This is a genomic window from uncultured Chloroflexus sp. (assembly GCF_937951745.1).
Classification (GTDB): domain Bacteria; phylum Chloroflexota; class Chloroflexia; order Chloroflexales; family Chloroflexaceae; genus Chloroflexus.
Map to the genome: position 1 here is coordinate 1 of NZ_CALFBQ010000060.1, position 44,116 is coordinate 44,116.

The 44,116-nt window shown below is 57.7% G+C and carries 31 protein-coding genes, 1 pseudogene, 1 CRISPR repeat array and 1 riboswitch; of the genes and pseudogenes, 18 read left to right on the forward strand and 14 right to left on the reverse strand.

Annotation, left to right across the window (positions count from 1 at the left end; all coding sequences use genetic code 11):
• Window positions 1–53: 53 nt before the first annotated feature.
• Window positions 54–627: a CRISPR direct-repeat array (repeat unit 37 nt; unit sequence CTTCAAAAAACCAAAATCCCCGCGAGGGGATTGAAAC).
• Between the two features lie 273 nt (window positions 628–900).
• Entirely contained in the window at window positions 901–2,526 is a 1,626-nt protein-coding gene (locus tag Q1A59_RS14175) for a hypothetical protein (RefSeq protein ID WP_299645150.1), read from the forward strand.
• Between the two features lie 51 nt (window positions 2,527–2,577).
• On the opposite strand, the gene Q1A59_RS14180 is transcribed toward Q1A59_RS14175, so the two are convergent.
• Complete coding sequence (locus Q1A59_RS14180) at window positions 2,578–2,982, reverse strand: hypothetical protein (protein ID WP_299645151.1); 405 nt, start codon at window positions 2,980–2,982, stop codon at window positions 2,578–2,580.
• Between Q1A59_RS14180 and Q1A59_RS14185 the strand changes: the two genes are divergently transcribed.
• On the forward strand, window positions 2,983–3,150 hold the full coding sequence (locus Q1A59_RS14185) for a hypothetical protein (RefSeq protein ID WP_299645152.1): 168 nt from the start codon (window positions 2,983–2,985) through the stop codon (window positions 3,148–3,150).
• A 279-nt stretch (window positions 3,151–3,429) separates the two neighbouring features.
• Here Q1A59_RS14185 and Q1A59_RS14190 read toward each other — a convergent pair whose 3' ends face one another.
• The 7 genes from Q1A59_RS14190 to cytX all read right to left on the reverse strand — a co-directional run bounded on the left by Q1A59_RS14190 (window position 3,430) and on the right by cytX (window position 13,867).
• Entirely contained in the window at window positions 3,430–5,070 is a 1,641-nt protein-coding gene (locus Q1A59_RS14190; protein ID WP_299645153.1) for an AAA family ATPase, read from the reverse strand.
• 903 nt (window positions 5,071–5,973) lie between these two features.
• Window positions 5,974–8,745, reverse strand: a complete 2,772-nt coding sequence (locus Q1A59_RS14195) for a hypothetical protein (protein WP_299645154.1) — start codon at window positions 8,743–8,745, stop codon at window positions 5,974–5,976.
• Between the two features lie 115 nt (window positions 8,746–8,860).
• Window positions 8,861–9,463: a hypothetical protein gene (locus tag Q1A59_RS14200; RefSeq protein ID WP_299645155.1), complete on the reverse strand. Its 603-nt coding sequence runs from the start codon at window positions 9,461–9,463 to the stop codon at window positions 8,861–8,863.
• A gap of 151 nt (window positions 9,464–9,614) precedes the next feature.
• Window positions 9,615–10,307: an energy-coupling factor transporter transmembrane protein EcfT gene (locus Q1A59_RS14205; protein WP_299645156.1), complete on the reverse strand. Its 693-nt coding sequence runs from the start codon at window positions 10,305–10,307 to the stop codon at window positions 9,615–9,617.
• Window positions 10,308–10,316: 9 nt separating this feature from the next.
• Window positions 10,317–11,939, reverse strand: a complete 1,623-nt coding sequence (locus Q1A59_RS14210) for an ABC transporter ATP-binding protein (protein WP_298406284.1) — start codon at window positions 11,937–11,939, stop codon at window positions 10,317–10,319.
• The gene (gene thiW / locus Q1A59_RS14215) at window positions 11,936–12,454 is read right to left on the reverse strand and encodes an energy coupling factor transporter S component ThiW (protein WP_298406282.1); all 519 of its coding nucleotides are present in this window, start codon (window positions 12,452–12,454) and stop codon (window positions 11,936–11,938) included. The genes Q1A59_RS14210 and thiW overlap by 4 nt, the downstream gene beginning before the upstream one ends.
• Before the next feature lie 99 nt (window positions 12,455–12,553).
• On the reverse strand, window positions 12,554–13,867 hold the full coding sequence (gene cytX / locus Q1A59_RS14220) for a putative hydroxymethylpyrimidine transporter CytX (protein ID WP_298406280.1): 1,314 nt from the start codon (window positions 13,865–13,867) through the stop codon (window positions 12,554–12,556).
• A 71-nt stretch (window positions 13,868–13,938) separates the two neighbouring features.
• Window positions 13,939–14,052: riboswitch (TPP riboswitch) on the reverse strand.
• Window positions 14,053–14,398: 346 nt separating this feature from the next.
• Between cytX and Q1A59_RS14225 the strand changes: the two genes are divergently transcribed.
• Together Q1A59_RS14225 and mfd are read left to right on the forward strand one after the other, a co-directional pair.
• Window positions 14,399–15,313 carry a DMT family transporter gene (locus Q1A59_RS14225; RefSeq protein WP_298406277.1) on the forward strand — a complete coding sequence of 305 codons (915 nt, stop codon included), beginning with the start codon at window positions 14,399–14,401 and terminating at the stop codon, window positions 15,311–15,313.
• A gap of 179 nt (window positions 15,314–15,492) precedes the next feature.
• Window positions 15,493–19,032 carry a transcription-repair coupling factor gene (mfd, locus tag Q1A59_RS14230; RefSeq protein WP_298406275.1) on the forward strand — a complete coding sequence of 1,180 codons (3,540 nt, stop codon included), beginning with the start codon at window positions 15,493–15,495 and terminating at the stop codon, window positions 19,030–19,032.
• Window positions 19,033–19,035: 3 nt separating this feature from the next.
• Here the strand turns inward: mfd and Q1A59_RS14235 are convergent, their stop codons facing one another.
• Window positions 19,036–20,115 carry a zinc ribbon domain-containing protein gene (locus Q1A59_RS14235; protein WP_298406273.1) on the reverse strand — a complete coding sequence of 360 codons (1,080 nt, stop codon included), beginning with the start codon at window positions 20,113–20,115 and terminating at the stop codon, window positions 19,036–19,038.
• Between the two features lie 538 nt (window positions 20,116–20,653).
• Between Q1A59_RS14235 and Q1A59_RS14240 the strand changes: the two genes are divergently transcribed.
• From Q1A59_RS14240 to Q1A59_RS14265, 6 genes are all read left to right on the forward strand, one after another.
• Window positions 20,654–21,301, forward strand: a complete 648-nt coding sequence (locus Q1A59_RS14240; RefSeq protein WP_298404684.1) for a DedA family protein — start codon at window positions 20,654–20,656, stop codon at window positions 21,299–21,301.
• A gap of 22 nt (window positions 21,302–21,323) precedes the next feature.
• Window positions 21,324–22,607, forward strand: coding sequence for a sensor histidine kinase (locus Q1A59_RS14245; protein WP_299645157.1), 1,284 nt, complete (start codon window positions 21,324–21,326; stop codon window positions 22,605–22,607).
• A 4-nt stretch (window positions 22,608–22,611) separates the two neighbouring features.
• On the forward strand, window positions 22,612–23,154 hold the full coding sequence (locus Q1A59_RS14250; RefSeq protein ID WP_298404688.1) for an NUDIX hydrolase: 543 nt from the start codon (window positions 22,612–22,614) through the stop codon (window positions 23,152–23,154).
• A gap of 72 nt (window positions 23,155–23,226) precedes the next feature.
• Window positions 23,227–23,898: a tRNA (guanosine(46)-N(7))-methyltransferase TrmB gene (locus Q1A59_RS14255; protein ID WP_298483249.1), complete on the forward strand. Its 672-nt coding sequence runs from the start codon at window positions 23,227–23,229 to the stop codon at window positions 23,896–23,898.
• A gap of 49 nt (window positions 23,899–23,947) precedes the next feature.
• Window positions 23,948–24,208 (forward strand): YkgJ family cysteine cluster protein, encoded by a 261-nt coding sequence (locus Q1A59_RS14260; protein ID WP_298402238.1) that lies wholly within the window; start codon window positions 23,948–23,950, stop codon window positions 24,206–24,208.
• A gap of 269 nt (window positions 24,209–24,477) precedes the next feature.
• Window positions 24,478–24,885, forward strand: a complete 408-nt coding sequence (locus Q1A59_RS14265; protein ID WP_298402239.1) for a hypothetical protein — start codon at window positions 24,478–24,480, stop codon at window positions 24,883–24,885.
• 78 nt (window positions 24,886–24,963) lie between these two features.
• On the opposite strand, the gene Q1A59_RS14270 is transcribed toward Q1A59_RS14265, so the two are convergent.
• Together Q1A59_RS14270 and Q1A59_RS14275 are read right to left on the reverse strand one after the other, a co-directional pair.
• Complete coding sequence (locus tag Q1A59_RS14270; protein WP_298402241.1) at window positions 24,964–25,686, reverse strand: LrgB family protein; 723 nt, start codon at window positions 25,684–25,686, stop codon at window positions 24,964–24,966.
• 9 nt (window positions 25,687–25,695) lie between these two features.
• A complete protein-coding gene (locus Q1A59_RS14275) occupies window positions 25,696–26,034 on the reverse strand; it encodes a CidA/LrgA family protein (RefSeq protein WP_298402243.1) in 339 nt (112 codons plus the stop codon).
• A gap of 289 nt (window positions 26,035–26,323) precedes the next feature.
• Between Q1A59_RS14275 and der the strand changes: the two genes are divergently transcribed.
• The 7 genes from der (at window position 26,324) to Q1A59_RS14310 (ending at window position 37,576) form a co-directional block, all read left to right on the forward strand.
• Window positions 26,324–27,673: a ribosome biogenesis GTPase Der gene (gene der / locus Q1A59_RS14280; RefSeq protein ID WP_298402245.1), complete on the forward strand. Its 1,350-nt coding sequence runs from the start codon at window positions 26,324–26,326 to the stop codon at window positions 27,671–27,673.
• A 92-nt stretch (window positions 27,674–27,765) separates the two neighbouring features.
• On the forward strand, window positions 27,766–29,934 hold the full coding sequence (glgX, locus tag Q1A59_RS14285; RefSeq protein WP_366917420.1) for a glycogen debranching protein GlgX: 2,169 nt from the start codon (window positions 27,766–27,768) through the stop codon (window positions 29,932–29,934).
• Between the two features lie 105 nt (window positions 29,935–30,039).
• Window positions 30,040–30,255, forward strand: a complete 216-nt coding sequence (locus tag Q1A59_RS14290) for a hypothetical protein (RefSeq protein ID WP_298402249.1) — start codon at window positions 30,040–30,042, stop codon at window positions 30,253–30,255.
• A 494-nt stretch (window positions 30,256–30,749) separates the two neighbouring features.
• The gene (locus Q1A59_RS14295) at window positions 30,750–33,482 is read left to right on the forward strand and encodes an ATP-binding protein (RefSeq protein WP_299645159.1); all 2,733 of its coding nucleotides are present in this window, start codon (window positions 30,750–30,752) and stop codon (window positions 33,480–33,482) included.
• A gap of 96 nt (window positions 33,483–33,578) precedes the next feature.
• A complete protein-coding gene (locus tag Q1A59_RS14300) occupies window positions 33,579–34,184 on the forward strand; it encodes a DJ-1/PfpI family protein (RefSeq protein ID WP_298402253.1) in 606 nt (201 codons plus the stop codon).
• 192 nt (window positions 34,185–34,376) lie between these two features.
• Window positions 34,377–37,226, forward strand: coding sequence for a VWA domain-containing protein (locus Q1A59_RS14305; protein ID WP_298402254.1), 2,850 nt, complete (start codon window positions 34,377–34,379; stop codon window positions 37,224–37,226).
• Window positions 37,227–37,231: 5 nt separating this feature from the next.
• Window positions 37,232–37,576, forward strand: coding sequence for a hypothetical protein (locus tag Q1A59_RS14310; RefSeq protein WP_298402256.1), 345 nt, complete (start codon window positions 37,232–37,234; stop codon window positions 37,574–37,576).
• A 50-nt stretch (window positions 37,577–37,626) separates the two neighbouring features.
• Here the strand turns inward: Q1A59_RS14310 and Q1A59_RS14315 are convergent, their stop codons facing one another.
• From Q1A59_RS14315 to Q1A59_RS14325, 3 genes are all read right to left on the reverse strand, one after another.
• Window positions 37,627–39,684: a 3'-5' exonuclease gene (locus Q1A59_RS14315; RefSeq protein WP_299645160.1), complete on the reverse strand. Its 2,058-nt coding sequence runs from the start codon at window positions 39,682–39,684 to the stop codon at window positions 37,627–37,629.
• Between the two features lie 399 nt (window positions 39,685–40,083).
• Window positions 40,084–40,245, reverse strand: coding sequence for a hypothetical protein (locus Q1A59_RS14320; protein WP_298490508.1), 162 nt, complete (start codon window positions 40,243–40,245; stop codon window positions 40,084–40,086).
• 554 nt (window positions 40,246–40,799) lie between these two features.
• Window positions 40,800–42,938 carry a BMP family protein gene (locus tag Q1A59_RS14325; RefSeq protein ID WP_299645161.1) on the reverse strand — a complete coding sequence of 713 codons (2,139 nt, stop codon included), beginning with the start codon at window positions 42,936–42,938 and terminating at the stop codon, window positions 40,800–40,802.
• A 957-nt stretch (window positions 42,939–43,895) separates the two neighbouring features.
• Between Q1A59_RS14325 and Q1A59_RS14330 the strand changes: the two are divergent.
• Window positions 43,896–44,116 (forward strand): annotated as a pseudogene (locus Q1A59_RS14330) (SPFH domain-containing protein); the annotation flags it as partial.

Here is a 44,116-nt window from a genome sequence, read left to right on the forward strand (position 1 = left end):
AGGGGATTTAAACCCATCACATGCGCCGCTTCATAGTGGTGCTTCAGCACCACCTTCAAAAAACCAAAATCCCCGCGAGGGGATTGAAACGCAACATCAAAAGTTGGTACGTCGTTTGATTGCCGAGCTTCAAAAAACCAAAATCCCCGCGAGGGGATTGAAACGTAAAATCCAAAAAGGCGCGGAAGTGGTGCCGTTCGCGTTATCTTCAAAAAACCAAAATCCCCGCGAGGGGATTGAAACGGGAGCAACTCGGTCCGGATGAACTGGCGAAGGTTTTCGCTTCAAAAAACCAAAATCCCCGCGAGGGGATTGAAACGGACAACCCCAATGCGCCGTCCCCGTCCCTGTTCGCCGACCTTCAAAAAACCAAAATCCCCGCGAGGGGATTGAAACTTGACCACACTGGCCAATTGAACGTGTTGACCACACTGGCCTTCAAAAAACCAAAATCCCCGCGAGGGGATTGAAACATAACTAATAGCCATTGCACGACAGCATGAGCATATACCTTCAAAAAACCAAAATCCCCGCGAGGGGATTGAAACACCAACAAGCCGGCCAAGGCCGCCAGCAAGACCAACAAGCCGCTTCAAAAAACCAAAATCCCCGCGAGGGGATTGAAACCCGATGTGGGGCGCGGTCTGACCAATGTCCCCATCGATGCGGACCCGAACGAGCGGTTTCGATATTACTTGGTCGCATTGATGCTCGCCCAAGGATTACCATACACGACCTCGCCTGCGACGTATCTTACGTGCATCCAAGAGGACGACCAAGAGGTTGCCGATAGGGTTCAACGAGCATTTCAAGACGTGCAACCTCTCGTTGAAGCATGGGCGAGCAACCAAGCGGCCATGAACGGGCAGCGGTTGTCCGATGTCTCTATCGAGATTGCCCGTGTCCTTCAAGATCATGGCTTCTTTGACGGGTATCGGGACAACCTCGAGGATGTTATCCGCCGTTTCATCGGAAGTCTACCGGATGCCTCTGTCGACGACGGCGACGGTGACGGCGACGGTGACGGCGACGGCGACGGCGACGGGACGGGCCGTGGCAAAAGCCGCGGCAACCGCCGTGGCAATCAATCGGGTGACGGTGACGGTGACGGTGACGGCGACGGCGATAGCGATGGCGATGGCGACGGCGACGGTGACGGCGACGGGCCGTGGCAAAAGCCGTGGCAAGCAATCGGGCGACGGTGACGGCGACGGTGACGATGGTGACGGTGGCGGTCGTGGGAAGGATCGCGGCAACCGCCGCGGCAAGCAATCGGGCGACGGCGACGATGGTGACGATGGTGACGATGGTGATGGTGGCGGTCGTGGGAAGGATCGCGGCAACCGCTGCGGCAAGCAATCGGGCGACGGTGACGGCGATGATGGCGACGGTGGTGACGATGACGGCGACGGGACGGGCCGTTCCTCTCCGGCGGGAACCGCCGATAGTGCTTCTCCACCTCGTCCGGGGGCGGATCCTACTGCCGGAACGAACCGACCCATCGGTGGTGTCCTCCCGCGCAGAGAACGGTTATCACCCGGCGATTTTGAACAGAGTATCCAAACGGCATCCCAAACGATCCTTCAAGCCATTTCCGGTGAGATCGCTCGGGAGATATCAAGCGCTACTCTCGGACAGCAGAACCGGGGGCGGAACTCGAAGCAGATTGCCGTGAAAAACGGGGTGGTATCCGAAGTCGAGATCGTCCCGATGGAGTCGACCAGTGTGTTTTCACCCGGCGAGCGTGCCGGTATTGAGGTGGTAGCATCGGTGACCGCTGCAAAGATTCTTGACGCGGTTCGGGTGGTTTATGTGCCGCAAACGAACCAACTAAGTGGGCGACTTCCCTCACGTAGTCTTGTGCGAGCAGCCGTTGGCGCGTCTGAAACCGAACTGCCGTCGGTCTTTCGTCGAAATCGGCAGGAGCGGCGGCCTCGCCTTGCCATATCAGGCATTTTCGACGTAAGTGCTTCGATGGTAGACAGCTATGCGCAGCTTGCGTCCGCTGCTGCCGTTATGATCCGCACGGCCGAAATCCTCAATACCAATCTCGCTCCTCACAGCGATGCGCAGGATGCACCGATCCAGATGGAGATGCGCGCCTTTTCGACATCGCAAGGGATCCTGCTTTCCTTCGAGGATAGCTTGGCCGAGGTCGATGTCAACAGGGCTACCGCGCTGCAGACGGATGGTCGAGTCGTCGGGGGCGGTACCATGGGTGAAGAAACGATCAGTGCTTCCATGTATGCCCTTGCAGCCAGCTCGCCCGATCGACAGCGTATCCAGTTAATCTGTCTCGATGGTGCTTTTTCCGACGAGCAGAATGTTGCCGATGTCCTGAAAGAGGTGCGGGGTGCCGGTATCTTACCGTATGGTGTCTTTATCGGGGCATCGCGTGATGACGTGGTTGCCAACCTCGGTCGCCTGTTTGGCGACCGGTTCATGGTCATTCCCAAGGTTGGCGATCTGCCCGATGTGTTCGAGGCGATCGTCCGTGAGAACCTCGCGAATCTATCCGACAGCTGAACCCGTAACCGTGCGGTCGGATACGCCAATCCGACCGCACGAACCTTCGGATCACGGTGCCATCGCTGCACTCTTGATTCGAACTTCGGGAGGGAGCTGATACTGTTGCGTGATGGTGGCGGACGTTGCGGTGAGAAGGTGCTGGCCGATCCATTGCACCAATCGGGCCGGGGACGTTGCCGATTGGTCGAGGATACCATGGTGCTCGATCGTCCAGCGAATCATTGGATGGTCGTTGGGGGGCGGACATGGGACAGCCTTGGTGTACCAATCGTTCATGGCAAGCAGGGAGCGAAGGGTTGCTCCTGCTACGGTCACCGGCAGATGCCGCTCCGTCATCTCCTTGGGTGCCGCGGCCCACGTGAGTAGATGGATAACGATCAAGGCTGCGATGCGTTTTCGGTCTTCTTGTTCGAACGATGCGAGCGGTTCCAGCATCATCACATTCAACGACACGTGGTCCTGCTGTGGTTGTCGGATGGCCACGGCCATTCGGTGTGGCCCGGTATGCACAAGGGCCATGTCGGTCTGCATTCCCACGGTCGCCGTCATGGCGACCGGCGTGATGGTCGCCTCGACCGCTTCGGGCAGGATATGGATCTCAGCATCGGGTATGCGACTTAATCCATCACGAAATGCGAGACTACTAATCGTCCATCCATCGTATTACCACGACTGAATCGGTTCATAGGCATGACATGGAATGGCGATGTCACACCCATCAGGCTTCCGTGATGGAAGACGTAGCATAAACGACCACCGGATATCGTCAAACGGGGGGATGGTCTGGACGTCCACGAGAGTCAGCGATGCTTGGGTCATATCGGCGTGCATATGATCGTACTCCATGATAGACGATGGCGATCTCTCTCCGCAGCCCGGAGGGAGATCGCCGACGTACTCTTAGTGACCACCTAGGAGTTGCCGGAGGAGCACGAGATACGGTTCCCTACTCGGACCGTTTGGCGCGCACCACGTAAGGAAGTTCTGAAACCGTTCGCCGGCTCTGGTTGATAGGAATGGCACCCCGCCGAGCGCTTCTCCCTCCACCAGTGCTTGGGCGGCGAGTTCCAGCGCTTGGTCTGCCATCCGCTCCCCGATTGCTCCATGGGGATCACGGTGAAACTTGTTGAGTTCACCGATAATTGCGTGATACCGTGCGAGCTCCTTGGCGAGTTTCTGCTTCTTGGCGGGTGGGAGGGTGATATCGTTCACCAAGGCGGTTCTACTGATGACCGACAGATAATCCGGCGGTCGTGCCCCCAAGACGATGCGAGACGCGCGGTCGCCAAGCGACCCATGCACGTACTCTTTCCCCGGGAACGGTATCATCGTCATCACGAACACGGTGGCCGGATGGACGGGGATCGTTCCGACCCGCGGGACGGTCACTCGGCGGGTTCCGGTCGGGTCGGCTTCCATCACTTGTTGGAGGGAGGTCTGGACATTGATCGGAAGTTCATTGACTTCGTTCAAACAGACCACACCGCCCATCATGGCAACAGCGACTACCGGGCCGAGGCGGAAGACGGTTGAGGTTGCCCCCCCGGACGATTTAAACCGGATCCCACCGAATAAATCCGTGAGGTCCGTCTCGCCGGTCACGTCTATCGATAGGAAGGGAACCCCATACCGGATACTCCCATCTTCATCTTGCCACGGCATAAATGCCGCCAGTTGCTGAGCAATGGTCGTCTTCCCGGTACCGGGCGGGCCACTGATGAGATAGCTGAGCAGCGACCCACTCTTCGCCAATCTCTTCTTGGCCTTTTGGAGCTTGGCAAGAATGGTTCGTCGCTCGTCGTCCGACGATGCGCGTTCTATCTGCTCGTACAGTTTGGTGTAGATTTTCCGCAAGTCTGCACTGCGCTTGAGGTTGTACTGGATAGCGCCTATGGCCTTATCCAGATGTTCGTTCCGGTCGATGGCGGCGGGTTGTGGAATCGGGAATTGCCGGACGAGCTCGCTCGGCGTCGGTATCTCGGCCGGGATATTATGCTGTTTGAGCCACGCCTCGAGCGGTTGGAACTGTTCACCCGTCCAATCCGGCCTTGGCATCGGGGGGATACTGAGTGCCAATTGTGCAAACGGGTTCCCGATGTCCGCTAATCGCCGGACCTCGTCCTCGCTGCGGGTGTTCGCCCGAATCTCATCGAGGATCGCCTCCCCATACTGCGGGGCCGGTTTTGCAGTATCCTGAATCCCCAAGATCCTCTTGAGGATTTCATGATCCTGAACGGCTTCGGGGTGCGTCGTACGTCCCAAAGCGGCGAGTGCACGTCGCACGTCCGGCCGCTGTGTGAACGTATCCCAATGTGAGGGATAGCGCATGGTGCCGATGTCTTGCATCAGTTGGAGTGTGTATTGGCACCATTGATCCTCATCTGGGGAAATGGTTTCCGAACCGCGAGCGACATTCTTGATGGTTTCGTAGAACACCAGCAGGGCTTCTCCTACCTTATCTGCATTGTCGACATTCAAATGGGCGGCCACTCGGTGCTGGATTGCTTGCACAAAGTGGCGGATCTGGTAATCACACGACATAACGACCTCCTCCTTGGGTGCTGGCGGTGCAGGTAATCGATGCTATTATACCACATCGGTTGCTATCGGTGTCTCTCGGTTCATCCTGACGGTGTGATACGTCGCCTATCCGAGCGACCATCGGTGCCCTCCCGTGGTCGACGCCGATGCATCCGATCAGAGGTTCCGGAAAGACGAGGAAGTCGCGCCGGTATGTGCACGTGGTTACCCCGTTCATCCCCTCTGCTTCGGTGGTGCCGAATCGATCCTGATGGGGTGAGGAATTGGGGGCGTGGTCGGTCGTAGGACGAGGTGCCATTCGGCCACCGGATACGCCCGACCGTCGGTGCCTCCGACCTCCCGACGGTGGCGATGCGTGTCACCACGGACGGTGATGACCGACCGAGGGATGGAGTGGCGACGGGAGCATCCCGACCGAGGGACATGATGCGTGACCACACCCATCGTCTCGCTCCATCCCTCGGCCGTATCTCGTGGAGGAACGGTGGGAGCATGATTACCCTTCGGTGAGGGATCGGCGCCGTGGTGATCCTTGTTCCGTGCCCATGGATCGGCGATCACCCGTCATGGTTCTTGCCTGTCGGTGTGATAGCATCGGTGGCTTGGCCGTCTTGTGGGGTATGGGGGAGGAATACGATGGATCGGGAAGGATGAATCGCGATCGTGGGGTCTGACCTGCGGTGCGACCTCAAGACCGGTCCCCGCTCTTCAACGGGTGACCGCATCGTGCGCTTGTCTCCTCGGTTGAGTCGTCGGGTACCGGTGGGAAGTTCTCCGACCGAATCGGTCTTTGGTATCGTGGAGGGTTTCCCCGCGATGCGGTCGGTGCTCGCTTGAGACGAGCGCCGACCGCATCGCGGGAGGGGGATCGGGTACCGAGACGGCGAGATTCCCTTTGTGCGTTCACCGTCGATTGGTGACCAGCGGAATGTAGACCGTCCATGACGACGGCGGCGGCGGCGGATCGGACGACGGCGGCGGCGGCGGATCGGACGACGGCGGCGGCAGTTCGTTCAGTGGGCGAACCAGCACGTATTCGGCAGTCCACGGACTTTTTACGATGACGCGATCACCCGCTAATGCAATCATCGGAACTCCCGCGATGCTTTCACTGAACCCTCGTTCTCCCTCCCTCTGCGTGACGCATCTCGGTTTGGTCGAGGCCGCATCACCAATCCATGCCCACGTTCCACCAGCATCGGTTGTCCGATACAATCGTGCGACGACACACCAGCGCCGCGGATGTTCCGTCCACCACTCAAATGCGGCGAGAATGATCGTCTTCCCACTCGGATCGCGGGGATCGGCAATCGCCGCATGAAACTGTTGATCGGCGATGATGGATGAGTTCTCCACCAGACGCGTAAGCGGTGCCCGTCGCCTCGTGACCGGCGTCCCGTTGGTGTCCCCTTCGATAACCCATATGTCTGCATCTTCAATACGGTCGTAGATTTGTTCCGCGCTGACAGCATACCATCGAGTTCTTCCCGGTTCGCCTGTGGGGGCAAAGAGGATGGTGACGTAGTTCAACCTCCCATCTTCTGTCACCATGGGCGGGACAGACGCGCACGTGCGGATGGTATACCCGGTACCGTTAGGTTCCCCACAGGTAATGTCGACCGAACCACCTTCCTGATAGCGCACGACATACCATCGGGTCGGATCGGTTGGGTCCACCACGATGTTACCGCGGAGTTCCGGGATGATATCAATATCATCGGTCACCAGCTCATGACCGGGTAATCGGATGATAGGCACCCGCTCCCATGTCGCTCCATAATCGGTAGACCGAAATATCCTGCCGAAATTACCCACGAGGAGGACATTCGGCGTTTGTGGGTTCTGGAAGATGGGCGATACGTCATGGAAGTGCATCGGCAGTCCGATCATGGGATCGCGTCGCCATGTTCGCCCCGTATCATCCGAGATGAACCATCCCTTTGGCCAACCGTTTGGCCAACCGTTCCCCTTATCCCCCTCATCGCTCGGTACTGGGCGCGGTGCCAGTCCATACCATCGGCTCCGTCCATCAGGCAGACGGATCATGCCGAACACCCTTGGGACGGTATGGTCGAAGGTACGATTCGGGATAATCCTGACCGGCCGAGTCAGATCGGTGAGATCGGTGATCTCGTTGCCGACTTGATCTTGGAAATGGTAGGGTCCTACCAAGATCATGCGGTAGAGTTCGGTGTTTTCGAACGGATGGCCCTTACTGGCGATCACGGTCCACGTTTGCCCACCATCCATCGTCCGAATCGCCGGATAGAATGGGCTCGCTGCATACCCGATGTGAGGACGCACCGGATCGCGGTAGAACCACGTATGCCCTGCACTTGGCGACCAATCTGCCTCCCACGTTCGTCCACCATCCGGACTGGTTGCCACTGCATACAAGCGCTCGAGCGGCGACATGACCGACAGCACCATCCGTTGCCGGAACGGGTCGTATCCGAGCATGATGGTGCGTTCGTAGCGGCGTCCCCCCTCTGTCGGTCCATCCCATGTGATGGGCCCCATCCAAGTCCGACCGGCATCATCCGAACGGTACACCTTCGCAGTGACCGGGTGAACGATGATGACCGTCGTCGGCGTATCAGGGACAGTGGCCATGATGAGCTGTCGATAGATCCGTAGGTTCGGATCGATGCGCCACACGGAGTGTCCCGCATCATTGACGACCATATCCGGCATCTGGATGTCCCGAACGGGGGTGGTGGGATGGCGGGGATCCACGTGGACGATCCGCACTTCTCGTTGTCGCCGATTGTTTATCCAGGTGGATTTATCGTGCTGAAACATCACCGTCCAGCGTTGACCATTCCACATCGGGATAAGGGGCGGCGCCCCCAAGAAGGTCTCGCCCTCGAACCACGTTTCACCACCATCTCGGGTCCAGAGGAGTTGTCGCTCGATGGTTTCGGTGTCGTCTGATCCCGATGCCGTCCGAACCATCGCGACGATCACGGTTGGGTCGTCGGGATCGACCCATATCCGAGCGATTCCCTGCATGTACCGGCAGATGGGGTGGTCGGTATCAGGGAAGAGCCGGTGAAACCGAGGATGCGAGAAGGTGATCGGACGCCATGCCTGCCGATCCGGTTGAAACTCAAACAGCACCATGCCGTCATATTGGGCAGCGACACAGCGCTGTTTTACCATACCGGCAACGATTTCCCGTCCGTCTGGGGTCCGCCACTGTGCCACCGGTCTGATGCTTGGCGGATACGATACGTCGATGACCGTAATGGGGATACGGACAGGGGCGTCATGAATGGCAGCTCCGTTGAGACTATCAGGGGTCACAGTCGTCTTGACGAACGTCTGGCCGAGGTCGTCACTCCGCTCTACTACGCTCTCTGCGATCGGGGATAGTGGCAGTACCGGATAGCGATACATCTCCCCGTTTGGACCGAACCAGACTTTCTGCCAGTAGCGATCCTGCGTGACCACACGCATCTGATCGCCATCGACAAGCAGGTGGAAGCCAAAGATCGCCGCCGGTGGATTGGTCGGTCGGTACTGAACCCCTTGTCCGTACCACAGATCCCCTAGCGGGGTCCACCCTTGCTCGGCTGGATGTGAATAGATGGCCGCCGGATGAGGAGGAGCTGCTGCCATCCCGATCCCAACGATGAGGAGCATGAGTACGATGATAGAACGACGTGGATGCATCCGACCCTCCGTTGTGTGGATGATATTTTTCTTTATCTATTGTGAAGTTTTCTGTTGATTTGTCAATACGTTTCCGATCGTCGTGCTGGGGTTCCTCGGTATCCGGTTGGCGCGACTACTGCGGCATCTGCTGCGATCCCGTTTCGCCCGCATCGGGTGGGTTGTCCCGGTGCGTCGCTTGATTCCTTGGCTTGGATGCAGAACGGGCACGAACCGCTGCGGCGATGGCTGCACGCACCTTCGGACGCCGTTTCATCACCCGACGTATGGCATGCGGATCGGATGCTACGATCTGGATCAGGCGCTCGTCTTCCGTATCCGTCAACGCAACCACTTGAATGGTTGCTTCATTCGACCGTGCGATGGACTCCATGATGACATCATCACGAAGCCCTGCCATGATGGCAGCTTGAGCAGCTCGCATCGGGTCGCGTGCGATGGCATGGATTAATCGCGGATCACGATGCTGGGTCTCGCAGACCACCGCGGTCGCCCATCGTGGGCTGTCGGCTACCGCGGCAATCAGGCGCTCGTCGGTTCGCAGGTCGGGACGTGCAATCAAGACTTCCGCAGCACATGCCGGATTGCCGATGATGGTTGTGATAAGCTGTTCATTCCTCCAATTGGTCGATCCCATCACCCATGCAGCGAGATCGGCACTCGTCGCTACGGCACCTATCAAGCGTTCGTTGTCCCGTAGGTCTGCTCGTTCGATCATCACCCGAGCCGCTTCTGCCGGTTCTTGTGCTATCGCTGCAAGGTGAACCTCACGTGCAGCGGCATGTGGACTTCAAAAAAACCAAAATCCCCGCGAGGGGGTTGAAACTCATGAGATGGGTGCGAGGAGCGCCATAAAGGTGCTCACTACTTCAAAAAACCAAAATCCCCACGAGGGGATTGAAACGTATTGAAAGAGCAATCCCTATGTAAAGCACTTCACCAACGATCGCCAGCCAATCGGTCAGGTGAAAGCGGTACTGATAGCGAAACGTGCGCTTCGTGCGGCTGAAGCCGCGCACTTCCATCGCTTCGGCGAGTTCGTCGGCGAGACGGAACGATTGCACGAGCAGGGGAACGAGTAGGGCAGGGTAGTGGCGCAGAGCGGCCCAGCCCGGTTCGAGTGGGATGCCACGCGATCGTTGGGCGGCGATGATATTTTGGATGGTTTGGCTCATAACCGGTACTAGCTGCAATGATGCGCTGAGCGTGAATGCGAACCAGTATGGGAGGCCGCTCTGGACGAGGGCGTTGCCAAGCTCGGTCGGTGTAGTAGTTTGGAAGAAGAGGAAGAAGGCTGAAAGGAGTGCCGTAAGGCGTAGGCCGACGATCACTGCTGTTGCGAGGTCGAACATCCACCAAGTGACGATGATCCACGTGAGGGCTATCGTGGCGACGATCCGTAACCATTGGAGATATGCTTTCACTTTGCCGGTAGCGACAATCATGAGGACGATGAACCCAAAACTGCTTAATACCCATGCCTCTGTTGGGTCAGCAGTGATAAAGATCATGTAGCCAATGACGAGCGCCAGTTTTGTGCGCGGATCGAGCCTCTTCATCATTTTGCTGCGCTACTTTAGTGCTTCTGACCAGTTGCAAGCGGCGGCGATCTGAAACCATTGAGTTGGTTCTAGTTTGGCACGCTGCATTGCGGTCGTATTTGCCATCACCTCCCACGGCTGGCCGGTAGTGACGATTTCGCCGTCGGCTATGACAATCCACCGCGTGGCATGGCGCGCGGCGAATTCGAGGTCGTGGGTGACGATGATGATTGCATATCCACGCTGACGGAGTACGTGCAGTTGCTGAGCGAGCGCTTGGCGAAAGTGCCAGTCTTGTCCTGCGGTCGGTTCGTCGAGTACGAGAATGGAGGCTTGCGCTGCAAGCGATGCGGCAAACGCGACCCGCTTTTTCTCGCCACCACTTAACCGGTATGGTGAGCGGTCAAGCAGCGGCTCTAGATCGAACAGCCGCACCAGTTCACGAATCCAACGCTCGTCGTACCGATGGAGCATGTGCGCACCTACGATGATTTCATTCCAAACCCGGGTAGTGAAAAACTGGTTGTCAGGATTTTGGAATGCAAGGCCGACGTGTCGGGCGAGTTGGGATACGTCGGCTTTGCGCGTATCTCGATCCACGACGATTACTCGCCCGGATTGAGGTCGGTAGAGACCGTTAAAGTGCTTGATGAGCGTTGTTTTGCCGGCCCCGTTGGCGCCGACGAGGGCGAGACATTCGCCGGCTCGAATGTCGAGACTTACCCGACGGAGGATCGGTGTTGGGCCGATGCTGTAGGTCACTTGGTCAAGCTGTATCAGTGGTTGACTGGCTGGCGTGGGTGGGGCAAAAGTCTGGGCTGCAAGGAGGCTCGGCGGCGGTTGATGGCCGTTGATTGCAGGTATGAGTTCTTGTACTTGCAATGGTGTGAAAGGTAATGCCAAATCACGCGCGACCTGTACCACTGGTGGTGGTTCGATCCCAAATGCTGTGAGGTCTTCGCGCACGATAACTCGCGGCGGGCCGTCACTCACGATCTGACCTTGATGCATCACAATTATTCGACTTGCATCCGCAACGATGTGCCGCAGGCGATGTTCACAGATGATGATCGTTGTTCCATTCTGGTTAAGTTGACGTAATATGCTCCGTACTCGTTGAATATTCCTCGCGTCGAGGTTTGCATACGGTTCGTCGAGCACGATTACGCGCGGCCTCAGCGCAATGATTGCCGCTATTGCAACGAGTTGCTGTTCACCACCAGAAAGTTGGCGAGGGTTGCGTGGCAAAAGGGATTCTAACTCGAGCAGTGCAGCTACTTCTTCTATCCGTTGATCAATTTCTGATGGTGACAATCCTAAACTCTCTAGTCCAAAAGCGATTTCTTCAGCTACAGTACTGTTAAAAAGCTGAGCCTCAACATGTTGTGTGACGAATCCAACCAGCGCAAACAGTTCACTGATTGGCAAGGTACAGGTATCAAGACCGGCAATCTGTACCTTGCCTTCCAGTTTACCCCCATAGAAGTGTGGGATCAGGCCATTAAATACGCGGCATAACGTAGATTTCCCCGATCCGCTGGGGCCGCAGATCAAGACGTATTCGCCTGCTGCGATATGTAAGTTAATCCCCTGTAACACCCAATCTGATCCTGCACTGGCGTAACGGTAACGAAGATGTTGCAAGACGATCATTGCTGTTGTGCCTGAATGTCTGCTGCCGGTTCGACCAGTCCAGTTCGGGCGAGTAGCTTCAGCGCCAACACCCCGATCATCGAGCCAATCACTGTACTGCCTAAAAATGAAGCAACCATCACGCCTACTGCCATTGTTTTACCCATAAATATCGGGGCTACAATCAGTGCACTAACCACCGCAGCGATAATACCGGTTCCAACAATTTCACCGAGTGCGCTCAAATAGACGTTGCGCGTGTAGCGGTAGACGAGGCCGGCAAGTAGGGCGCCAATCATCCCGCCCGGAAAGGCTAGTACTGTGCCTACTCCCATCGCATTGCGAATGATAGCAATGATTGCGGCGATAATGACTGCCCACCACGGGCCGAGCGTCACTGCTGCTACTACGTTGATAAAATGTTGGGTTGGATTGACGCGGGCAATGCCGATTGGAAACGATGTAAATGGCGCAAGCGCGACTCCGATGGCAATGAGTACGATTGCTCGCGCGATGAGGCGACTATGAACCGGCATACGAACCTCCGGTGTTTCAGTAGGATGACTGAAATAGGTGATAGGCCATAGGTGTTTAGCCGGTCGGCACAGTTTCCCGGCGACCGGCTGTGTTTCTACTCAACCACGTTGTTTACCGACGGGTAACGGTTGCATCAGTCTGACTCGGGCGATGACCCAGTAGACCAGCCCACTAACAAAGAGGGCGGGCAAGGTCGCGCCTACCTCAGGAAGCATTCGGGTCACAAACTGAAACGTACCGACGCCGATCACCCACGCCAAGAGACCTGTCCAATTCCAGCCCAATAGGTACCAGTACATCCCGTTCTGTTGGTCGAGTGCAGTCGGGTCAATAGCCCGCTTCCGAATAATGAAATGATCGACCAGCACCACCCCAAAGAGGGGGGCGAAGAGCGAGCCAATCAAGAGCAGGAATGCTTCGTATTGCCCGATTGGCACAAGTAGGGCAAGGACGGTGCATACCACGCCGTACCCGATAGCGAGCCATGCGGTTGCGAGTTGGGGTACGATGTTGCCGGTTGACACGGCGGCTGAGTAGATATCAGCGAACGCGTTGTCGGTCTCATCAAGGAGGATAACGACCAGCGCAAATAGCCCGCCGCTTGTGAGCAAGATTGACCGGATGAAATCACCGCTCTCAAGCACGAGCGCATACGCGGCGCCAAGGGCATAGAACCACACATTGGCCAGAAAATAGCCAAGCGCAGTTCCCCAAAACATCTGTCGCGCCGACCGGCCAAAGCGGGTATAGTCGGCAATCAGCGGTAGCCAAGAGAGTGGCATCGCGATCACAAGGTCGATCCCGATCCCAAAGGTAAGTTCACCGGTTCCGCGGTGGTTGACGATAGTTGTTAGGTCATAGCGGGTGATAAGTTGAATGGTTAGCCAGATTGTAGCTGCATAAACCAGCCAAATGCCCCACCGCTTCAGAAACTTGCGCACTACCAGCAAGGGGCCGCCAAACGCGAGGAGCGTTGCCAACGTACCCCAGATCAGTGTCCAAAGCACCGGATGTGAAAAGGTGCCGAGCTGTTGAGCAATCGCATGCGCACTATCGCGCATCACAATGATTTCAAACGTGCCCCAACCAACCAGTTGGACAATATTAGCGATGGTTGGCAATAATGAGCCGCGTATGCCAAGCGATGGTCGCAGGGCAGCCATAGTTGCGACGCCGGTATCACTGCCGACCACGCCGACAAGTGCTAACAGAACGACGCCAATGGCTGAGCCGAGCAGTATTGTTGCCATCGCTGTACCAAACCCTAAACCGGGGACAAGGAGTGCGCCGGCTTGCAGTACCAGTAATCCGACGCCGAGGCTTGCCCATAGCGTGAATGCGTCACTGAAATGAAACGGACGACGGTGAGTTGGGATTGGGGTGAGTGGTGAAACTGTGGTTTCTGGCTCCATTCTGATACCTCCACATTGCTTGGGGAGGCGCCGGCATACAAAATGCCGCTGACCTTGGGGCGATCAGCGGCAGATGCCACCGGTTGCTTCCCTACGCTGGCATGACCCAGGTCAGGTTCGAGGGTCGATAGCATCAGTCGGGCTATCCTCTCAGTCAGGCTCTCCTGACTCCCCTAGCTTTTACCGTTTGCTTGGAGCGGCAAAGCGGTCTATTTATTTGTATAGTACATATTATACAGAACTATTGACGTTAGATCAAGAGACGATAGTCCGCCAAGAGAGCCTCCCCCTCCCCCGTGTGAGGGAAAGGCCGGGGGTGGGGGGCCTCCCACCGCGCCCAGCGGATTGACCGGAGCGGAATACAGTCTGCTCTACGGACGCCGAGCACCCGCGCGATGACGGAAGCGCCTTTCCTTACTTCCCTGATCAGCCAAATATCCGCCTGTAGACGCTGGATGGTACCAATAATACATGGTAGCCTACATCATATACCGGCGAAATCCGCCGGTTCTAGTGCATGGCGAGGGGTCTGTGACTACCACTACTCGCGTCGAGCAGCCGGTCGTGTTTGCCGGGTTGACCCGCACCGATCTGACGATGCTGCTGGTTGTGTTGATTTGGGGGGCGAATTTTAGCATTGTCAAAGCCGCCTTAACCGAGATTCCGCCGCTGGCTTTTGCCACTCTGCGTTTTGCTAGCGCCAGTGTGCTGCTGTTGGCCTTTACCTTTTGGCGTGAGGGGCAGCGTGCTCTGCCCGCTGACCGGGCGACGTGGTGGAAGCTGTTTTGGATTGGATTTGCCGGCAATACGGTCTATCAGGCCCTCTTTACCTACAGTTTGACCCTTACGACGGCGGCGAATGGTTCGTTGATCATCGCGACTACGCCGGCGTGGGTAGCGCTGGCGGCTGCCTTGCTCGGTATCGAGCGCGTGCGGGGTATGATGGCGGCCGGTATCGCGTTGGCGATCGGCGGCGTGGCGTTGGTGGTCGCCGAACGCGGTCTCAGCCTCGGCGGGAGTGGGCTGTTGGGTGATCTGTTGATGCTCGGCGCGGCGTTGTGCTGGATGATCTATACGCTTGGCGTGCGCACGCTCGGCCAAGGACTTTCGCCGCTAGCCATTACCGCGTGGACGATGGTGACCGGGGTGCCGGGGATGCTGCTGGTGAGTATTCCTGATTGGGGCCGAGTGGCATGGACAAGTGTGAGTCTCAATGCGTGGCTGGGGCTGCTTTACGCCACTTTGCTGGCGTTGGTAGTGGCCTATGTGCTGTGGAATAATAGTGTGCGTGTCGCCGGCAGCGCCCGCACTGCGATCTACGGATGCGCTATTCCGCTGGTAGCGACTCTGATCGCGTGGCCGTTGCTCGGCGAGCAGCCGACGTGGGTGCAGGGGGTAGGTGGTTTGCTGATTGTGACCGGGGTCTTGCTGACTCGCCGGACGTGATGGCTGTTGTTGTTCGTGCTACTATACTAAATTAGTTCGGGATGGTGACCGTGCAACGCGGGTAAAGCCGCAAAGGATCATAAACGCAAAGGCGCGAAGGCCGCAAAGGATAAATAAACATCAAGCTCTGCGCCTTCTGCGGTAAAACATCAACCTCCAGTACCGGACAGCATAATCGCATGACCACACTGCCAACAACCTACACCCAACTCCCGCTGACCAGTGTCAGCGCGCTCGGTGCAGTAATCGCCGACCTGCCCGCGTTAGCGGCGCTGGCGGCTGCCTTGCGCCCCGGGTATCAGACGGTGGCCTCCGTGTTTGCAGCGGCTCGTCCGGCGTTGGTGGCGGCTTTGGCCCGTCGGCAGGCCAAGCCGGTGCTTTACGTGACCCTCAGCGCCGAGAGTGCGCAGCGCGCCGCAGATGATCTGCGCCAGTGGTTGGCACCCGATCAAGTCTGGCTCTTCCCCGCTGCCGATGCGTTGCCCTACGAGCAAATGTCTCCCGGCGCTGATGTGATCGGGCGCCGGTTGGCGGTGTTGCGCGGTTTGCGCGCTAGTTCGGTGAATGGTGTGATTGTCACCTCGGTGAAGGCGCTGATGCAGCCAACGTTGCCGCCCGCCGAACTCGATACGGCCACGATCCAGTTGCGGCGCGAGATGCGGCTGCCGGTTGAGCAGGTGGCGCAGGCGCTGCTTGCCAATGGCTATCAGCGCGCGGCTATGGTCGAAGCTCCCGGTGAAGTGAGCCGGCGTGGTGCTATTCTCGATGTGTGGCCGCCGGGTGATGAGTTGCCGTTGCGCGTCGAGTGGTTTGATGATGAGATCGATAGTCTGCGCCGGTTTGATCCGGTCACCCAGCGCAGTGAGCAGCGGCTAGAACAGGCTGAGATTGGCCCGCCGCATGAGACTCCGCTCTGGCGGGTTACTGATGCGTTGCACCGGATCGATGCGCTCGATCTGAGCGGGTTGCGCCGCGAGGTACGCGAGGAGTGGGCCGCGGCCCGCGCTCAACTGGCCGAGGGCCAGCGCTTTGAAGGCCGCGCCTTTTACGCGCCTTTTTTCTTGCCCCAGCCAGCGACGCTGCTCGATTATTTGCCACCAGCAAGTATGGTGGTGCTGGCTGAAGCTCATTTGCTGGCGCAACATGCTCATGAAATCGATGCGCAGGCGTCTGATTATCGTACTCAGTTGATTGCATTAGGCGAGTTGCCGGCAGATTTTCCCCGCCCTTATCTGCGCTGGGAGGAATTGGGGCTAACGGATACTGCGACGCTGATCGTTGCCGATCTGAGCCACAACGAACACCCTGATGCGATCACGCCGCCGCTGTTTGGGGTGCCACCACTTTACGGCGGGCAATTGCGCCGTTTGATTGATACGATCGTGGAACAGGTGCGCACCGGTGAGCTAGTGGTGGCGGTGACGGCACAAGCTGCTCGCTTACAAGAGTTGGTTGGTGAGCAGGTGGCCGGCGAGACGACAGCCGGTCGTTTTGTGCCGATCCACGGCGGTCTTGAGGCTGGGTTTACTTTGCCCGATCTGCGTTTGACCTTGCTCACCGATAGCGAGATCTTCGGTATTCGCCAGCGCCGCCCGCTGAGCGAACGGCGGCGCAAGGCCAATCTCGCCGACCGCAACGCCTTTTTGCGCTCGCTCAAGCCCGGCGATTACGTGGTGCATATTGAGCACGGGATTGCCGTATTTGATGGCATGATCCGACGCACCGTCGGTGAGGTTGAACGTGAATATCTGGTGTTGCGCTACGCCGGCGAAGATAAAATCTATGTGCCGGTTGACCAGATTGATCGTGTGACCCGCTATATCGGTGCTGGCGATGGCCCGCCTACCCTGACCCGTCTCGGCACCCAAGATTGGGAACGCACGAAGCGCAAAGTGCGGGCTGCGGTGCAAGAGCTAGCCGAAGAGCTGCTCCGGCTCTATGCCCAGCGTCAGCTCAAGCCCGGCTACGCCTTTTCGCCCGATAACGAGTGGCAGCGTGAGTTGGAAGCCAGTTTCCCCTACCTCGAAACCGATGACCAACTGCGTGCGATTGCTGAGGTGAAGGCTGATATGGAGAAGTCTACGCCGATGGATCGGTTGGTCTGCGGTGATGTTGGCTTTGGCAAGACGGAAGTTGCCCTACGGGCGGCGTTTAAAGCGGTGCAAGACGGCAAGCAGGTGGCGATATTGGTGCCGACAACCGTACTCGCCCAGCAGCATTTCGATACCTTCCGCAAGCGGATGGCCGCTTTCCCGGTGACGGTAGAGATGCTTTCACGCTTTCGTTCGCCGAGAGAGCAAGATGCTATCGTGCGCGATCTGGCGCGGGGCAAGATCGACATCATCATCGGCACTCATCGCTTGCTCTCGCATGATGTAGTGTTCCGCGACCTTGGCCTCGTGATTGTTGATGAAGAGCAGCGGTTCGGCGTGCGCCACAAAGAGCGGCTCAAACTGCTGCGCGCTGAGGTCGATGTACTGACTCTGACGGCTACCCCTATCCCGCGCACGCTGCATATGGCACTCTCAGGGATCCGTGACCTGAGTGTGATTGATACGCCGCCAGAAGATCGTATCCCGATCAAGACCTACGTCGTGCCCGCAGATGATCATCTGGTGCAAGAGGTCATCAGGCGCGAACTCGAACGCGAGGGGCAGGTCTATTTTGTGCATAATCGAGTGCAGAGTATCTACCACGTCGCCGAGCGGCTGCGCCGGCTGGTGCCGGAAGCGCGTATTGCTGTCGGCCACGGCCAATTACCCGAACGCGAGCTGGAACGGGTGATGATGGACTTTTTCGAGGGGCGCTATGACGTGCTGGTCTGCACCACGATTATCGAGAGCGGCCTCGATGTGCCCAACGCCAATACCATCATCATTGACGATGCCACCAACTACGGTTTGGCCCAGCTCTACCAGTTGCGCGGCAGAGTAGGGCGCGGTGCGACGCGGGCCTATGCATATCTGCTCTACCAGCCGGCCCGGTTTATGACCTCTGACGCGCGCCAGCGGCTAGAGGCAATTCAAGAAGCAACTGAGTTAGGGGCGGGCTTTCGTATTGCTATGCGTGACCTTGAGATACGCGGCGCTGGTAACCTGTTGGGGGCCGAGCAGTCAGGTCATATTGCTGCCGTCGGCTTTGACCTCTACTCGCGCTTGCTAGAACAGGCGGTGCGCAAACTCAAGCATGAGGTGGATGCTGCCGCCGATCAGACCGCAACAGTCACCGCGGCTGAGATGGCCGAAAGCCTGCGTGCTCCCACTGTTTCGGAAAAAGTGCTGGTTGCGCCGCTGGTAACCATCGATCTGCCGCTCAATGCATATCTTCCGCCCACCTACATCGCCGATGAGAGAGTGCGACTGGCGGTGTACCAGCGGATGATCGATGCTGCCACGATTGAGGAGGTACGTAGCTTGCGCCAAGAGCTGATCGACCGTTTTGGCGGGCCGTTGCCCGAACCGGTGCTGCACTTGATCTTCTGGTTGCAGATTCGGTTGTTGGCACTGCAAGCGGGGGTGGTCTCGATCACGACTGAAGGCGACCTCTTTCTGATTCGGCTGGCTACGCTGCTCTCGCCGAACCTGCGCGAACGGCTGCGCCGCCGTTTCCCGCGTGACAAGGCGTTAGCTTTTGGCCAGCAATCGATCCGGCTCGACCGGCGGTTGGCGGGGGCGCAATGGCCAGAGCGATTGCTAGCAGTGGTGGAAGCGTTGGCGTGATGCTCATCGCACCCGCACCAATTGCCCGCGCCGGAAAGCGACGATCACGTGATCGTAATGATACCGCTGCCGCGCACCGGTGAAGATCACGCCATCGTAGCCATAGCGGTCAAGCCACCACTCCACAGCGGCATCCGTCTCAATATCGAGGCCGAGACTCGCTGCTTCGCGTTGGATCTCATTCACCTTTTGCTTCCATTGGCCGAGTTCAGCGGTAAACGGGCGTTCAATCCGTGCGCGGTAGTGGCTCGGCGTCAACACAAAGAGGCGCTGTAACCAATTGCGCCGTTCGGTTTCGACCACCTCAACGAGCAGCAAGCCGCGCCCGGCAGGGGTGCGTTGCTGTACATCGCCACCCATTAGTTGGTAGATGCCGCGCGTGACGCTGCCATCAACCCAGCGATCGGCCTCGCTCCGGCTCACCTGCCGGATCGTCTCGCGGATATCCGAGACGCGCGGAATACGAGGTGGAGCCATAATCTGGATCGCAGGAATTGGGTGCTCGACCACCGTCTTGCCATCACCGGCGCGCCACTCGGCATGCGCGACCTCCATTGGCGAATCGTCACCTTCACGATAGCGAAAACCAAGCCGTTCTCGCCCCTCGTGCGCTTGAGCAGTCGCGGCAATCGTGACGTGCAACTGCAACCCGCCGCCACAACCCGGCGCCGGAAACCAGACCCGTTCAGCCACAAAGGTAAATGCCATCTGTGAACCCGCCCGCGCTTGCCGTTCCGTTCGCCGCCAGCCTTGGCCGCTCAACCCGCTCCAGCCGCCGACGACAGCGCGCAATGGCGCATAGATTGCCACCACTGTCTGAGCTGACGGCGGCTCATCGAGCACCCACATCCCCGGCGGGATTGCGCCGGAAGAGGGCAGCTTGACCGTGCCACCGATCACGCTCTGCTCGACGCGCGCATTCGGCAAGCGCACCGTCATACGTCCTGCGCTTGACGGCGGCGGCATAATAGCTGGCCCTGCGCTGAGCGCATGCCCGCATTCAATGCAAAACTTCGGATCACCCGGCGGCAACAGAGCACCACAGTGCGGGCAAAAGCGAGGGGAGCGGTGCGTGTTGTCCATGCTGACCTCTTACTGGAACAAGAACGTGCAGCATACCAAGGAATGCGCGTGCAACGCTTATTATACTCCCAACGTTCTAGCCCCTCGCACTGTCGGCAGGTGCCGAATGTCATCGCAAGGGGCGAGCAGGGATGCACAGCGCGTGACCCACTCGCACCCGACGCAATCCCCCGCACGAGCGGGAGCAACGACCTCCCCCCTCGTGGCGGCGGAGCCATCCCCCCTCCCCCGTGTGGTGGCGGGGCCGGGGGTGGGGGGCCCTCCCCCCTCGTGGCGGCGGAGCCATCCCCCCTCCCCCCCTGTGGGGGAGGGGCTGGGGGTGGGGGGCCCTCCCCCCGTGTGATGGCGGGGCCGGGGGTGGGGAGCATATTGCCCGCTGCGGCGTGATAACCATACCTCGCCACGTTGCGACCTCTGCGCCCCTTCGCGCCCTTGCGCCTTTGCCTCGTTTCCCACTTGACGCCGGCCCAGCGATCCTCTACCATACCTGAAGCGCACTTCGGCGCAATAGAACATAAGCCATACGGAGAATGCCTGCATGGGTCGGATTCTGGAACAGCTTGGCCTCTGGATTGAAAGCATTATTCTGGCGATTGGCTATCCCGGCATTACACTAGTGATGCTAGCCGAAAATCTCTTTCCCCCGATCCCCTCTGAATTAGTCATGCCCTTCGCCGGCTTCTTGGTCGGTCGCGGCGAAATGAATCTCTTCTTGGCGATTGGCGCCGGCACGCTTGGCTCGGTCTTGGGCGCGATTGTGCTCTACTATATCGGGATGCTGGCCGGCGAGCCGCTCGTGCGGCCCTTTTTCCGCAATTATGGTCGTTTCTTCCTGCTGTCGGAGCAGGATCTCGATAAAGCGCTGCATGCCTTCACCACCCACGGCGATGTGATTGTGCTTGGCGGGCGGGTCGTCCCGATTATTCGCAGCCTGATCTCGCTGCCGGCGGGGATGAATCGTATGCCAATGGGCCGGTTTTTGCTCTTCACCACCATCGGTTCGACCATCTGGACATCGCTGCTCACCATCGGTGGCGTCATTTTGGGTGCTAACTGGGAATTTGTGATCGAGATTGTTGACCAGTACCAGAAACTGGTGCTAGTGGTATTGGCGATTATAGCGGTAGTCTTTGTGGTGCAGCGGTTGCGCGGCCTGCGCGGGATGGCCTTCAGCCGCAGCGAATAATGAGGCAGATCAAGCTGTCTGTATGACGCAAGATCATCACAGTTCAGTCACCGAGCCGTATATCGCCCTGAGCCAGTTCTCGCCATTGACGGTGACTGAACGGGGATTGTGTGGCGTTCTGGCGCAATGGTTGCCTCCAACCACGTGGTTGATCATCGGGTCGGTGGCGTGGCCAGTTGCCGGCGGGGCGGCACGTTTAGCGCCGAACTGGCCATTTCCGGCGAGCCGAACGGCGTTAGCTGAAGCTCCGCTCTTGCGTGAATGGATGGGAATGGACGGGTGCTGGGAGCCACTGACTGCGCGCGGAAGCGTGTGTGGCGGTCTCATTGTACCGGATACGACGCCGGTTGCGCCAGCGTTGCTCGATCAGCTTGCGCCATGGGTCGATGTCATCCATACCCGGCGGTATGCAGCGCGGCAGGTGATCTGGCAATCTATGCTCTTGCAGATCAAGGCGCGGTACGCTGCCGGTGAAGAGCGTAGCGCGTTGTTGGCTGAGGTGTTCAAGAATTGTCTTGGTCTTGCCTTCCAACCGGCAATTGATGGGCAGGCGTTGACCAGAGACGCGCTGAGCATTACTGGCCGCTCACGCCCGCTCTGGCCCGATGAGGCCGCATTCGTCGAACTGGTATTAGCTGTCACTCATCCAGCCATCAAGCAAGCACGAGTACTCGGTTTGGCGGCGGCAGGCATTGCCCACGATATCAATAATCTATTGACGGTTATTGTAGGACGTGCGCAATTGCTCGAACTTGATGCAGTCGGGGAGCAAGTCACCGATTTGCAGATGATCGAGAGCGCGGCAGAGATTGGCGCGGCCAGTGCGCGCCAATTGCAACGCTTCGCGCAGCTTGAGCAGTTGCCGGCTCAGCCGGTGGATTTGGCCGCGATTGCGCGTGCGGCGGTTATTATCGCTGAACGTGACTTCATACGGAATAACAATATTGTTCTCATTGCTGAGATCGCTGAGCTGCCGCTGGCTGCCGGCGAAGCGAGCTTGCTGCATACCGCGTTGGTCAATCTGATCGTTGCCGCAGCGCAAGCAGTGCCGCACGGCGGTGTGATTCGTATCAATAGTGGTGCCGATGAACGCTACGTTTGGATCGAGATCACCGATCCCGGTCTACCGCCCAATACCGATCTACAAACTGTCTCGGCGCAAACGCAGCGCGCGCATACGATCGAACTGGCCATTGCTCGCCAGACGGCGCGCGTTCACCACGGCCACCTGCGGATCATAGCCGATCCGGCTGGTGGTACCGTGACCCAGTTGTTGATACCGCGTCTACATGAAAGAGATGGATAGTCTTATGCCAGCGTGGCATGTGCGCGAACGAGAAGTCTTGCTCCATCAGCCGCCATTTCTCACCGTCGAGCGGCATCATGTGGTGTTGCCAGATGGGCGTGAAATCCCGAATTGGCAATGGGTGATGACGCCTGAGTATGTAAATGTGGCGGCTCTTACAGGTGATGGGAAGTTTGTGCTCTTCCGGCAAGAGAAGTATGCCGTCGAGGGATTGTCGCTGGCGCCGGTAGGCGGGTATCTCGAACCGGGTGAGGATCCGTTGCTGGCGGCGCAGCGCGAATTGCGCGAAGAGAGCGGCTATGCTGCCTCTGATTGGGAACATCTTGGCCGTTATGCTGTTGATGGCAACCGCGGTGCTGGCGTAGCCCACCTTTATTTGGCCCGTGGTGCGACATTTGTTGGCAAAGATGAGAGCGACGATCTCGAAGCGCAGGAATTGGTCTTATTGACGGTTGATGAAGTGCGGCAGGCGTTGGCTGCCGGTGAGTTTAAGGTGCTGGCGTGGGCGACGGTCATGGCGCTGGCGTTGTTGCGATTACAAGATTAGTTGAGGTAAAAGCGCGCATGAGCAGCGCATACTTTATGCGCGCCTGCCCAGCTTGATATCTGCCAATCAACTATGGGTCGTGGTCGCTATCCTGCTCGGTTGAAAGTTACCGCGCCTCCGCCAGAGTTGGCGGAGCGTTATTATCGTTCGTGGCCAGCGTATGCGCTGTACCATACACCCGAACGGTTTCCGCTGCTGAGCGCCGACCTGTTTGGGCGCAGCGCACCGTTGACGCTTGAATTCGGTTGCGCTACCGGCGAATATCTCTGCGCACTGGCGGCAGCGCAACCAGAGGCGTGTTTCGTTGGTGTTGATATTGTAGCCAAACCGCTCTACCGCGCGGTTGAACGGGCAGCGGCGCTGAATCTGGCCAATATTCTCTTCATTCACGCCGATGCGCGGCTTCTGTACCAGCGCATTCCCGATGCGGCACTAGCAACAATCATTCTCCACTTTCCACCGCCGTTGCTGCGCAATCGGCAACGGAACCAGTTGCTCGTCTCGCCGCAGATGTTGGCCTGCGCTGCCCGCGTGCTCGTACCCGGCGGCTATCTCAGCTTTCTCACCGACCATCCAGACCTGTTTGCACTGATGCAAGAGCTGCTGCCAAACTTTCCGACGTTGCGTGCGCGACCGGCCTCACCCAGCGAGTTGGCCGTCTTTGAGTCGCACTATCACCGGCGCTGGGCGGTGCGTGGCCGCGAGATTAACGGGTTGCGGATTGAGCGGGTCTCGGCAGGGTGACCTCTTTAGCCCTGATGAACTTATACGCTCTTACTGAGGGGGGAATGCGATGGAATGTCGGGTTGGGTGTGGCGCATGTTGCATCGCTCCTTCGATCTCGTCACCGATACCGGGTATGCCTCATGGTAAACCGGCAGGAGTGCGCTGTGTGCAGTTAACGGCTGACAATCGCTGCGCGCTGTACGGCAAGCCGGAACGTCCGGCGGTGTGCGTCCGGTTGCAACCACATCCTGATATGTGCGGTAACAGTGTGGCTGAAGCGATGCTCTTGCTCAGCGCGCTCGAATTGGCTACCCAACCTGAAAAATGACTGAAAAGTTAGCTGGCAGTGGGAAATGTGCAACTCCGCAGCGCCGATTTGCGTTATTATGGCAGGGACAAACATCGCTGCGCTACCCCCCGCTTGGAAAGGATGTTGTAACAAAATTGGGGTATCATACATGTGGGGGACAGGCGGGCGATCAACGCACACCGCAGTGCGCGCTACCAAACCCATGGACTCTGCTTAGGGGTGTCGAAGCGGGCCGGTCCCGTGCCAAGGGGCACATTCCGGATCGACACTCGGGAAAGGAAGCCGCAGTGACTGACTTCGATCTAGACCGTTTGAGCATATCTGAGCTCGAACGACTGCGGGACGCGATTAACCAGCGCCTGCTGCAACTGCGCTACGGTACGCCGCGTTCGCTGCCCGAACTGTTGCGCATGTTGGAGGAGGTTAAGGTCGTCCTGAGCGATCAGGGCAAGGAGTGGCGCTCGCTTGAGCGTTGGCAATGGATGGATGGCCAGATTCGCTTCTGGCTGAACCCAGCCGATCAGGTGCATTATCGCGCCGGCTGGTATACAATTGACGAACTGATCCTCTGGTCGCAGGATCGCGGCCCGGTGCTCGTCCCGCAGGAGGAAGAGGAAGAAGATTTAGAGGGTTGGACGGAAATTAACGGCGTTCGCATCCGTTGGTTGCCCGACGGCACGATGGAGCGTCTGTAGGCGGCGAGCTTGAAACGAGCCGCCTACAGATCGGCGCACGCCGTCGTCACACCGGGCGCTATGTCGCCGTCTCACCCTTTATAAACCTAGCCATCGCGCCAGCAACGGCGCGAGCAATGAGGTCATTGCGCCGTTTAATCCCATTGCTAAACCGGCTAATGCGCCGGCCTCGCTGCTGAATTGCAACGAGCGTGCGGTGCCAAGACCGTGCGAAGCCAATCCTAGCGCAAAGCCGCGCTCGCTATCGTCGCGTACACCAACGAGGCCGAGTAACTCCCAGCCAAACAGTGCCCCCATCATGCCGGTAACGATCACGATCACTGCCGTCAGCGACGGCAGGCCGCCTAATTGCTCGGCAATGCCCATCGCAATCGGCGTCGTGATCGATTTCGGCGCCAGCGAGCGCAGGGTTTGCTCGGACAGACCCACCAGCCTCCCGGCAAGCACTGCCGCTGTGATGCCGGTTGCCGAGCCAACGATGAGGCCGGCTAGCGCCGGCCAGAAGATCCGACGCAACGTGCGCTCTGACTCGTAGAGCGGAATGGCCAGCGCTACCGTCGCCGGGCCTAACAGAAAATGCACGAATTGCGCGCCGTCAAAATAGGTGGCGTAAGGGGTGCCGGTCAGCAGCAAAATACTGACTAGCGCGATAATCGAGAGCAGTACCGGATTGAGCAGCGGCGGTGAACCTAACCGGCGGCTGATCAACGTCATTGCTCGATAGATGGCGATGGTCGCTGTTAACCAGAGCAATGGAGTTTGGGCAAGATAGACCCAGATCGAAAAGATACGATCATCCATAGTGTGCCATCACTTTCTCCGGCGCAGCCAATGTACGGTCAGGCCGGTCATCAGTAACGTGATTGATGTCGAAATGACAATCGCTGCCAACAAGGGTGCCCCTTCGCGGGCCAGCAACGGCAAATGAACCATCACGCCTACTCCTGCCGGCACAAACAAGAGCGGTAGATGGGCTAATATGCTGTTCGCAGTAGCGCTGAGCGGTTCAGGTGGCCCGCCGCGCCAGCGCAAGACAGCAAAGAGCAGCAGCATGCCGATCACCGGGCCGGGAACCGGCAGGTTGAGACCGCGGCTTAACACTTCGCCGATCAGTTGGAAGATCAGAATACTGAGAAGAGCGTCGATCATAGGATAATGCCTTCTGAGTCAATGGGAGATAGCTGTCTGCCCACTCCTTTGTTGTCATTGCTAAGTGTGTCTGAAGTGCTGCAAATCTTTTTTGCTCCACCGAGACCGTCGAACAAAGACGTAAAGCGTGCCAAGAGCGTAAAATGGCGCGGAATGATGATCATCCTCAACGTCCTCTGCGGTAAAACATAACTGCTCTGCTCCACCGGCAACCTGCTGCCAGCCTGCGCCCAATACCCACTATAATAGAACCAAGAGGACGCATCCCTGTCAGCGTCCGGGAGGAGTTATGACAAAACCGATTGTGGCCATCGTAGGCCGCCCGAATGTTGGCAAATCAACCTTCTTCAACCGCTTGATCGGCGAGCGGCGTGCGATCATTGAAGATATTCCCGGTACGACCCGTGACCGCTTGTACGGTGATACGTTCTGGAACGGGCGAGAGTTTACGGTTGTCGATACTGCCGGCATCTTGTTTGGCGATGACGATCCAACGCTGCCTGAAGCAGAGATCAATCGCCGCACTCGTGCTCAGGCCGAACACGCGATTGCCGAGGCCGACGCCATCATTTTTATGGTTGATGGGCGCGACGGTCTGACCGCGGCTGATGCTGAGGTTGCCGATATTTTGCGCACCACCGCCAAACCGGTGGTGTTGGCTGTGAATAAGTGCGATAGCCAAGAGCGTATGCTCGATGCGGTTGAGTTTTATGCGCTCAATCTCGGCGATCCGATCCCGATGAGCGCCTTTCATGGTCTAGGCACCGGCGATGTGCTCGACCGGCTTACCGAGCATTTGCCGGCCAAGACGTTTGAGCAGGAGGAAGAGCGCCATCTGCGGGTGGCGATTGTGGGCCGGCCTAACGTCGGCAAGTCCTCGCTGCTCAACCGGTTGCTTGGCCAAGAGCGCAGTGTGGTTAGCCCTATTCCCGGCACGACCCGCGATCCGATTGATACCACGATTACGTATCACGGCGAGCTGATCACACTGATTGACACCGCCGGCATCCGCCGTGCTGGTAAGATCGAGCGCGGGATCGAGAAGTACAGCGTGTTGCGCACACTGCGCGCGATTGAACGGTGCGACGTGGCGCTGCTGCTGATCGATGCCACCGAAGGTATTACGGCCCAAGACACTCATATTGCCGGGATGGTGGTCGAAGCGAAAAAAGGCATCATCCTTGTGGTCAACAAGTGGGATGCGGTCGTCAAAGATTCGCATGCGTACTACCAATTTGAAGACCGCGTGCGCGAGGCATTCAAGTTTGTTGATTACGCACCCATCGTCTTCGTGTCGGCGCTAACCGGCCAGCGTGTCAGCCATCTGCTCGACTATGCTCGCGAAGTGTATGCGCAACGCCAGAAGCGGGTGCCGACCAGCGAGTTGAATAACTTCTTGCGGGAAGCGGTATTGCAACAGCCACCGATGGCGGTCAAGAAAGGCGCTCATTTGCGTTTGTACTATGCAGTCCAGCCGCAAACTGAACCGCCGGTCTTCCTCTTTTTCGCCAATGATGGCGAGTTGGTGCATTGGTCGTATGCTCGTTACCTTGAAAACCGGCTGCGCGAACGTTATGGGTTTCAAGGAACGCCAATCGTCATTGTCTTCCGTTCGCGTGAACGAAAAGAGAACGACTAATCACACGCGCAGATCTCTTTCGCAAGGCAGCGTGCAGGAGGCTGTTGGTGGCCAGCTTGCTCGCTGCCTGCCTTTTTATGGAGGTTGTGATCATGCATATCACCGATGTCTGGCCGGGCCGTCCGTATCCACTTGGCGCGACATGGGACGGCGAAGGGGTGAATTTCGCCCTCTTTTCGGCCTATGCCACCCGGGTCGAGTTATGCCTCTTCGATAGCCCAACTGCGCCGCGCGAGGCGGTGCGGGTGATTCTGCCCGAACGCACCGATGATGTCTGGCATGGGTATATTCCCGGTTTGCGCTCTGGCCAGCTTTATGGCTACCGAGTCTATGGCCCTTACACGCCGCAACAGGGTCATCGGTTCAATCCATACAAATTATTGATCGATCCCTATGCGCGTGCCCTGTATGGCGAATTGCGCTGGGATAAGGCCAACTACGGCTATCGCGTTGACAGCCCCTACGGTGATCTGACCATTGGCAAGCGCGATAGCGCGCCGTATGTCCCGCGCTCGGTCGTGATCGATCCGCATTTCGATTGGGGTGATGATCGACCGCCCGATATTCCGTTGGCCGATTCGGTGATCTACGAGCTGCACGTCAAGGGATTTACTAAACTGCATCCAGAGGTGCCGGAAGCCTTGCGCGGCACCTATACCGGCCTTGCTTCACCTTCGATCATCGCCTACCTCAAAGCGTTAGGGATCACGGCAGTCGAACTCTTGCCGGTGCAGGCCTTCATTACCGATCAGTTTTTGGCCGATCGTGGTCTGACTAACTATTGGGGATACCAGCCGATCAACTACTTTAGCCCGGAACCGCGCTATGCCAGCCAGACAGACCCACAGGCGCAAGTGCAAGAGTTTAAGCACATGGTCAAAGCGCTACACGCCGCTGGAATCGAAGTGATTATCGATGTCGTCTATAACCATACCGGCGAGGGCAATCATCTTGGCCCAACTCTCAGCTTCCGCGGGATTGATAACGCCTCGTACTACCGGTTAGTGCCCGATCAGCCGCGTTACTACCTCGACGATACTGGCACCGGCAACAGCCTCAATCTGAATAACCAGCGCACGTTGCAGATGGTGCTCGACTCGCTGCGCTACTGGGTGACCGAGATGCATGTTGATGGGTTCCGGTTCGATCTAGCACGCACGTTGGCCCGTGGCCCCGCCGGTTCGGATCAGCCTAGCCCCTTCTTTGCCATGGTGCGGCAAGACCCGGTGCTTTCGCGTGTCAAGCTGATCGCCGAGCCGTGGGATGTCGGTTTTGATGGTTATTGGGTGGGGCGCTTCCCATCGCCATGGGCCGAGTGGAATGGTCGCTACCGTGATACTGTTCGCCGCTTCTGGAAAGGCGATGCTGGCCAAGCGGCTGAATTTGCTTCGCGCTTTATGGGTTCGATGGATCTCTATCAGCATAACGGTCGCCGGCCCTATCACTCGATCAACTTTGTCACCGCTCACGATGGTTTCACCCTGCGCGATCTCGTTTCCTACAACGAGAAGCACAACGAGGCTAACGGCGAAGCGAACCGTGACGGAGATACGCATAACAACTCGTGGAATTGCGGCGTAGAGGGGCCAACCGATGATCCTGACATCCGCGCGTTGCGGTTGCGCCAAATGATGAATTTCATTGCTACGCTGTTTTTATCACAAGGAACGCCGATGCTGTTAGCGGGTGACGAACGCGGGCGCACGCAGCAGGGCAACAACAACGCCTACTGCCAAGACAACCCAATTTCGTGGGTGGATTGGCGGGCGGATGCGGAAGCGAATCTCTTGCTTGACTTCACCCGCCGGCTGATCGCCTTCCGCCGCGCGCACCCGGTTTTGCGCCGGCGCCGTTTCTTTGCCGGTAATCTGGGTCATGCCGAGTGGGATGTTGAATGGCTTAGCCCTGATGGCCAAGAGGTGAGCGCCGAGCTGTGGCAGCAACCTGACCTGCGTTGTATTGGTCTCTTGCTCAATGGGGCGGTGATTGACGATCGCACCGAACGCGGCGAACCGATGCGCGATGATGTATTGCTGGTGTTGATTAACGCTAGTGATGAAGCGGTGCCGTTTATCTTGCCCGATTGGCCTGACGATGCCGAATGGCACGTGGTCATCGATACCTCCCAACCAAACTTGCATGATCCGCTGCAAGTGATTGATCAGATGTATCACGTTCAGCCGCGATCCTTGGCGGTTCTCGTCGAACGGATCGAGAATGAGCCGCCGATCCATATTGATCTGGCTGGATTGGCCAAGTAGCTCACCTTAATTCCGGAGCATCTTAACGTTTTGGTAACAAATTCGTATGACCGATCAGCTATAGTACGAGAAAGTATTCATTACAGACATCCATCGGAGCCAATCATGCGCACTCGTCTGAAGCTGAAACCCGGCCAACGCGGAACCAAGAAGTTGCAGGCAATATATGGTGATCGCCTCGTCTGCGTGCGTTATCGCTACGATGCCGAACAGGGTCGTCGCCTCAAAACGATTGAACTGATTGTGGAAGAAAAAGAGTGGTTGCCTCGTGATCGTTATGAGTCGACCGAAGCGGCTTTCGATCAAGTGGCGGCGGATTAGCTGGCATCAGCAGTAGGCTGATAGAGGTGTCGGGTAGCCGTGTCTTTCCATTGATAGGCACTGCTCTACGAGGAGCGATGATCGTGATGAGGGCGGCGCTGGCGTCGCCCTCGCTGTGTTTATGGCGCGAAAAGATTTAAGCTGATTAACCGTTTGCGTTGTGGTTAGAGGTACGCCGATGCGCGCCCATGAGTGATACAGAAACGATGCGACCCATGCCAGCTCGGCGGCGATTGAGGTGTCTACACATCTCTGCTATGATTATGATACCGCATCCAAGCATCATAACTACGACAGCGCGATATAAAAGTACGGCCGAGAATGGTATGATGGAATAAGGTTCTCTTTACGGTACGTCTTCACGCGCTGTATGGGATCGCGTAAACAGCATATTGTCGCCGGTTGAGGCGACGGTGCGGGGTTAGCGATGACCAAGGTGTTGTCCCTGTGATGTTTACCTGCGGTATCGCTATGGATTTAGCATGGAGCGCTCGGTGACGCAGTCTCACTTTGACGAATCCGCTCACTTAGCCGACCTCATCCAACAAGTGGCTGAGTTGCAAGCGGAACTAGCTCGGTTGCGCGCGCAGAACCGCTTTCTTCTGGCTGCGGTCAATGAGATGGCAAGCGGGATGATTGTGACCGATGCCGAACCTGATTATCCTATCATCTTTGCCAACCGAGCGTTCAGTACCATCACCGGTTATGCACCGGACGAGATCCTTGGCCGCAATTGTCGCTTTTTGCAAGGGCCGCAAACTGATCGGGCGGTGGTGGCGCGCGTTCGCGAAGCGATCGCCGCCGCGCGCCCCATTTATACCCGTTTGCTCAATTATCGCAAAGATGGCCAACCCTTTTGGAATCAACTCGCGATCAGTCCGGTGCGGGATGAGACCGAGCGGGTGGTAGCGTTTGTTGGCTTGCAAACCGATGTTACTGCGCAAGTAGCGGTTGAACAGGCGCTGGCCGAACGCGAACAGTTGCTGCGCGCAGTTGGCAAGATGGCGAGTGTCGGTGGGTGGGAGTACGATCTGACGACGCGGCAGATGGTATGGTCGGAAGAGATGTTCGCTGTCCACGAGTTACCGGTGGGCGAGCCACCTTCGCCAGAAGCGGCATTGTGGTTCTACCCGCCGGAGGTTCATCACCTGATCGATCAAGCATTCCAGCATTGTCTTGCCACCGGCGAGCCGTGGGATCTGGAATTGCCCTTCCGCACCGCGCGCGGCAATCTACGCTGGATCCGCTCGATTGGTCAGCCAGTTTGGGAAGCCGGGCGGATCGTCAAGCTGCGTGGCACCTTCCAAGACATTACCCGCAGTAAAGAGACCGAGCTGGCCTTGCGCGCCAGTGAGCGGCGCTACCGCATGCTGGCCGATCTGTTGCCGGGAACGGTGGTCTTGATGTTCGATACCGATCTGCGCATTACGCTACTCGCCGGCGCGGAATTAGCCCGGTTTGGCGTCAATGCTGCGCAGGTTGAGGGGCGATTATTGCCGGATATCTTGCCCGAACCGCACCGCTCTGAGCTGTTGCCGCTATGTTATGAGGTATTGTCCGGCGTTCCCTACTATATTGATTATGTTTTTAACCGTGAAGTGTTCGATACGGCCCTGTTACCGGTTGAGATTACAGCGGGACAGATCAGCGGCGGCTTGATTGTGGGTCGTAACATTACCGTCGAACGGCAGATCGCCGCCGATCTCTTACGCGCGAAAGAGGCGGCTGAACAAGCCGAACGAGCGCGTTCCGCCTTCCTTGCCTCGATCAGCCACGAAATCCGCACGCCGCTCAATGCCGTCATTGCTAGCGCTGAATTGCTCTTGACCAGCGCCTTGCCGGAAACGCAGCGTTCGTTAGTCGAGACGATCAGGGTTGGTGGTGAGGCATTGCTGGCGATTGTCAATAACGTGCTTGATCTGTCTAAAATGGAGGCAGGGCGGCTTGAGATTGTTGCTGAACCGGTTCATTTGCAGGCGATTGTTGACTCGGTCATGACTTTGTTCCGTCGTGACGCCGAGCGGAAGGGATTGGCATTTACCGCAGCGATTGATCCGGCATTGCCATCGTTGGTGATAACTGATGGCACGCGCTTGCGCCAGATTTTGATCAATCTTGTGAGCAATGCGATCAAGTTTACTGATCATGGCAACGTGTTGGTCAAGGTTGATATGGTTGATCCCAACGCTGATCAGCCTCAGGTGGTGCTCGCTGTGTGTGATACCGGGATTGGCATCGCTGCTGAGCAACTGCCGCGCCTCTTCCAGCCGTTCACCCGGCTTGACGGTGGTGAACGCACGCGGCGGGGTGGCACCGGTCTCGGCTTAGCCATCAGTGCCCAATTGGCGCACCTGATGGGTGGTGAGCTGAGTGTGGTAAGCCAGCCGGGTCAAGGATCAACGTTTACCTTGCGGCTGCCGGTGCAGGGGGTTGCCGCGCCGGCGCCGGTCTCAGCGCCGGAGGCAGACCTAGCGCCGGAACTCTCCGCGTCATTGCGTGTCTTAGTGGCTGAAGATAATGCGATCAATCAGCAAGTCGCGCTGCACTTGTTACGTGTTTTGGGCCATCACGTCACGATTGTCGCCAATGGGCGCGAAGCAGTGCAGGCCGTCCAGTCGCATCCGTTTGATGTGGTACTAATGGATCTGCAAATGCCAGAAATGGACGGCGAAGAGGCGACCCGCCAGATCCGCGCGCTTGGTGATCAGATCCGGCAGCCGCGGATCGTCGCTCTGACCGCGTATGCCTTGGCTGGGATGCGAGAGCGGTGTTTGGCCGCAGGGATGGATGGTTTTCTGAACAAGCCGGTGCGACTGCAAGATTTGCGCCAAGTCTTGCAGCCGCACACTCAACCGATGAGGCCTATCACGGGGGCGAGCCCGGTTGTTCGTGATCAAGTAATCGATTGGGAAGTCTTTAGCGAACTACTGGCAGCGCTTGGTTCGGATCAAGTTGAAATGGCCGTCAAGGCGCGTGAGCTGATCCGGCGCGAATTTCAACAGCAGCTCGAACAGTTGGCCTCCTCGATCGCTTATGCTGACACCGAACAGACCCGGCGAATTGCGCATCGCCTTAAGGGAGGCGCTCGCCAAGTCGGCGCAGTGCGGGTGGCGGCGGCGGCGCAGGCGATTGAGCAGGCTGTCGCTAGCCAGATGCCGCTCGATCCGTTGTTGAGCGCATTGCAACACGCAGTCGACGAGACGCTGCGCTTACTCGAAGCGGGTTGACAGTTACGCCACACCGTGTTACCGTAGAATTATTCTAGCTGGCAACATAGCGACAGGGTGGTCGTATTTGTTTAACCGTTCAGAGAGGAGCAGGCAATGGCAAAGAAGATCCTCTTCCTCGTCGGCGACTATGTCGAAGATTACGAAGTGATGGTGCCGTTTCAAGCGCTCGCCGCGCTCGGCTATCAGGTGCATGCCGTCTGTCCGGGCAAGAAAGCCGGTGAATTTGTGCGCACGGCGGTGCATGACTTTGAGGGCGATCAGACCTACAGCGAGAAGCGGGGTCACAACTTCACCCTGAATAAAACCTTTGATGAAGTGAATGAGCACGAGTACGATGCGCTGGTCATTCCCGGCGGACGCGCGCCGGAGTATATTCGGCTCAATCCGCGCGTGCTCGACATTGCGCGCCATTTCTTTACCGCCAATAAGCCGGTGGCGGCGATTTGTCACGGGTTGCAGGTCTTGGCAGCCGCTGGTGTGTTGAATGGTCGCCGTTGCACGGCGTATGCGGCGGTTGGCCCCGATCTGCCGCTAATTGGCGCTGAATATCACGAGTTGCCCGCCGATCAGGCCATCACCGATGGTAATCTGGTGACAGCGCCGGCGTGGCCGGCTCACCCGGCATGGATTGCCCAGTTCCTCAAGGTGCTTGGCGCCAAGATTGAAATCGAACCGCAGGCCGAGACGGTCGGAGCGTAAGCGATCAAGCAAGAGCACGCAGTAGGGGCACAGCATCGCTGTGCCCCTGCATTATGTGTGTGACAAGAGGAACTTTTGCCGCGATGGTATCGTCCTAGAAAAAAGGGCCGATCATGCCTTGTCATCGCTGGGTATTCTCGGTACAATGCCAGTACAATCACGTACCAATGTCTCACCGGCCAACGGTTGCCTATGCCATATATATCCTTTATCTATCCTGAAGCGCTCTGGCTGCTCATTGTGCCGATCGGGATGGCTGCGCTCGCATTACTCGCGCCGCGCCGGTTATCGCCGTTCCGGTTCTGGGGCAGCCTGATCGTGCGTACCTTGGTCGCTGTGGCTTTGATCTTTGCCTTCGCTGGCATTCAATGGGTACGCCCGGTCGATCGGTTGACGACCGTCTTCTTGCTCGATGGTAGTGACTCGATGCCGGCCTCGACCCGCGCACAGGCCGAGGCGTTCATTCGCGCCGCCTTGCAAGAGATGCCGGCTGACGATCAAGCGGCGATTATCGTCTTTGGCGATAATGCGCTGGTTGAACGAGCACCAGATAGCGATCGCCGGTTGGGCCGGATTACCTCGATCCCCATTGCAAATCGCACCAATATCGAGTCCGCCATTCAGCTTGGTATGGCGCTCTTCCCCGCTGATACGCAAAAACGGTTGGTGTTGCTCTCTGATGGCGGTGAAAATAGCGGGCGGGCGATTGATGCGGCGCGGTTAGCGGCAAGCCGTGGCATTCCAATCGATATTGTCGATTTGACGTTGGTCGAAGCTGATGCTGAGGCATTGGTGGCCAGCGTGGAGGCGCCCAATAGTGTGCGTGACGGCCAAGAGGCGCTGATTGTAGCCACTGTCGAGAGTAACGTTGCCCAACCCGCTACGGTGCGTCTGATTGATGATACCGGCGTAGTGGCCGAACGCGCGCTTGAATTATCGCCCGGTTCAACCCGTGTCGAGTTTGTGGTGCTGGTTGAGGGTAGCGGTTTCCGGCGCTACCGGGTGCAAGTGGAAGCAGCCCGCGATGGGAGAGTGCAAAATAACGAGGCTGCGGCCCTGATTAAGGTGCAAGGTCCGCCGCGTGTCTTGTTAATTGCGCGTAACGCTGCCGATGCTCGCCCGTTGGCGACGGCATTGGTCGCCGCCGATATGGTGGCCGAGGTGATCTCGCCGGAAACAGCGCCGCGTTCGCTGGCTGATCTCAGCGCCTACGATGCGCTCGTGCTGGTGAATACGCCGGCTCGCGCGTTGCCGATTGGTTTGATGCAAGCTATCCCCGGTTATGTGCGCGATTTAGGGCGCGGTTTACTTATGATCGGCGGCGAAGATAGCTTTGGCGTCGGTGGCTATGGCCGCACCGCCGTCGAAGAGGCGCTCCCAGTATATATGGATGTCCGTAATCGCGAAATGCGACCCGATCTAGCGATCGTTTTTGTGATTGATAAGTCGGGATCGATGGATGCCTGCCACTGCGCTGATCCCGATCGCAATGCACCGATAACGTCTTCGTCCGACCGTAAAATCGATATTGCCAAAGATGCGATTGCGCAGGCAACGGCGCTCTTGGGCTTGCAAGATACGGTTGGCGTAGTGACATTCGATGGCGCTGCGTTTCCAACGTTTGCCGCTACTCGCGGCGCGACGGTCGGACAGGTCATGGATGCGGTGGCAGGTGTTGAGCCGCGCGGCCCCACCAATATCCGGGCTGGCTTGTTGCGCGCCGAAGAGATGCTGCAACAAGTTGACGCCCGCATCAAGCATATGATTCTGCTGACCGATGGTTGGGGCAGCGGGGGTGATCAGCTCGATATTGCCGCCCGGCTGCGCGAACAGGGCATTACTCTGACGGTCGTCGCCGCCGGAAGCGGTTCGGCTAGCTATTTGCAACAATTGGCGGCAGAGGGCGGCGGGCGCTACTATCCGGCGGCTGATATGGCTGATGTGCCGCAGATTTTTGTCCAAGAGACGATTACGACCATCGGTAACTATATCGTTGAGCAGCCGTTTGTGCCGGTACGCTACGGCAGTAGCCCGATTCTGGCCGGGCTTAGCGCCATTCCGCCGCTCTATGGCTACAATGGCAGCACGCTCAAAGACACTGCGCAACTCTTGCTAGCCACCGAAGATCAGCAGCCGATTTTGGCCACGTGGCAGTTTGGCCTTGGCCGTAGCGCAGCGTGGTTGAGCGATACTAAAGGTAAGTGGGCGCGCGACTGGATTGTATGGGAGGGTTTTCCCCGCTTTGCCGCCCAATTGATCGAAGATCTGACGCCACGTGGCGGGCAGGATGTTCGCGCAGAGGTAACTGTTGCCGGCGGCGAGACGATCGTTCGCCTTGCCACGGCTGCAAGCCAGAACGATCTGACGGTGACAGCGACTTTGATCGGCGGTGATGGCTCACGGCGCGAGGTGCGTTTGACACAGGTCGCCCCTAACCAGTATCAGGCGCGGCTCGAGAGTCCTATTCCCGGTACCTATCTAGTGCAGATTGCCGGCGCACGTGGTGATCGGGTCGTGATTCAAGAAACTGCCGGGATGGTCGTACCGTATTCTTCGGAGTATCGCAGCGCACAGGCTAACCCCGGTTTACTGGCTGAGCTGGCGAATACAACTAAGGGCCGGTTTGTGACGGAACCGGCAGAGGTGTTTACTCGCCTGAATCAAGTCTTTTCTGCGCAGGAGATCGCCTTTCCCCTGCTGTTATTGGCGTTGATCTTACTGCCGATTGATATTGCCCTCCGCCGGTTGATGGTACGTCGCAGCGATTTTGGCCCGCTCAGTACGCTAGCCGGACGCTTGCGACCCGCCGGAGTAGCGCCGGTTGCACCTGACCCGGTGCTAGGCCGGTTGCGCGCTGCCCGTGATCAGGCGCGGCGCCAGATGGCTGGTGAACGCACATCGTTGCCGCCGACTCCACCGTCCGCTCCGCCGCCGGCCCCACCGCCAACGGCTGCCGTTGCTGAGAGTGATGAGGCGCTGGCCCGCCTTCGCGCGGCCAAAGAACGAGCGCGTAAGCGGATTACCGGCGAAGGGGGTGAGTGATGGGTATGACAACCAATAGGATGGTCGCTGAACCGGTGCGAGCTTGGCTAGGTCGCTTGGCCATTGCTATCCTAATTGGAGCGCTGGCCGGGGTCGTTGCCTACCTAACCGCGCGGGCTATTGGTTCAGCGTGGCTCTTACTTAATCAGCAATCCTTGATCGACGCCACCCGGCAGGCTTTGCAGGAAGGCGTGATGGGCTTGGCCAATACCAATCTTCGCGCTTTGCGCTTGGCCGCCGAAGCGCAACAACGCTTTATCGCCGAACTGAGCGGGTGGATCGGGCTAGGAGCATTTTTGCTGGCCGCTAGCGTCGCCTTTGTCCGGCTTGAACTGCAAAGCAGCAAATAATGCCATGGTGATTGCCCCTTGCGCAATCTTGGGTTCGACAATGCCGTCAGTCACGGCCCGATCTGTTGCCAGAGCGTTGCCGGTAAGGCTTGCACGAATGAGGATGGTTGATCGGCGCTGGCGCAGACTAATAATTCCCGCATTGCGCGTGAACAGCCAACATAAAATAGACGTTGCTCTTGCGCAATCGCCTCCTCTCGCTCCTCTGGTGGTAAGTGGTCGAAGTTGTGCGGTAGATGTTCTTGCGCTAAGCGTGTGACGGCAACAAAGGGAAATTCAAGCCCCTTGGCTGAATGCAAGGTCATCACCTTAACGACCGGTTTGCGAATATCGATCTGTTTCTTTTCCATAAACTCCGCCGGTACGCCAAGCTGCTTGAGCTGAGCGCAAATGTGCTGCGCCACTTGCTTGCTGTGGCACAGCACAGCCCCGGTGTGCGCCGGTAAACGCCACCTTCGCGCTGCGGCGGCGAAGAAATCGCGAATTGCCATCGCTTCTTCCGTGATGTCGCGGCAAAACTGAATGGTCGGCATATTGCCGTTGTGGATTGCGGCAGCTTGTTCATTGTCGCCGGTTATACCAAGAATGGCGGCGCAGGCGGCGGCAATCTGGGCCGTATTCCGGTAATTACGCCGCAACACAAAGCTACGCCCGCGCATTTGGAGCGCACTATCGATCTGCTGCCACGAAAACCCGCGTTGGTACAGCGATTGTCTGGCATCGGCAGTGATATAGATTGATTGCGGCGACTCGGCGCAAGCGAGCAGATAACGCAGCGCCACTGGCGAAAGGTCTTGCGCTTCATCAATCACGATGGCGCGGTAGGGCCGGGCCGGCTGATGGCGCGCTAATTCCAGCGCCTGCCGCCGCACATTGCCCCACGTCGTCCATCCTTGTTGGCGCAAGAGATTAGACCACGTCTCATACACCGACCACACGGCTTCACGCAGCGAGGCGCGCAGCGGCAATTTGCGCCCGATCCGTGGTTGACTCGCGTAGCCTTCATACGTGGTTAGCCCCCAATGTTCAATCACACTGGTAAACTCGTCGAGCAGGTATTCGACCCCTAACGCTCGTAACGCTTCTCGGCGGTGTTGGCGTTCAGCTTCGTTGTCGCTGACCATGGGCGCTGTCTCTAATGCTTGATGCAACGTGTTCAGCAACTCTCCTTCAGGGGCAAAGCGGGGTGAGCCATACGCGCGGACGTATTGACGGAAGATGACACTATCGACGGTGTTGACTTCGACTCCTTTTGCAGCAAGATCTCCTTGCAGGAGACGTTCCAACAGTTGCGTCGAGTACGAGATTAGGGCGTTGGTAAAGGTGGTAAATAACACCGGCGTTTGCCCGCTCGCTACTAGTCGTTGGATACGGTACAGCGCAACTATTGATTTACCGGTGCCCGGCCCGCCGCGCACCAGTACCGGTTTATCGAGCGGCGTTTCGACCAGCCGCTGTTGTTCGGGATCAAGCATTAGCAAGAAATCGCTCAATTCGCCGGCCACAAACCGGTCAAGGTCTGTGGCATCATTGAGCAGGTATTGTGGTTGTTGCAGAATTTCATCGACGCTGCGCGGGTACAGAATATCGAGTACCCGTTCCATGATCGGTTGCGGTACGGGCGCGTTCAAGAGGTCATCTTCAGTATGCACTGCGAGCAATGCTGGCCAGTACTGTTCTGGGATGTGCCACTGGCGCAGATCGGCGACGGTGACTTCGCGCGTCAGCGGTTGTGACGTTACGACGGTTGGCTCGCTTGGTGGCGGTTCGGACGGCTCCGGTGCGTACAGGAAGCTAACCTCCGGTGGCGCTTCTTCCGGCAGGTCAATCTGGCCGAAGTCGTGTTGGTAGGTTTGATCATCGCGTTTGCGAATCGCAATCAGTTTGACCCATCCCGCATCAAAGGTGTAAATAAGACGATAATCACCAATTCTGACTCGGTACAGCGGCGGGACGCGATTCTTAAGTTTTTTGGCATCTCCTTGCGCTGAAATCGGATCACGTTCAAGTACTTTGACCTTCTGCAAGGCTGTTTTTTGAATCTTTGCGGGCAGACCAATGAGTTCGTTGAGAAATGTAGGTGGTGTGATAATTTGATATTTGGTCATACTTATCGCCCTCGCGGATCAAACTTCGCTTCCTATGGTTTAGCACGTGATTTTCTAAAATGATTGATGGTCACGATGTGATTTGTTCACGTCTTCAGAATCGGAGAGGCTAGTTCGCGTTTTATTGCCAACTGCTTTGCCCCCGCAGCATGTTGTAGCTGAATCTAATACTCACATCATAGCATCCTTGCTGCTTGTTGAAAAGAAGTAAAGAATAACCACGTCCTAGATATATAGCACGCGCTTGTACTCGATGGAGTACAGATGTGATCAACAATTAGTCATCATTATCGTTATCGTTGTCGTCACCGCTACCGCTATTGTCGCTGCCACACCCACTAAGATCATCATCGCTAGACTTTAGGTGAGAGGGTAACGGTCTGATCGCGCCGATTGTCGTCATTGTGTGGTCGTGGTGAGGGGGTGATTGTTGGGCGAGATGGTGATGTCATTGTTACCATCTCGACCCACAATGAAGACAGTCACCTGTACGCCGTTGGCGGCATTTGTCGTATACCCGATCACGACCACCTCAGCGCCGGCTGCTGACTCACCCCGCACCTAGATCGTGTTATCGATGATCACGGAATATCACCGATGGCCCAACGGTTGAGCATTACCTCCCTGAGGGTGTCGCTAAATTCAACCTCGGTTTCACGGCGACGCTGAATCAACGCGATCACTTCGTTTCAGTGGCGCTCGGCAAAGCGCATATTCAACAGATTCGTAACGGCGAACGAGAATTATTGGCCTGTTTCAAGCCAATGCGCTGCAACATTGCCGCCTAACACAATAACGAACACAAGACTGACAGCGAGAGCGAGCGGCAATAGGCGAGTATAACGGCAGATCCATCGTGTCCTCCTTGTCCTAAAGAATTGCATCAGCTTAGCGCCCTCACTCTCATAGCCGCGTGATCGCAGAAAAAGTTACGGCCTCCCTCCAACAGCGCGCCATAATCCGGCAATGGCTCCCAGACCACTGCTGTCTGCGCATTGGTTACTGATCTCATCGTTGCGGTGGAGCGGGAAGTAGCACCAGCTTGCAAAACAATCACCGGCGAGCTACTATGCTTCGCCGGTGACAAACGAACAGCAACAGACTTGATTCGATGACTACCGCTGGAACGGCTGCGGCGCGGGGATGGTGGCCGGATCAATGTCACCGCTGACCGGATCGACGCCAGTGGTCAGTTCGCCTTTGGTCAACGCAGCCAGAATCTCTTCCATCCGGCGCTTGACCGCATCAGGCACCTCATTGGCCGTGTCGTGGTAATCAGCGTAGCCGATACCACCGTTGGCGGCCTCGTACATCGCGATGCCGTTGCCCTTGAAGGTGCCGTTGACGACGGCCTTGATCTGATCGTAGACGGCCACGTCAACCCGCTTCAACGCCGAGGTAAGCAACCGATTGGCACCGGGAGCAGTGCCACGGGCAAACGTCGTAAAGTACTCATCTTGATCGACGCCGATCACGTAGACACCGCGGGCAGCCGCCTCTTTGATCGCACCGGAGCCGGTCGGACCACCAGCACCCATAATCACATCAGCGCCCTCGCCAATCATCTGCTGGGCGGTGCTAGCACCGAGAGCTGGGTCAATGAAGGTGGGCAAATAGACGCCGAGCAGGTTGATGTTGGGATTCACGAAGCGCGCGCCATTGTCGAAGGCGTTGCGGAAGCGCTTGACCGGTGGGATCTCTTGACCGGCGACAACACCGACAGTGCCGGTCTTGGTCATCATACCGGCTAGCGCGCCAACCAAGAAGCCAGCCTGATCCTCGCGGAACTGCAAGCCGACCAGATTATCGGTAACGGTGCCCGGCTCGTAGAACTGGTCAACCCCGATGAAGATAATGTCGGGGTGTTCGGCGGCGAACTTCTTGGTCGCATCGGCGATCAAGAAGCCAACAGTGACGATTACATCAAAACCTTCATCGATGAAGGTCTGGATATTCTTCTCGTAATCGGCTTGGGCCTGCGTCTCGATATACTTGTACTCAAGCCCAAACTCTTGCGCTGCCCGCAACGCGCCGAGGTGGGCCGACTCATTAAAAGTGCCGTCATTAACCTTCCCCAAATCCGTCACCAGTGCGATCCGGGGCAATTTGACACCTGAAGGTTGGAACGGCTGCGGCGCGGGGATGGTGGCCGGATCAACATCACCGCTGACCGGATCAACGCCGGTGGTGAGCGTACCGTTGGTCAGTGCGGCGAGGATCTGCTCCATGCGCACCTTCACCTCGGCGGGCACGACGTTGGCGGTGTCGTGGTAATCGGCGTAGCCGATACCGCCGTTAGCAGCCTCGTACATTGCGATGCCGTTGCCCTTGAAGGTGCCGTTGACGACGGCCTTGATCTGATCGTAGACGGCTACGTCAACCCGCTTAATTGCCGAGGAGAGGATCTTGTCGGCGCCGGGAGCGGAGCCGTTGGCAAAGGTGGTCACGTACTCATCTTGGTCAACGCCGATGACGAACACGCCACGAGCGGCGGCCTCTTTGATCGCGCCGGAACCGGTTGGACCGCCCGCGCCGAAGATCACATCAGCGCCGTCGCCAATCATCTGCTGGGCGGTGCTAGCGCCGAGGGCGGGGTCGATGAAGGTGGGCAAATAGACGCCGAGCAGGTTGATGTTGGGGTTCACGAAGCGTGCGCCATTGTCGAAGGCGTTCTTGAAGCGCTTAACGGGCGGGATCTCCACGCCGGCCACCACGCCCACGGTGCCGGTCTTGGTCATCATACCAGCCAGCGCGCCAGCCAAGAAGCCAGCCTGATCCTCGCGGAACTGCAAACCGACCAGATTATCGGTGACAGTGCCCGGCTCGTAGAACTGGTCAACCCCGATGAAGATAATATTGGGGTGCTCGGCGGCGAACTTCTTGGTTGCATCGGCGATCAAGAAACCGACGGTGACGATCACATTGAAGCCCTCATCGACGAAGGTCTGAATGTTCTTCTCGTAGTCGGCTTGGGCTTGCGTCTCGATATACTTGTACTCGAGCCCAAACTCTTGCGCCGCCCGCAACGCGCCGAGGTGGGCAAACTCGTTAAACGTCCCGTCGTTTACCTTGCCCAGATCCGTTACCAACGCGATCCGGGGCCTGCCAGAATCTGAGGGGGCGGTTGTGGAAGCGGCGGTCGGCGATGCAGGCGCCGGCGTCGCGGTGGGCTGGGCCGCAGGCTGACCACAGGCGGCCAGCATCGGCACGAGTAGCGTGAAGAGCGCTACCAGCGTGAGTAGAGTCTTGCGCATGACTTCTTCTCCTGATCTACGACGATCGGATCCGTTCAGAAGCGCCATGGGGGCGAGCATGGCCCTTCTGTTGTGACGCACCAAATGGTACGTCTCGCAATCTGTGAGTCGGCGCGATTATAGCACATGTAGCGCAACTTTTTCTGCAGGATGCCGTATGTTATAATGTAAGTAACCTACTTAGTTGCAAAAATAGGCAAGAAGGTTGAGAAGAAATTAGATGGAGATTGTCGACCAATCCCCTGATAGCCGGCTCGTGGTTTCGGAGAACTGCCGAGCGCGAATGGATGGCATCACCAAACGTGCGCTTGATGACAGAGTTCACCGTCTCTACCTTCTAATGATGGCTATACCAGTCATCCAACTGGGCTACCGTCACCAACTCGGCCCTAGCGATCTGTTTAGAACGTACCACGTTGCCGCCACGTCGGATGTGTGGGAACAGGTATCTCCTTGTGCCCCCTCGCCCGTCACAACCAGCATCAGCCATTATCACCCAGCGCTCTCTGCGCGCAGAACACTGCGCCTCGCACTGCACTCTGCTCAGGAACACGTTGTCACTGCTTGGGATAGTTGCCTGTTGACAAGCCACAACGAGCTGCGAGTACGTGCCCACCGCGACGGACCTTACCCCGAATACTCGCATCGTGCGGCCTGTCCGACTGCGGGAATATGTGATCGCCTAGGAGGTAGCGTAGCCGGTGTTCGCAAAGGCCATCGTTTCTTCCTCACTCCTGCCTCGTCTCGCAACTTGCGCTGTATCCTCCCCAGCACGTTCATGCGCAGCAGCCGCTTGCAGGCGTGCGATAGGGTGGTGTGGTTCGGCACATGCTGCAACTCCAGCACGGCGCAGACCTTGTCTGTAATCAACAGAATATATTCTGTAATCACAGTGAAAACATTGTGATTACATTTTATCGGGATTTTTGTTCATAAAAACTTTAGGGAGGTCAAGCAATGACAGGTATCTTGTTCTGGGTACTAGTTTGGCTGGTGGTACGCTATTTCTTATCCGGGTTCTACACCGTCGATCAGAATGAACGAGCCGTTAAGACCATCTTTGGTCGGGCCGAACGTTTGCCGGGGCCGCTAGTTGATGATCCATTTCTAGAGTATCTGCGGCCTGATGAACGTGAACGGTATCGCTACCCGCAAGTGCGGGTGATCCCTCCCGGCGG

Coding starts and splice junctions, on each gene's coding strand:
- Q1A59_RS14260 (WP_298402238.1), top strand. CDS start 23,948: ATGGAATGTCGGGTTGGGTGTGGCGCATGTTGCATCGCTCCTTCGATC.
- Q1A59_RS14275 (WP_298402243.1), bottom strand. CDS start 26,034: ATGATCGACGCTCTTCTCAGTATTCTGATCTTCCAACTGATCGGCGAA.
- Q1A59_RS14235 (WP_298406273.1), bottom strand. CDS start 20,115: ATGGACAACACGCACCGCTCCCCTCGCTTTTGCCCGCACTGTGGTGCT.
- Q1A59_RS14310 (WP_298402256.1), top strand. CDS start 37,232: ATGACAACCAATAGGATGGTCGCTGAACCGGTGCGAGCTTGGCTAGGT.
- Q1A59_RS14210 (WP_298406284.1), bottom strand. CDS start 11,939: ATGATCGTCTTGCAACATCTTCGTTACCGTTACGCCAGTGCAGGATCA.
- Q1A59_RS14190 (WP_299645153.1), bottom strand. CDS start 5,070: ATGTCGTGTGATTACCAGATCCGCCACTTTGTGCAAGCAATCCAGCAC.
- thiW (WP_298406282.1), bottom strand. CDS start 12,454: ATGCCGGTTCATAGTCGCCTCATCGCGCGAGCAATCGTACTCATTGCC.
- Q1A59_RS14315 (WP_299645160.1), bottom strand. CDS start 39,684: ATGACCAAATATCAAATTATCACACCACCTACATTTCTCAACGAACTC.
- Q1A59_RS14200 (WP_299645155.1), bottom strand. CDS start 9,463: ATGATCGAACGAGCAGACCTACGGGACAACGAACGCTTGATAGGTGCC.
- Q1A59_RS14300 (WP_298402253.1), top strand. CDS start 33,579: ATGGCAAAGAAGATCCTCTTCCTCGTCGGCGACTATGTCGAAGATTAC.
- Q1A59_RS14325 (WP_299645161.1), bottom strand. CDS start 42,938: ATGCGCAAGACTCTACTCACGCTGGTAGCGCTCTTCACGCTACTCGTG.
- glgX (WP_366917420.1), top strand. CDS start 27,766: ATGCATATCACCGATGTCTGGCCGGGCCGTCCGTATCCACTTGGCGCG.
- Q1A59_RS14305 (WP_298402254.1), top strand. CDS start 34,377: ATGCCATATATATCCTTTATCTATCCTGAAGCGCTCTGGCTGCTCATT.
- Q1A59_RS14240 (WP_298404684.1), top strand. CDS start 20,654: ATGGGTCGGATTCTGGAACAGCTTGGCCTCTGGATTGAAAGCATTATT.
- Q1A59_RS14250 (WP_298404688.1), top strand. CDS start 22,612: ATGCCAGCGTGGCATGTGCGCGAACGAGAAGTCTTGCTCCATCAGCCG.
- cytX (WP_298406280.1), bottom strand. CDS start 13,867: ATGGAGCCAGAAACCACAGTTTCACCACTCACCCCAATCCCAACTCAC.
- Q1A59_RS14195 (WP_299645154.1), bottom strand. CDS start 8,745: ATGCATCCACGTCGTTCTATCATCGTACTCATGCTCCTCATCGTTGGG.
- Q1A59_RS14245 (WP_299645157.1), top strand. CDS start 21,324: ATGACGCAAGATCATCACAGTTCAGTCACCGAGCCGTATATCGCCCTG.
- Q1A59_RS14290 (WP_298402249.1), top strand. CDS start 30,040: ATGCGCACTCGTCTGAAGCTGAAACCCGGCCAACGCGGAACCAAGAAG.
- mfd (WP_298406275.1), top strand. CDS start 15,493: ATGACCACACTGCCAACAACCTACACCCAACTCCCGCTGACCAGTGTC.
- Q1A59_RS14205 (WP_299645156.1), bottom strand. CDS start 10,307: ATGATGAAGAGGCTCGATCCGCGCACAAAACTGGCGCTCGTCATTGGC.
- der (WP_298402245.1), top strand. CDS start 26,324: ATGACAAAACCGATTGTGGCCATCGTAGGCCGCCCGAATGTTGGCAAA.
- Q1A59_RS14270 (WP_298402241.1), bottom strand. CDS start 25,686: ATGGATGATCGTATCTTTTCGATCTGGGTCTATCTTGCCCAAACTCCA.
- Q1A59_RS14255 (WP_298483249.1), top strand. CDS start 23,227: ATGGGTCGTGGTCGCTATCCTGCTCGGTTGAAAGTTACCGCGCCTCCG.